The organism is Cohnella candidum, from assembly GCF_003713065.1.
Taxonomy (GTDB): domain Bacteria; phylum Bacillota; class Bacilli; order Paenibacillales; family Paenibacillaceae; genus Cohnella; species Cohnella candidum.
This window is the reverse complement of the sequence record NZ_CP033433.1, coordinates 3,008,700-3,066,370: the sequence shown is the minus strand read 5'-3', so window position 1 is coordinate 3,066,370 and position 57,671 is coordinate 3,008,700. Positions and strand designations below refer to the sequence as shown.

At 59.7% G+C, this 57,671-nt stretch carries 52 protein-coding genes, 1 riboswitch and 1 other annotated feature (2 of these 54 cut by a window edge); of the genes, 43 read left to right on the top strand and 9 right to left on the bottom strand.

Annotated elements, in window-relative coordinates:
• From EAV92_RS14130 to EAV92_RS14115, 4 genes are all read left to right on the top strand, one after another.
• On the top strand, positions 1-1,419 hold the 3' portion of the coding sequence (locus EAV92_RS14130; protein ID WP_123041702.1) for a TolB-like translocation protein. It extends 306 nt beyond the left edge of the window; the window shows 1,419 of its 1,725 coding nt (coding positions 307-1,725); its start codon lies off the left edge, out of view; the stop codon is at positions 1,417-1,419.
• 70 nt (positions 1,420-1,489) lie between these two features.
• Positions 1,490-1,771: a HesB/YadR/YfhF family protein gene (locus tag EAV92_RS14125; protein ID WP_123041701.1), complete on the top strand. Its 282-nt coding sequence runs from the start codon at positions 1,490-1,492 to the stop codon at positions 1,769-1,771.
• Positions 1,772-1,878: 107 nt separating this feature from the next.
• Complete coding sequence (locus EAV92_RS14120; RefSeq protein WP_123041700.1) at positions 1,879-2,844, top strand: aldolase catalytic domain-containing protein; 966 nt, start codon at positions 1,879-1,881, stop codon at positions 2,842-2,844.
• A 119-nt stretch (positions 2,845-2,963) separates the two neighbouring features.
• The gene (locus EAV92_RS14115; protein ID WP_123041699.1) at positions 2,964-3,569 is read left to right on the top strand and encodes a hypothetical protein; all 606 of its coding nucleotides are present in this window, start codon (positions 2,964-2,966) and stop codon (positions 3,567-3,569) included.
• A gap of 53 nt (positions 3,570-3,622) precedes the next feature.
• Here EAV92_RS14115 and EAV92_RS14110 read toward each other — a convergent pair whose 3' ends face one another.
• Positions 3,623-6,544 (bottom strand): MMPL family transporter, encoded by a 2,922-nt coding sequence (locus EAV92_RS14110; RefSeq protein ID WP_123041698.1) that lies wholly within the window; start codon positions 6,542-6,544, stop codon positions 3,623-3,625.
• 290 nt (positions 6,545-6,834) lie between these two features.
• On the opposite strand from EAV92_RS14110, the gene EAV92_RS14105 reads away from it, so the two are divergent.
• Positions 6,835-7,413, top strand: coding sequence for a TetR/AcrR family transcriptional regulator (locus EAV92_RS14105; RefSeq protein WP_123041697.1), 579 nt, complete (start codon positions 6,835-6,837; stop codon positions 7,411-7,413).
• 79 nt (positions 7,414-7,492) lie between these two features.
• On the opposite strand, the gene EAV92_RS14100 is transcribed toward EAV92_RS14105, so the two are convergent.
• On the bottom strand, positions 7,493-7,819 hold the full coding sequence (locus EAV92_RS14100; RefSeq protein ID WP_123041696.1) for a hypothetical protein: 327 nt from the start codon (positions 7,817-7,819) through the stop codon (positions 7,493-7,495).
• Positions 7,820-7,931: 112 nt separating this feature from the next.
• Here EAV92_RS14100 and pxpB point away from each other — a divergent pair, with 112 nt between their 5' ends.
• The 11 genes from pxpB (at position 7,932) to zapA (ending at position 23,176) form a co-directional block, all read left to right on the top strand.
• A complete protein-coding gene (pxpB, locus tag EAV92_RS14095) occupies positions 7,932-9,722 on the top strand; it encodes a 5-oxoprolinase subunit PxpB (protein ID WP_241158563.1) in 1,791 nt (596 codons plus the stop codon).
• Between the two features lies 1 nt (position 9,723).
• On the top strand, positions 9,724-10,521 hold the full coding sequence (locus EAV92_RS14090; protein ID WP_241158273.1) for a LamB/YcsF family protein: 798 nt from the start codon (positions 9,724-9,726) through the stop codon (positions 10,519-10,521).
• A gap of 112 nt (positions 10,522-10,633) precedes the next feature.
• Positions 10,634-12,724 (top strand): putative bifunctional diguanylate cyclase/phosphodiesterase, encoded by a 2,091-nt coding sequence (locus EAV92_RS14085; protein WP_123041693.1) that lies wholly within the window; start codon positions 10,634-10,636, stop codon positions 12,722-12,724.
• Between the two features lie 2 nt (positions 12,725-12,726).
• A complete protein-coding gene (locus tag EAV92_RS14080) occupies positions 12,727-13,146 on the top strand; it encodes a gamma-glutamylcyclotransferase family protein (protein ID WP_123041692.1) in 420 nt (139 codons plus the stop codon).
• Positions 13,147-13,634: 488 nt separating this feature from the next.
• Positions 13,635-15,296 (top strand): copper resistance CopC/CopD family protein, encoded by a 1,662-nt coding sequence (locus EAV92_RS14075; RefSeq protein WP_123041691.1) that lies wholly within the window; start codon positions 13,635-13,637, stop codon positions 15,294-15,296.
• Between the two features lie 13 nt (positions 15,297-15,309).
• Complete coding sequence (locus tag EAV92_RS14070) at positions 15,310-16,170, top strand: sensor histidine kinase (protein ID WP_123041690.1); 861 nt, start codon at positions 15,310-15,312, stop codon at positions 16,168-16,170.
• On the top strand, positions 16,167-16,850 hold the full coding sequence (locus EAV92_RS14065) for a response regulator (protein WP_123041689.1): 684 nt from the start codon (positions 16,167-16,169) through the stop codon (positions 16,848-16,850). The genes EAV92_RS14070 and EAV92_RS14065 overlap by 4 nt, the downstream gene beginning before the upstream one ends.
• A gap of 108 nt (positions 16,851-16,958) precedes the next feature.
• Entirely contained in the window at positions 16,959-17,546 is a 588-nt protein-coding gene (locus EAV92_RS14060; protein ID WP_123041688.1) for a YcnI family copper-binding membrane protein, read from the top strand.
• A 77-nt stretch (positions 17,547-17,623) separates the two neighbouring features.
• Positions 17,624-17,898: a binding site (T-box leader), on the top strand.
• 71 nt (positions 17,899-17,969) lie between these two features.
• Positions 17,970-19,004: a phenylalanine--tRNA ligase subunit alpha gene (pheS, locus tag EAV92_RS14055; RefSeq protein ID WP_123043729.1), complete on the top strand. Its 1,035-nt coding sequence runs from the start codon at positions 17,970-17,972 to the stop codon at positions 19,002-19,004.
• A 48-nt stretch (positions 19,005-19,052) separates the two neighbouring features.
• Complete coding sequence (gene pheT / locus EAV92_RS14050) at positions 19,053-21,500, top strand: phenylalanine--tRNA ligase subunit beta (RefSeq protein WP_123041687.1); 2,448 nt, start codon at positions 19,053-19,055, stop codon at positions 21,498-21,500.
• Between the two features lie 110 nt (positions 21,501-21,610).
• Positions 21,611-23,176 (top strand): cell division protein ZapA, encoded by a 1,566-nt coding sequence (gene zapA, locus EAV92_RS14045; protein WP_164472780.1) that lies wholly within the window; start codon positions 21,611-21,613, stop codon positions 23,174-23,176.
• Positions 23,177-23,423: 247 nt separating this feature from the next.
• Here the strand turns inward: zapA and EAV92_RS14040 are convergent, their stop codons facing one another.
• Together EAV92_RS14040 and EAV92_RS14035 are read right to left on the bottom strand one after the other, a co-directional pair.
• On the bottom strand, positions 23,424-23,804 hold the full coding sequence (locus EAV92_RS14040) for a cupredoxin domain-containing protein (protein WP_123041685.1): 381 nt from the start codon (positions 23,802-23,804) through the stop codon (positions 23,424-23,426).
• A gap of 160 nt (positions 23,805-23,964) precedes the next feature.
• Entirely contained in the window at positions 23,965-24,327 is a 363-nt protein-coding gene (locus EAV92_RS14035; RefSeq protein WP_123041684.1) for a phage holin family protein, read from the bottom strand.
• A 127-nt stretch (positions 24,328-24,454) separates the two neighbouring features.
• Between EAV92_RS14035 and EAV92_RS14030 the strand changes: the two genes are divergently transcribed.
• From EAV92_RS14030 to EAV92_RS13955, 16 genes are all read left to right on the top strand, one after another.
• Positions 24,455-26,821 (top strand): endonuclease MutS2, encoded by a 2,367-nt coding sequence (locus EAV92_RS14030; RefSeq protein WP_123041683.1) that lies wholly within the window; start codon positions 24,455-24,457, stop codon positions 26,819-26,821.
• A 13-nt stretch (positions 26,822-26,834) separates the two neighbouring features.
• Positions 26,835-27,254, top strand: a complete 420-nt coding sequence (locus EAV92_RS14025) for a DUF350 domain-containing protein (protein WP_123041682.1) — start codon at positions 26,835-26,837, stop codon at positions 27,252-27,254.
• 145 nt (positions 27,255-27,399) lie between these two features.
• A complete protein-coding gene (locus EAV92_RS14020; RefSeq protein WP_123041681.1) occupies positions 27,400-27,939 on the top strand; it encodes a hypothetical protein in 540 nt (179 codons plus the stop codon).
• Complete coding sequence (gene cysK, locus EAV92_RS14015) at positions 27,936-28,853, top strand: cysteine synthase A (protein ID WP_123041680.1); 918 nt, start codon at positions 27,936-27,938, stop codon at positions 28,851-28,853. Before EAV92_RS14020 ends, cysK begins: the two co-directional genes overlap by 4 nt.
• Positions 28,854-29,555: 702 nt before the next feature.
• Positions 29,556-29,918 carry a hypothetical protein gene (locus EAV92_RS14010; protein ID WP_164472779.1) on the top strand — a complete coding sequence of 121 codons (363 nt, stop codon included), beginning with the start codon at positions 29,556-29,558 and terminating at the stop codon, positions 29,916-29,918.
• 128 nt (positions 29,919-30,046) lie between these two features.
• A complete protein-coding gene (locus tag EAV92_RS14005) occupies positions 30,047-30,538 on the top strand; it encodes an Lrp/AsnC family transcriptional regulator (RefSeq protein ID WP_123041678.1) in 492 nt (163 codons plus the stop codon).
• A 39-nt stretch (positions 30,539-30,577) separates the two neighbouring features.
• Positions 30,578-31,804, top strand: a complete 1,227-nt coding sequence (locus EAV92_RS14000; protein ID WP_123041677.1) for an aminotransferase class I/II-fold pyridoxal phosphate-dependent enzyme — start codon at positions 30,578-30,580, stop codon at positions 31,802-31,804.
• Between the two features lie 103 nt (positions 31,805-31,907).
• Positions 31,908-32,183, top strand: coding sequence for an aspartyl-phosphate phosphatase Spo0E family protein (locus EAV92_RS13995; RefSeq protein ID WP_123041676.1), 276 nt, complete (start codon positions 31,908-31,910; stop codon positions 32,181-32,183).
• 119 nt (positions 32,184-32,302) lie between these two features.
• A complete protein-coding gene (locus EAV92_RS13990) occupies positions 32,303-32,914 on the top strand; it encodes a bifunctional adenosylcobinamide kinase/adenosylcobinamide-phosphate guanylyltransferase (protein WP_164472778.1) in 612 nt (203 codons plus the stop codon).
• Positions 32,886-33,473 carry a cob(I)yrinic acid a,c-diamide adenosyltransferase gene (locus EAV92_RS13985; protein WP_123041674.1) on the top strand — a complete coding sequence of 196 codons (588 nt, stop codon included), beginning with the start codon at positions 32,886-32,888 and terminating at the stop codon, positions 33,471-33,473. Before EAV92_RS13990 ends, EAV92_RS13985 begins: the two co-directional genes overlap by 29 nt.
• Positions 33,470-34,444: an RluA family pseudouridine synthase gene (locus EAV92_RS13980; protein WP_123041673.1), complete on the top strand. Its 975-nt coding sequence runs from the start codon at positions 33,470-33,472 to the stop codon at positions 34,442-34,444. Before EAV92_RS13985 ends, EAV92_RS13980 begins: the two co-directional genes overlap by 4 nt.
• Positions 34,426-34,788 carry an arsenate reductase family protein gene (locus EAV92_RS13975; RefSeq protein ID WP_123041672.1) on the top strand — a complete coding sequence of 121 codons (363 nt, stop codon included), beginning with the start codon at positions 34,426-34,428 and terminating at the stop codon, positions 34,786-34,788. Before EAV92_RS13980 ends, EAV92_RS13975 begins: the two co-directional genes overlap by 19 nt.
• Positions 34,789-34,840: 52 nt before the next feature.
• Positions 34,841-35,920, top strand: coding sequence for a site-2 protease family protein (locus EAV92_RS13970; protein WP_123041671.1), 1,080 nt, complete (start codon positions 34,841-34,843; stop codon positions 35,918-35,920).
• 15 nt (positions 35,921-35,935) lie between these two features.
• Positions 35,936-37,126: an aminotransferase class I/II-fold pyridoxal phosphate-dependent enzyme gene (locus EAV92_RS13965; RefSeq protein WP_123041670.1), complete on the top strand. Its 1,191-nt coding sequence runs from the start codon at positions 35,936-35,938 to the stop codon at positions 37,124-37,126.
• 88 nt (positions 37,127-37,214) lie between these two features.
• Positions 37,215-38,099, top strand: a complete 885-nt coding sequence (locus EAV92_RS13960; RefSeq protein WP_123041669.1) for a 5'-3' exonuclease — start codon at positions 37,215-37,217, stop codon at positions 38,097-38,099.
• 83 nt (positions 38,100-38,182) lie between these two features.
• Entirely contained in the window at positions 38,183-39,622 is a 1,440-nt protein-coding gene (locus EAV92_RS13955; protein ID WP_123041668.1) for a phosphodiester glycosidase family protein, read from the top strand.
• A gap of 15 nt (positions 39,623-39,637) precedes the next feature.
• Here EAV92_RS13955 and EAV92_RS13950 read toward each other — a convergent pair whose 3' ends face one another.
• Both EAV92_RS13950 and EAV92_RS13945 read right to left on the bottom strand, forming a co-directional pair.
• Entirely contained in the window at positions 39,638-39,913 is a 276-nt protein-coding gene (locus tag EAV92_RS13950; protein WP_123041667.1) for a hypothetical protein, read from the bottom strand.
• Positions 39,914-39,985: 72 nt separating this feature from the next.
• A complete protein-coding gene (locus EAV92_RS13945) occupies positions 39,986-40,282 on the bottom strand; it encodes a DUF3055 domain-containing protein (protein ID WP_206424221.1) in 297 nt (98 codons plus the stop codon).
• 200 nt (positions 40,283-40,482) lie between these two features.
• Between EAV92_RS13945 and EAV92_RS13940 the strand changes: the two genes are divergently transcribed.
• Positions 40,483-41,556 (top strand): HRDC domain-containing protein, encoded by a 1,074-nt coding sequence (locus EAV92_RS13940; RefSeq protein WP_123041666.1) that lies wholly within the window; start codon positions 40,483-40,485, stop codon positions 41,554-41,556.
• 59 nt (positions 41,557-41,615) lie between these two features.
• Here the strand turns inward: EAV92_RS13940 and corA are convergent, their stop codons facing one another.
• A complete protein-coding gene (gene corA / locus EAV92_RS13935) occupies positions 41,616-42,551 on the bottom strand; it encodes a magnesium/cobalt transporter CorA (RefSeq protein WP_123041665.1) in 936 nt (311 codons plus the stop codon).
• Positions 42,552-43,013: 462 nt separating this feature from the next.
• A riboswitch (SAM riboswitch) is annotated at positions 43,014-43,130 on the top strand.
• 86 nt (positions 43,131-43,216) lie between these two features.
• Between corA and metA the strand changes: the two genes are divergently transcribed.
• The 5 genes from metA to mqnC all read left to right on the top strand — a co-directional run bounded on the left by metA (position 43,217) and on the right by mqnC (position 49,252).
• Entirely contained in the window at positions 43,217-44,149 is a 933-nt protein-coding gene (gene metA / locus EAV92_RS13930; protein WP_123041664.1) for a homoserine O-acetyltransferase MetA, read from the top strand.
• Between the two features lie 21 nt (positions 44,150-44,170).
• Positions 44,171-45,328, top strand: a complete 1,158-nt coding sequence (locus tag EAV92_RS13925; RefSeq protein WP_123041663.1) for a PLP-dependent transferase — start codon at positions 44,171-44,173, stop codon at positions 45,326-45,328.
• Between the two features lie 6 nt (positions 45,329-45,334).
• Positions 45,335-46,516, top strand: coding sequence for a MalY/PatB family protein (locus EAV92_RS13920; protein WP_123041662.1), 1,182 nt, complete (start codon positions 45,335-45,337; stop codon positions 46,514-46,516).
• A gap of 93 nt (positions 46,517-46,609) precedes the next feature.
• The gene (locus EAV92_RS13915) at positions 46,610-47,986 is read left to right on the top strand and encodes an EAL domain-containing protein (RefSeq protein ID WP_123041661.1); all 1,377 of its coding nucleotides are present in this window, start codon (positions 46,610-46,612) and stop codon (positions 47,984-47,986) included.
• A 129-nt stretch (positions 47,987-48,115) separates the two neighbouring features.
• On the top strand, positions 48,116-49,252 hold the full coding sequence (gene mqnC / locus EAV92_RS13910) for a cyclic dehypoxanthinyl futalosine synthase (RefSeq protein ID WP_123041660.1): 1,137 nt from the start codon (positions 48,116-48,118) through the stop codon (positions 49,250-49,252).
• A 61-nt stretch (positions 49,253-49,313) separates the two neighbouring features.
• Here mqnC and EAV92_RS13905 read toward each other — a convergent pair whose 3' ends face one another.
• A complete protein-coding gene (locus EAV92_RS13905) occupies positions 49,314-50,450 on the bottom strand; it encodes a GGDEF domain-containing protein (protein ID WP_123041659.1) in 1,137 nt (378 codons plus the stop codon).
• Between the two features lie 126 nt (positions 50,451-50,576).
• On the opposite strand from EAV92_RS13905, the gene ytxC reads away from it, so the two are divergent.
• The 5 genes from ytxC (at position 50,577) to EAV92_RS13880 (ending at position 56,397) form a co-directional block, all read left to right on the top strand.
• The gene (gene ytxC / locus EAV92_RS13900; protein WP_123041658.1) at positions 50,577-51,437 is read left to right on the top strand and encodes a putative sporulation protein YtxC; all 861 of its coding nucleotides are present in this window, start codon (positions 50,577-50,579) and stop codon (positions 51,435-51,437) included.
• A gap of 411 nt (positions 51,438-51,848) precedes the next feature.
• The gene (thrS, locus tag EAV92_RS13895) at positions 51,849-53,786 is read left to right on the top strand and encodes a threonine--tRNA ligase (RefSeq protein WP_123041657.1); all 1,938 of its coding nucleotides are present in this window, start codon (positions 51,849-51,851) and stop codon (positions 53,784-53,786) included.
• Positions 53,787-53,876: 90 nt separating this feature from the next.
• Complete coding sequence (locus tag EAV92_RS13890) at positions 53,877-54,398, top strand: RNA polymerase sigma factor (RefSeq protein ID WP_123041656.1); 522 nt, start codon at positions 53,877-53,879, stop codon at positions 54,396-54,398.
• A gap of 143 nt (positions 54,399-54,541) precedes the next feature.
• The gene (locus EAV92_RS13885; RefSeq protein ID WP_123041655.1) at positions 54,542-55,942 is read left to right on the top strand and encodes a methyl-accepting chemotaxis protein; all 1,401 of its coding nucleotides are present in this window, start codon (positions 54,542-54,544) and stop codon (positions 55,940-55,942) included.
• 98 nt (positions 55,943-56,040) lie between these two features.
• Entirely contained in the window at positions 56,041-56,397 is a 357-nt protein-coding gene (locus EAV92_RS13880; RefSeq protein WP_241158272.1) for a hypothetical protein, read from the top strand.
• Positions 56,398-56,720: 323 nt separating this feature from the next.
• Here EAV92_RS13880 and EAV92_RS13875 read toward each other — a convergent pair whose 3' ends face one another.
• A protein-coding gene (locus EAV92_RS13875) for an ammonium transporter (protein WP_123041654.1) crosses the window boundary here: on the bottom strand, positions 56,721-57,671 show its 3' portion. It continues 330 nt past the right edge of the window; 951 of the gene's 1,281 nt are visible here — the last part of the coding sequence; its start codon lies off the right edge, out of view; the stop codon is at positions 56,721-56,723.

Here is a 57,671-nt window from a genome sequence, read left to right as displayed (position 1 = left end):
GGCGATCACGCGAATCGGTTTTTTCTGAACGATCTAAGAGGAACGGGTTCCTACCTCGGCGGCAAAATCTATCCGGAAAATCCGGATCGGGACGAGGTCTGGTCCTTGCCGGCGGACTTGGTGGGCCTGATAGCGGGAAGTGTGACACCCGAATCCCAAGAACCTCCCTTACTTTACTTGAGCACTTCGCTTACCGATTCTTACGTCGATGTCTCCGCCAATCGCGAAGTCGACCGCAGCACGGTTGAGGCGGCCCTGAAGCGGACGCTTCTCCAATCGGGACCTGCGACGGACACTCCTGCGTCCTATGAGGTTCGGTGGATCGACGACCGCCATTTCCGGATTTCATTTTCAGGTTTGGTTCCCGCACGATCGCTGCGATTTTCGCTGGATGAAGCGGCATCGGCAAGCGGAGAGTCGTTCCGTTCGGCGGACGATTCCCCGCGCAACGTCGGCGTGTTGTTCCATCCTGCGGCTACCCAGGCGATCCGGTGGATCGATGCGGAAGGGCGAGAGGCCCTCTCCGTCGCCTTGAATGCGAGGTACATCCAGGAGGTTCGCGTCGGGGGAGCTCGGGAACGGGGTTTGATTTTGCATCGGAAGGATCGACCGCCTCTACTGGTGTCGACTGCAACGGGGAAACAACAGGAGATTCCGATTCCGCCGGCATGGCCGGAAGCGGCCCCCTCTTTCGGGAACGATTACGGGACGGATCTGCTGTTTCCGGATCGACTGCAAGACGAAGAATGTTATGTAGCGGTCGGCAACAGGAACGTCTATCTGCTGGATCGGCGAACCGGCCAGGCTCGATTTCTGTACGCGTCACCGACTCCGATTTACGGGCTCACTCCTTCTCCCGACGGCAAAAGAGCGGCCGTGCTCGTAGGAACGGACAACGGTCTGGGGGATGACTCGGACGTCGTTCTGGTCAGCCGGGATGGCGGGAATCCGGTCATCATGAAAAATGCGGCTCCCCATTCCCATGGCCACGGATCGCTTTTTCCCGCGAGATTGTCTTGGATAACGGAAGAGGAAATTGCCGTGCCGGATCTTCGCGAATCCGCGTGGGGGATGGCTTTCGTGCGTATAACGGACGGCCGAGCACGGCCGGGAGATTTCCCGCTTTTGTCCGAAGCCGAACGGCTGAGTCTGGAGAAGCAGCTGGGTGCAGGCATGGAAATCGTCCGATATTACCGGGAACCGGCAGGCGGCTCGAACCGCATCGCCTTGGAAGTCAATCGGAATTCGGCTTTCGTACCGGAAGTGTGGATCGTCGATACCGACGGGGATTCTCAGGCTGTGTGGGCAGGGGCGGGTTACCTGCTGGGGTGGTCGGAGGCCGGGATCTTGATCGCCGATCTCCCCGCGGAGGGGTATCAGCCTGAACCGGTACTGTCATTGTCGCCTTCGACAGAATAGGCGGTTGCGGTGGATATCCGAATTCACGTAAAATGGAAGCGTATACATATCGAGGGACGGGGTGACGGGCATGGAGCTTGTGGTGACGCCGGCCGCGCTGGCATGTTTCCGCGAAGAATGGGCGTTTGAGGACGGGGAGCAAATCCGGATTTTCGTGAGGTACGTCAGCGGCGGAGAAACGCCCTTCGCGTTGGGAATTACGCGGGACACTCCGCAGGAAGCCGGCCTGATCGCGTCCGCAGGACCGCTTACGTTTTACATGGAGAGCAAGGACGTCTGGTTTCTCGAAGGCAACCCGCTTTTGGTCGATTGCGAGGGCGAGGATATCGTTTTTCGCATAGGCTCGCGTTGACTTTTCCGACTTCGGGCGAAACTTGGGTGGCAAACCCAGCCGGATTGTTGTACACTATGGAAATACAAAATCCGGTGATAATCTCGCGGACCGAAGGAGTAAGGAACATGACCCCGAACAAGCACGGCTTGCATTGCCAAATCGTCGATTGCACCGTCCGCGACGGCGGACTCGTCAACAATTGGGATTTCAGCGTCGAATTCGTTCAAGACCTGTACGAGTCGCTGAACGAGGCTGGCGTCGAATATATGGAAATCGGCTATAAAAACTCCCCTAAGCTGCTCAAAAGCGACGGAAGCGAAGGACCGTGGCGTTTTCTGGACGACGCGTTCCTGCGCAAGGTCATCCCGAACAAGAAGCGCACGAAGCTGTCGGCGCTGGTCGATATCGGCCGCGTGGATGAAGCCGACATCCTGCCGCGCGAAGAGTCGATGCTCGACCTGATCCGCGTCGCCTGCTACGCGCGCGATACGGAGAAAGCCGTAGAACTCGTCAAGCTGTTCCACGATCGGGGCTACGAGACGACGATCAACATCATGGCGCTGTCCAACGTCATGGACAACGAGCTGAACGAATCTCTCGCACTGATCCAAGACAGTCCGGTAGACTACGTCTATGTCGTGGACTCCTACGGCAGCCTGGATCCGGACGATTTCCGGTACCTGATCGAGAAGTTCCGCCGCACGGTGAAAAACAAAAAGCTGGGCGTACACACGCACAATAACCTGCAGTTGGCGTTCGCCAACTCGCTGGTCGCTTCGCAGATGGGCGTCGAGCTGCTCGACTCTTCCGTCTACGGCATGGGCCGCGCCGCCGGCAATACGCCGACCGAGCTGCTGCTTGCCCGGCTCAACAAGCCGGAGTACAACGTCCGTCCGGTGCTCGGCATGATCGAGAAGCACATGCTGAAGCTGCGCGAGAAGGAAGAGTGGGGCTATCTCATTCCCGACATGGTAACGGGCATGCTCGACGAGCATCCGCGTTCGGCCATGGGCTGGCGCGCTTCCGACAAACGCGACCGCTTCACGGAGTTCTACGACAAGATGACGACGCCGGAAACGTTCCACAAATAATCGTAACCGTTAGGGTCGGAGCCTCCAGGCTCCGGCCTTTTTTGTACGGCGGGCTATCGACAATTTTTTCCTTTTACGGTATGGTGGGAGCAAACGAGGTTCCCGAGGAGGAAACCGGATTGCCGTCCGCATCCCCGTATCAAGATATCGTCGCGAAGCTGCAGAATCGGAAGAGCTTGCCGTCCCTGACCCCGGAGCGGGTTTGGCATCCCGGCTTGGATGCGGAGATCGCGGCGCTTTCCGAAGAGAAGATGGCGGAAGGCCGCCCTGACGGTTGGCCGTCGGCGCTGGCGTGGAAGGCGGCTCTCCATCTGTGGAACGACAGCCTTGAGCCCGCGCATGCCCTCGTGCAGGACTTGGATACGCCCACGGGATCGGCGTTACACGGAATCCTGCACAGGCGGGAAGGCGATTACGACAACGCCAAGTACTGGTTTCGGCGTACGGGGGATCATCCGGCATGGCATGGCTTGCAGTCCCGCGCGTCGGAGTGGCTCGGCGGATTGGAGAGGGAAGGCCGGCTGCCACACGGGCCGTCCGGACACGCGATCCGTACGATCGCGGCGCAAGGCATCTGGAATCCGTATCTGTTCACGGACGCGGTCGCCATGGTAGAGGGCAGGATCGGGGACGATGACGCGCGGGAGGTGCTGGAAGGGCTGCAGCATCTGGAGTTGGCCGCGCTGCTCCGGTTTCTTGAGGCTCGCCTAAACGTTGGCATATGAAAGAAATGGCGATGCAGGGATATCCCTTGCACCGCCATTTTTTTATTTTTGACTTAAAGCGCGTCCGTCGCGGTACCGCCCGCCTGCAAGGACTCGCTGTGACCAGCGGCCTTGGCGGTGTCTTTGCGGCGGAATGGCCACCAGTTCGCCTCTCCAAATAGGATGGAGAACGAAGGGACGACGAGCGCCATGAAGATCACGGCGTATAGGAGCAGCCCGATCAACGTGCCTACGCCGATCTGCACGAGCGTGACGACGCCGGAGAAGCCGAGCGCGCCGAAGGTGCCGCCCATGATGACGGCCGCGGAGACGATGACGCCTCCCGTCGTGGTCATCGCTTTGGCCATCGCGGCCGCGACGGCGCCGGTCCGGTACTCTTCCTTGAACCGGGCCATCAGGAAGATGCTGTAGTCGACTCCGAGAGCGACGATGATCAGGAAGATGAAGAACGATACCGTCCAGGACAGTCCGGGGTAACCTAAAATTTTAACGAACAGGAATTCCACGATGCCCATCGTCACCAGGTAGTTGAATCCGAGCGACAGCAGCACGTATAACGGCGCCAGCACGGAGCGCAGCAAAAGCATAAGGACGATCGCGATACCCGCGAGCACGAGCATGCCGGTCCGGACGAAATCGTTGAACGAAATGTCGCGCAGCTCGTTATAGCGGGCGGACGTGCCGGAAGCGTACACTTTCGCGTCCGGGATGACGGATGCGCCCAGGCTTTGGCGGAGGGCGGAGGTGACTTTGTCTACGGTGTCCATCGCTTCGCCGGAATACGGGTTTTCCTTCAGGATAATATCGAACTTGGTGACTTTCCCGTCTTCGGAGACGTAGAAGTCGAGCGCCTGCTTGAAGCTGTCGGTGTTCAGCGCTTCTTCGGGCAGCACCCAGCCGCCGATTTGGTTTTTGCCTTCCGAGGCGATGTCTTCCTGAGCCGCCTGGACTTTTCCCAAGCCTTCGGTTACTTGACCCAGGCCGTCGGAGCCTTGCTTGAGTCCGTCGGTCAATTTGCCCAGACCCGTCTGAAGGGATTCGACACCCTGTGCTGCTTGCAGATGTCCGCCGGCCAATTGACCGAGGCCGTCTCCGAGCTGGCGGAGAGCCGGGACCATGCCGATCAAACCTTGGCTGAGAGGAGCGGCGCCCGCCGCGAGGGATTTCAACCCCTCCGCCAGCGCTTGCTGCTTGGCCGCAATCGCGAGCATGTTGGGATCTTTCGCGAGCTCGGGGTGCGCCTTCAGCAGCATATCGATATCGCTCTTCATGGACGACGCGGCACCGCTGGAATCTTTCAGGCCGGAAGCGATGCGGGAGGCGCCGCTCGCGCTTTGCTCCAAGCCTCCGCGAAGCTCGCCTGCGCCCTTCTGGGCTTCCTGCGTCTTCGCAGCCATGTCGCGCAAGCCGCCGGTCAGCTTATCCATGTCGGCTTGACCGCCGCTCAGTTGTTTGCCGGCGTCCTGCAAGCCGGCGCCCACCTTCGCGACGCCGTCCTTCAGCTGCCCGATGGCGTCGCTCGTTTTGCCAAGCTGGTCCGGCACGGTCAGCTCCGTCAATTGGCGGCCGAGCGGCCGGACGGCGCTGCGCACTTCCTGGACGCCGGGCACCTTCATGGCGTCCACGCTCGCTTGCTCGAGAGCGGCCAAGGCGGACGGCGTGCGCATCGACGCCGAAGACGTGATCGCGATCGATACGGGGAACACCTCGCCGGAGCCGAACGATTTCTCCACCTGGCGGAAACCGACGACGGAGCCGAGCTCGGGGTTGATTTCGGCGATGTCGTCAAACGAACGCTGGCCTTTGAACAGCAGCGTGACGGGCGCCAGCAGGATGGCGACGACGAGAATGACGAGCCCGGCTCTTTTGGAGCTGAGTTTCGCCGCCGCGCCCCACAGCCGAGATTCTCCGTGGCCGTGTCCGCTGCCGACTTTCATCGGCCAGTAGGCGGCGCGTCCGAGCAGCAGAAGCAGCGCAGGAGCCAGCGTCATGGCCGCGATCAGCGTCACGACGACGCCGATGGCGACGCCGGCCGCGGATTGGTACAGGCCGAACTGGGCGAAGCCGATCAGGAAGAACGCGGCGAACACGGTGCTCGCCGAGAAAAAGATCGTCTTGCCGACGCCGCTCATCGTCCTCACCATTGCCAGTCTCCGGTCCCCGTCCTTCGACAGCTCTTCCCGGAAACGCTGGATCATCAGGATGCAGTAATCCGTTCCGGCTCCGAACAGGACGGCGATCAGGAACGATTCCGTGAAGTTGGACACCGGGAGCCCGAGATCCGTCGCCGCGGCGATGAGTCCTCTCGAAATCACGAGGCTGATCCCGATCGTCACGAGCGGAATGAGCGGGGCGACCGGGGAGCGGAAAACGATCAGCAGGATCACGAGCACCAGCCCGACCGTCAGCAGCTCCGTCTTTTTCAAGCCGTCCTGCGAGGATTGTTGGAATTCCTGCGAGATCGGCGCGGCTCCGGTCAATTCGGCTTTCGTGCCGCTTGGAGCCTGTTTCACCAATTTCTTCAGCTTCTCCAGCGTGACCAGCGTGGTGTCCTCGAAATCCGCCTTCGGCAGGTTGACGATGGCGATCGCGGTCGTCCCGTCCTTGCTGAGGAAGCGCTCCTTCAGCTCAGGCTGGGTTTGCGAGGAAATGACGCCCGTGATACCGAGCTGCTCTTTCTCCCGGTCCAGCTTGGCGAGCAAATCGTCCATCCACGCTTGGTCGGAAGCCTGAAGGCCTCCGTCCCGGCTCAGCACGATGACCGCGTTGGAAGCGGCGCGCGAAGACGGATTCACTTGTTCCAGCAGCTTCGTGGCCCGGAGCGATTCGGAATCCGCCGGCAGGAACTTCTGCTCCGTTTTCTTCACGATTTCCTGAAGGTCCGGCAGAGCAGCCACCGATACGGCCGCCAGCGCGATCCATACGGCCAGCAGCGCCCAACGAAGCTTCGACGTCCATTTGACCCATTTGTCCATTCGGTAAAATCTCCTCTCTATCCGTTAGCGGTGAGTGTCGCGAAAGCTTCCCGCCGTTTCTCTGTAAGTCAGTTATAACGGATCGAAAATCGAAATGCAATAAAAAGTTGGACTGTTGGTCATAATTATTTTAAGGAGTGAAAATATTGTAACGACAAAGTAAAATTGAATTCCAATTAGAAGATTTAGGTTAAAAATAGCGGTTTCCGTTTCAAAACTTGTGCTTTCGGTCATTTTATATTGCAGGGGCGCGAAGGTGTGTTAAAATAAGGGGAACAAGGAGGGGGCCCATGAAACGGGAAGTGAAGAAAGCTCAGACGCGGCAGAGGATTTCCGATTCGGCCATCGAGTTGTTCGAGCTTCAAGGATACGAACAGACGACGGTGCAGCAAATCGCCGAACGGGCGGATGTGGCCAAAGGGACCTTCTTCAATTACTACAGTTCCAAAGAAGACCTGATGATGGAACTGCTGAGCATGATGATCATGAAGGAGATCGAAACGATGCTCGGCAAGCCGGGTCCCATCGTTCCCCGCCTGCAGGCCATCGTGTTCGAGTTCGCCCGGAATTTTCCGATGAACCGGTCGGTCACCCGCGCCGTCCTGCAAGGTATATTCGGCAGCGCCAAGCTTCGCGAGATTCAATGTGAGCGCTGCGACGAGATGCACGCCAATTTGACTCCGATTTTCGCTCATGCGCAGGGCAAAGGAGAAATCCGCTCCGACATTTCGGCGGGTCAGGTGGCGCAACTGGCCGTGCAAACCTATTTCGGGGTATTGATGAGTTGGGCGCTGGAACAAGGAGAGCCTGAACTCGTGGATCAAATGGCGTTGACGTTCGAGGTGTTCATTCGGGGCATGGCTCCGTGAAGTCGATATTGTTGGGAGGAGCGCGCAGCAGCCCTCGCGAACTTCGCGTTCGCGGCGCCGCTGCGCGCTTTCGCTTTGTTTAAGGCTGGGAGCCGGCCAGGCGGCTGTAACCTTCCAATTCCCCGTTCCCGCGGATTGCCGCGGAGCGGTGGGCGGGGTTCGGGTGGAAAAATCCTTCTCCCGAGAACGTTTTGCCGCCTGCCGTGACAGCGGAGATGCGGACCCCGATCTCGTCGGTTTCGGCAAAACGCCGCAACAAGGCCGAGTCCGATATTTCCTCGGCGTCGATATACCAAAGTCTCGTTCCGTATTCGGAAACGACCGTCAGTTTGGCCCGTCCGAACGCAAGCTGCCGTTCTTCAGGACCTTCCGTGACGGTCAATGCCGCCAGTTCGAATTGTTCCAAAGCCGTTGCACCCTCTTCTGTTTGCTGAAAATCGCCGATAGTATCATTGTATAAGGATGCCGGATGGCGATGCAACGCCGGGACGGGAAGGAGGAGATGGATCGTGGAACGAATGCGGATGTTTCCGCTGGGAGATGCGGCTTTCCTGTTTTCTTGGACCGAAGAAGACGGAACGACGCCGTCCGGGATCGCCGCCAGGGCAGCGCGCTTACGCAAGCAAGGCTGGACGGGGCTCCGGGATGTGGTGCCGGCTTACCGAACGCTAGCCGTCCACTTGAACCTGAGGGAATTGGCCGGGGCCGCCCGGAGGGCGGGAAGAAGCCTGGCAGCGGAGGTCGAGCGGCTGGCGGAGCGCCTGTATCGAGCGCTGGTCGATGAAGCGGACGGGGTTCCGGCCGAAGCGGACCGGCATATCCGGCTGCGCGTGGCCTATGGCGGCGAGAACGGGCCGGATCTCAACGCTTGCGCCGAACGCAGCGGGATGTCCTCCGAACGGTTCGTCGAGGCGCATTCTTCCGTCGTCTACGCCGTGGCCATGATCGGCTTTGCGCCGGGATTTCCTTATTTGTCCGGCTTACCGGAAGAACTGGCGCAGCCCCGCCTCCCGTCGCCGAGAAGGAAAGTGCCGGCCGGTTCCGTCGGCGTCGCCGGGGGCCAGACGGGGGTGTATCCGGTGGACTCCCCCGGGGGCTGGCAGTTAATCGGGCGGACGGCCGAGCGGTTGTTCCGGCCGGAAGCGCGCGAGCCTTTCTTGCTCGCGCCGGGTGACCGCGTGTCCTTCGTGCCGGTGCCGGCAGAGGAGATCGAGAAACCGGAGGAGCGGGAGTTCGAGCCGGTTACCGCGTCGGGAAACGGATCCTCGTTCCGTGCGGAAGAAATCGGTTTGGAAGTGATCAAACCGGGTCTCCTGACCACTATACAGGATGCGGGAAGATACGGGTGGCTCGCTTACGGGGTTACCGAAGGCGGGGCGATGGACACCGTTTCGATGCGGACCGCGAATGCGCTCGTCGGCAATCCGGAAGACGCGGCGGTTCTCGAAATGACGCTGCTCGGTGCCTCGCTGAAGCTGCGGCGAGACCTGCTTTGCGCCATTTGCGGCGCGGACATGGAGGCTCGGGCGGACGGCATGTCCTTGCCGACGGACCGCCCGGTTTGGCTGCGAGCCGGCACGTTCCTTGAATTCGGCAGGGCGGTCCGTGGCTGCCGAGCTTACTTGGCCGTCGCGGGAGGGATCGCCGTGCCGCCCGCGCTCGGGAGCCGGAGCACCGATGATCGCGCCGGGTTGGGCGGCATCGCCGGGCAAGCATTGGCGTCGGGCGATTGGGTCCCGGTCGGTCCGCTGCCCCGGGAAAGCGGACGTTTGGCCGCCGTGTTGAAGGAGCAGGCAGATCGCCGTGCCGCTTCATGGCAGGCCGTGTCCTGGCATGCCGGGAGGATCGCCGACAACGTGGCCCCCTCAGGAAGCCGCGCGATCCTCCGCCTCGTGGCCGGCGCGGAGTGGGAAGAGTTCGGTGAAGAGGGATACCGGCGTTTGCTGGAGGAAGAGTACCGGGTGGAGGCTTCATCCGACCGGATGGGCGTCCGCCTGTCGGGCCCTCCGATTGAACGGAACCTGCAAGTTGAGCTGGCTTCGCACGGCGTGGCACCGGGGACGATGCAGATTCCCGCGGACGGCCGGCCGATCATTCTGGCGGCCGGCTGCCAGCCGACCGGAGGTTATCCGAAAATCGCGCACGTCATCGGCGCCGATCTGCCGCTGCTCGCGCAGCTGCGGCCGGGGGATGCGGTACGTTTTCGGCTGGTCGGTCTGGAAGACGCTTGGGCGGCATGGGAAACGACGGAAAGAAACCTTCACCTATTGCAGGCGGGAGTTCGCCATAAAGAAGGAGGGAATTCGTAACGTGTCGGGTACTGCCATCAGCATCGATTTGAACGCGGATTTGGGGGAAGGGTTCGGGCCCTACGGCTTCGGAGAGGATGAAGCGCTGCTGCGCATTGTGTCCTCTGCGAACGTCGCTTGCGGATTCCATGCGGGAGATCCGAGCATCATGCGCCGTACCGTCGAGCAATGCCTGGAGCACGGTGTCGCGATCGGAGCGCATCCAGGGCTGCCTGATCGGTTGGGTTTCGGCAGAAGGGAAATGAAAATCACCGCCCAAGAGGCCGGAGACTGGGTCTCGTATCAGCTTGGCGCCCTGCAGGCCATCGCGGCGGCAGCCGGCGGCGAGGTGCGGCACGTCAAGCCGCATGGCGCTTTGTATCACATGGTTTCGAAGGACGAAGCTTTGGCGGATGCCGTCGTTCGCGCGATCCGCGCCGCGGATGGGAGGCTGCTCGTGTACGGACCCCCGAACAGCCGGCTGAGGGAAGCGGCGGAGCGGGCGGGTTTAGCGTTCGCAGCCGAAGGCTTCGCGGACCGGGCTTATGCGGCCGACGGATCGCTCGTCTCCCGGGAGATGCCGGGCGCGCTGCTGGAAACCGAAGAACAAGCGCTTGGCCAAGCGTTGTCGCTCGCGAAACACGGGTACGCCGTGACGCCGGACGGAGTGCGGGTCGCGCTTGAAGTACGCACGATTTGCATACATGGGGATGCTCCCGGCGCGGCCGAACGCGCGGCTTTGCTGGCCCGGGGACTGCTCTCGGCAGGGGTGAGAATTGCCGCTCCTTGTCAAAACGGAGGAAGTTTCGTCGAACGGTGACCGGATTTTTCCATCATGCAGGAAAATCGCGATTCGTGTGGAAATTCATAGAAACGTATATTCATACAAAAAAAGACCACCTTGTCGCGGACGTTTGGTTGGAGGCCCCTACATGTCGATTAATCGCGCCGAAATGAGAACCGTATGGACGCTCCTGGCCGCAGCCGCGGCTTTCGCCGTCCTTCAGGCCGTGTACGGGCAGCTTAGGCAATGGATCGCCCCGATCGGATACATGAACGCTTACCTGCTTTTGGATGCGTTGTCATTCGCATTCTGTTTCGCGATCCTGACGCTCGGATGGATGATCTTCCTTCCGACGCTGTGCCGTCTTCGCCTTTCCACCGCCGCTTTGTTCGCCGCCATCGGCGTCATCGACCTGCTGCACGGCATGAGCCTGCCGGGAATGCCTTTTTTTGACCGGGAGATCGGCAACGCCCCGAATATTTTGCTGGGCTGGTTTTCGCAAACCTTAGCTGCAATCGGCGTGCTTGTGCTCTTCGCGATGCGGAACGTCAACGTTCCTCCCCGGTCGCGCGTCGTCGCGATGGTATCGGTCGCCGCGTTGCTGGGGCTGCTCAGCTGGGGAGTTTTTCATGTCGGCCATTGGGACTACGATGCATTGAACGCCTTCCGTCCCTATCATTATTCGGCGGTCCTGCTTCTTTACGCGACGGCTGCATTGATGATCCTGTACCGCAACCGGCAAGAAAAACCGCAGGCAATGCTGACGATCGTACAAGGGCTTATCTGGCTGTTCTTTTCGCGGCTGGAAGGCGCAGTCGGCCTGGGTACGTACCATGAACTGTTCGCGGAAGGCCTGAAACTGGCCGGTTATTACTGCTTGCTGAAAGGCATCTATTACGTGTCCATCGAAGAGCCTCTGAAAAGGCAGAAGAAAATCGAATCCCGCATCAACTACCTGGCCTACCATGACGAATTGACGGGGCTGCCCAATCGCCGGATGTTCGCGGAGAAGGTGCAAACCGAGATGGGGCGAGCTTTCCGGGATAAAGGCCGTTTCGCGCTGCTTTGGCTCGATCTGGACCGTTTTAAAACGATTAACGACTCCATGGGGCACGCTTTCGGGGATCAGCTGCTGGTGGCGGTTTCCGAACGGCTTTCCCAGTTCAGGGAGAAGTACGACAACGTTTTTCGAATGGGCGGGGACGAATTTACGGTGCTGCTGCCCGGTACCGAGGGAGAGGAAGCGGAGGCGACGGCCCAAAAGCTTGTCGACGCGTTCCAGCAGCCGGTGCGGATCGGTCCTTCGGCTTTCCATATGAGCGTCAGCGTAGGTATCGCCCTGTATCCCGACGACGGGCATAACTTGGATTTGCTGCAGCAGAATGCGGACACCGCCATGTACAGCGCCAAAGAAACCCGCAACGGCTGGAAACGCTACGTGCCGAACATGAACCTCAAAGCGAAAGAAAGGCTGCTGCTGGAAAATGACCTGAGAATCGCCCTTGAGCTCGGCCAGTTCCGTCTCGTCTACCAGCCGCTCGTGGAACTCGAGAGCGGAAGGCTCGTCGGCACCGAGGCGCTCCTGCGCTGGAGCCATCCCCAAAAAGGGGAGATTCCCCCTTCTGAATTCATCCCGCTGTGCGAAGAGAACGGATTCATTCTGCCGTTGGGGGAATGGGTGCTCCGAAACGCCTGCATGCAGATGAAAGCGTGGCAGGATAAAGGGTATCCGCCGATCATCATGTCGGTGAACCTGTCGATCCGGCAGTTCCGGCAGCATGACCTGTGCGAGCGGATCCGCAGCGTGCTGGAGGATACCGGGCTGGATGCGCGGTGGCTCGAGCTAGAAATCACGGAGAGCATCATGGCCGACGTCAATTACGCGACGGAGATGCTGGAAATGCTCAAGAAGATCGGCGTCCGGATCAGCATCGACGATTTCGGCACCGGGTACAGCTCGCTTCACTATTTGAAGAAGTTCCCGATCGACAAGCTCAAGATCGACCGCTCCTTCGTCAGCGACGTGCTGACCGACCGCAACGATGCGGCGATCGTTTCCGGGATTTCCGCGATGGCCCGCAACCTGAACCTGAAGGTCACGGCCGAAGGGGTGGAAAGCGAGGGCCAGGTCGCCTTCCTGAAGGAGCAGAAATGCCAGGAAGCGCAAGGATACTTCTTCTCCAGGCCGGTTGCGCCGGAAACCTTCGAGCAACTGTTCGCTGCCGATAAGGCGGTATGACGATGTACGGAGAGAGCGGCCGGCATACGATTCGGGTATTCGTTTACGGAACCTTGCTGCCGGGTATGCCGAACCGCCATATCATCGAACCTTATGTCAGGGCGATGCAGCCGGGACGGGTCCGAGGAAGGCTGCTCGATGCCGGATCGTATCCCGCTCTTGTGCTTGAGCCTGCGATCGGATTACGGTTCGTGCGCGGCAACTGGACGGACATCGATGCGGACGGCTTGCCGGTACTGGATGAGCTCGAAGAATTTTACGGCATCGAAGAAAAGAACGATTACGAGCGGGTGTGGATTCGGGACGCGGACGAACCAAATCATGAAGGTTGGGTATACGTCTGGCCGACGGCGCGAGGGTATCCGGAAGCGGCAGGCGATTGGTGGCCGGATGCAGCGTCAAATTCAAGGAATCGCAGTTGAAATCGAACGGCCCTTGCCGCAAGGCGGCGAGGGCCGTTCTTTATTTTGTCAATACTCGCGCAGTTGAAGAGGTAGTCCCGTTCGGTTACGATGGAAATGGTCCTTTGCCGAGATTCGATGCTCGTGGTATTAGTGGGATTTTTTCCGCTAATTTATCGGTAAATGAGTAATTAGGCAAAATTAAGGGAAAAGCTCCCACTAATTTTGCCCATGTTGCCTTGATAAGCTTTCATGCACGGGATTAGTGGGAACTTTTCCAATTGTTTTTCTAAAAAACAGAAAAACGTGGAAATTAACAGGAGTATTTCCCGCTAATACGCAAACCCCCGTTTCACCAGCAAGTAAAGAAAAGGATGAACCCTGACTTCACACCCGAGAACGTTTCAAACTTACATTCCCTTACAAACCCTTTACCGGTCAAATACGTAGTCAAAGTATAGGAGTCTCCGAGCGCATTAGCGAGCCGCAGGGAGAAGGAGGAAGATGATTTGTCTATAAGCGGGATCGTTCAAGGATTTCTAACCTCCCGAAAGCGCCGTATCACCCGGTCGTTTTGGGCGGCCGCGGTCGCCCTGTGGCTGGGATTGGCGGCGTTTCTCCAAACGGCCGATGCGCATGCGCAGCTGGTCCGCACGACGCCGGACGTCGGGGAAAAATTGAGCAAAAGTCCGGCCGCCGTCGAACTTTTGTTCAATGAGCGCCTGGATCCGGGCGGCACGAATCTTACCGTTTTGGATGAAGCCTCCCGTTCGGTCGCCAAAGGAACGCCCGAACGGTTCGAGGAAGGCAAGGGGATTCGCCTTTCCCTGCCGTCGCTCGGAGAAGGGCATTATACAGTCTCTTACAGCGTGATTTCCGCGGACGGTCATCCCGTTTCGGGCGCGTTCGTGTTCACGGTCGGCAATCCGCCGCCGCTCCCGGACGCGCAGCAGCTGGATCCGCACGCTCAAGTGGGCCACAATCACGGTGGGTCGACCACGACGGACCGGGAGTTCCTGATTTACGCGACCCGGATCGCTTATTACGCGGGCTTGCTCGGCACGGCCGGTCTTGCGATGTGGAGCCTGCTGCGCGGCGTTTCCCCCCTCGTCGGCGGCTTGCGGGAAAAGGCTCTCTCGTTCGCGGGAAAATTCACGCTGCTATCCACGATCGCCTATATCGCCATCAGTCTCATGGACTTGGCTCAGGATGAGCCCATGTCCGAATGGCTTCGCATTTTGAAGGTAACGACAATCGGGCGGCTGTACGACGCCGAGCTGCTGCTGGCGTTGGCCGCACCTTTGTTGGTCAGCTTGGGCTCTGCGGCCCGGCTCATCTGGGCGGCGGCGTTCATCGGTATCGAAGCGTGGTCCGGCCACGCCTCTGCGGTCAGTCCAAAAGCCTATATGATCGCGCTTGACTTCGTGCATTTGGAAGCGGCGTCCTTGTGGGCGGGCGGGCTGGTGCTCCTGCTGGTCATCTGGTTGAAGGACCGGCCGGAAGCGGGACGCTTCGCGCTGGTGTTTTCCCGGGTAGCCCTTCTGCTCTTTCTTGCCTTATGGATCACGGGCGTCTTGTCCGTGCTCGATTTCTTGCCGAGTCTGACCTATTTGAAATATACGCTCTGGGGAAAATGGCTGCTCGCCAAAGGCGCGCTCTCCTTGCTTGTCGCCGTTACCGCCTTCCTGATCAGGCTGAGGCTGCGCAAAGGAGACCTTCCGCACGGTTTCATGCTCAAAGCGGATGTCGGGCTGCTGGCGGCGATCGTATTCGTGGTCGGCATTTTGACTTACCAAACGCCCCTGCCCCCGAACGAGCCGCTCAGTTACCATCAGATGGGCACGGACATGCACCTGACGCTCCGCATCACCCCGAATGCCCCGGGCGACAACCGTTTCATCGTGAAAATCTGGCTGCCGGAGCAGGACGGAGCGCCGAAGAACGTCTCGCTCAAGATGCTTCCGCTGGACCGACCGGACGTCGGCGCGATCGAGGTGCCGATCAAGGCTTACCAGGACGACGAAATCGATGCTTTCGACGGTTACGGGAAATACACGTACCAGGCGGAAGGCCCGTACTTGCCTTTTGCGGCCAAATGGAAAGCCCAGGTATTGGTGACCGATGCCAAGGGCAATGAAATCGAACGGGAAACGACGTTCCGGATCTATTGACGGGAGGATGAGGATGCCGAGGCGCTCTGCGGACCGGAGAATCAAATGGATGATCTTGCTGACGCCTACGCTCACGATCGGTCTGTGGGAGTATGTCCGGCATGTCTTCCTGTTGCCCTATATGTCCATGGAAATGGGCAATTTCCTGGCGCCTTTCATCGTGCTCGGGGTGACGCTGACGCTCGTGCGGGGTTTGTTCGCGCGGCTGGAGCAGTCGCAGGCAGAGCTGCAGCGGGAACGGGCGGTCAGCGGAGCGCTCGAGGAAAGGGAGAAGCTGGCCCGGGAGCTGCATGACGGGATCGCGCAATCGCTGTTCCTGCTGGCCGTGAAGCTGGATAAGCTCGACCGGACGGCTGCGGAAGGCGAGCGCAAGGTGCTCGAGATGTCAGGAGAGCTGAAGGAAACGGTGAGGGTCATGCACGATGACGTCCGGCAGGCGATCGAGAACCTGCGGCAGCCGCCGACGGCCGCGGAAGCGGCTTGGGTCGTTCCGCTGCGGGAGTTGCTCGAGGAGACCGCCGGCGTGACGGAAGCCGAGGCGGAGTTCCGTTGGACGATTAAGGACGAAGCTTTGTCCAACAAAGAGAAGGTCGAGCTGCACGCTTGCCTTCGGGAAGCTTTGATCAACGTGCGCAAACACGCCAACGCTTCGAAGGTTATCGTGACGGGAGAACCTGAGGAGAACGGCGGCTTCCGCTGTACGGTGGAGGACGACGGGGTCGGCTTTTCCGGAGATCCGCTGGCGGTTTACGGCCGGTTCGGCCTTCGCATGGTACGGGACCGGGCGACGCGTATGGGCTGGACGTTCGCGGCCGAGCGGCGGGCGGATCGGACGGTCGTGGAAATCGCCAAGCCGGGAGGGAGACGCTCATGAAGCAGCCGATCCGGGTGCTGATCGCGGACGATCATCATCACGCGAGGGAAGGCATGCGCGAAATCCTGTCCGCGGATTCCGCCTTCGAGATCGTCGGGGAAGCCGCGAGCGGAGAAGAAGCGGTTGAAATGGCGGGCCGGACGATGCCCGAGCTCATTCTCATGGACATCCAAATGCCGGGGATGGGCGGCTTCGAAGCGGTCAAGTCGATCAAAAGCGCCCATCCGCAGGTCAAAATCGTGATGGTGACCGTGTCGGACGACGCGTCCCACTTGTTCGAGGCGCTCAAGAAGGGAGCCCAAGGATACCTGCTCAAAAATTTGAACCCGTCGGCGTGGCGGGACTATCTGCGGGCGATCGTCCATGACGAAGCGCCCTTGAGCCCCGACATTGCGATGTCGATCCTGCGGGAGCTCGGCAACCGCAAGGCCGCGCCGGCCGTTTCGCGGGAAACGGCGGAAATCGGTCCGGCGTCCGAATTGACCCCCCGGGAACGCGAGATCCTGCTGGAGGTCGCCCGCGGCCGTAAAAACCGCGAGGTGGCCGACGCGCTCGGGCTGTCGGAGCATACGGTCAAAAATCACCTGAAAAACATTTTGCAGAAGCTTCATCTCGACAACCGGGTTCAATTGACCCGTTACGCTTACGAGCGGGGGATGATGGAGCCGGACGCCACATAAACGCCATACTTTCTTCGCGGGACTGGCTCTTTCGAGTCATGCGGGAAGACCGGACCGCCTCTATACTGAAAACTGTAAAGAGTTTACAGGAAAGAGGTCGGGAAAAAGATGAAGAAACGTTTAATCATCCCGTTGCTGACACTCGCGCTCACGATGGCGTTCGGAGGGCTTGCAAGCGCGCACGTGACCGTGCAGCCGAAGGAAGTGCCGGCGAATTCGTACCAGGTATTCACGCTGCGCGTCCCTTCGGAGAAGGAGGCCGCGACGACGCAGGTGAAAGTGGAAGTGCCCGCCGGCGTGGACGTGTCCCGGTTCGAGCCCAAGCCGGACTGGACTTACGAGATTGAGAAGAACGCGGACGGCAAAATCACGGCCGTCACCTGGAAAGCGACCGGCGCGGGCATCGGCTCGACGGAATTCGGACAATTCAACTTCCAGGGCAAAGTCGCCGCGGACGCGAAAGAGCTGGCTTGGAAAGCGCACCAGACTTACTCCGACGGCACCGTCGTCGACTGGACGGGCCCGGCGGACGCAGACACGCCGGCTTCCGTGACGACGGTCACCGCCGCTGCCGCGGCTACGGATTCCGCGAAGGACGGAGACCGCGATCCGCTGACGCTGGCGCTCGCGATCGCCGGCTTGGCGGCCGGCCTGCTGGCGCTCGTCGTCTCGCTTATCCGCAGGAAGAAAGCCTGACTTGAGGCCGATGGAGGAAGCGGGCTCGCGTCCGCTTGCCTCCGCCGCGTACTTCGCCTATAATGGCAATAAATCTTGCAAATGCGCAGATGGAGACAAGTAAGCAGCGCCTTCTTACAGGGAGGGAACGCCGGAGACTGGAAGCGTTCCTAGGAAACCAGGCTGCTGAAATTCACTCCGGAGCAGTCCCCTGAAACGGAAGAACGCCTGGCGCGTTCGGAAGCGGGTAGGGGGAACCGGCAGCGGCCCGTTACGCCGCGGAAGCGGGAATGCTTTTGCCGGGTTCGGCGGGCGGCTGATGACAGCCGCGGCATTCCAACAAGGGTGGTACCACGGTCCTTTCGTCCCTTACGGGGAGGAAGGGCCTTTATTTTTTTGCCGACCGGCCGGGGGCCGGGCAAGAAGACGATGGAGGAGAGAGCGATGAAAGAACGTTTGGAGGCGCTTCGCAGCGAAGCGCTCGACCGATTGCAGAACGTTGAGGATGCTGCCGCGCTGAATGATTTAAGGGTGCATTACTTGGGGAAAAAAGGCCAGTTGACCGAGATTTTGCGGGGCATGGGCGGCCTGTCCGCGGAAGAGCGGCCGATCATCGGCCAAGTGGGCAACGAAGTCCGCGCCGCGATCGAAGCGGTCCTCGCGGAGAAGCAGGAAGCGTTCGATCGGGCCGAGACGGCCCGCCGCCTTCAGGCGGAAACGATTGACGTCACGCTGCCCGGCAAGACGCCGTCCGTCGGCAGCGTCCATCCGCTCAACAAAGTGGCGCAGGAGATCGAGGACATTTTCCTCGGCATGGGCTATACGATCGCGGAAGGACCGGAAGTGGAAACCGATTATTTCAACTTCGAAGCGCTGAACCTGCCCAAAGACCATCCGGCCCGCGATATGCAGGATTCGTTCTACATCACGGACGAAATCCTGCTCCGGACGCACACGTCTCCCGTGCAGATCCGTACGATGCAGGCGATGAAGGGCAAGACGCCGGTCAAGGTCATTTGCCCGGGCAAGGTGTACCGGAGGGACGACGACGACGCGACCCACTCGTTCATGTTCCACCAGATCGAAGGGCTTGTCATCGGGCCGAACATCCGGATGAGCGATTTGAAGGGCACCCTGCTGCAATTCGTGCGCGAAATGTACGGCCCCCAGATGCAAATCCGCCTGCGCCCGAGCTTCTTCCCGTTTACGGAACCGAGCGCGGAGGTGGACGTGACCTGCGTCAAATGCGGAGGCCATGGCTGCCGCATGTGCAAGCAGACCGGCTGGATCGAAATTCTCGGCTGCGGCATGGTTCATCCGAAGGTGCTGGAGCACGGCGGATACGACCCGGCGGAAGTGTCCGGCTTCGCGTTCGGCATGGGCATCGAGCGCATCGCTCTGCTCAAGTACGAAATCGACGACATCCGCCACTTCTATTCCAACGATCTCCGGTTCCTGAACCAGTTCGCCAAAATGTAAGGGCGGAGCGCCCGAAACCATTTTCCGCATAAAAGAGGGGAGTATCCCATGAACGTTTCGTACAGGTGGTTATCCGATTATATCGATTTAAGCGGCATCGAGCCGCAGCAATTGGCCGAGATGCTGACCCGCGGGGGCATCGAAATCGACAACGTGCCGTCGCGCAACCAGGGCGTGAGCAAAGTCGTGGTCGGTTACGTCAAAACGCGCGAAAAACATCCGGACGCCGACAAGCTGAACGTGTGCACCGTGGACGCGGGCCAAGACGGGGATTTGCAAATCGTCTGCGGCGCGCCGAACGTGGCAGCAGGCCAGAAGGTGCCGGTGGCGCTGATCGGCGCCAAGCTGCCCGGCGGACTTGACATCAAACGAGCGAAACTGAGGGGCGTCGAGTCCCAGGGCATGATCTGCTCGGCCAAAGAACTGGGCATCAACGACAAGCTGCTCCCTAAGGAATTGCAGGAAGGCATTCTGGTGCTCCCGGAAAATACGGCGGTCGGCTCGGACATCTTGGAAGTGCTGGGTTTGAACGATTCCGTGCTGGAGCTCGATCTCACGCCGAACCGTTCGGATTGCCTCAGCATGCTCGGCGTGGCCTACGAGACGTCGGCGTTGACCGGCCGTCCGGTCAAGCTGCCGCACCCGGAGCAGGAGCTCTTCAACACGCCGGACCGTACGACGGATTACGTGTCGGTATCGATTCAAGCGTCCGACCTGTGCTCCCACTATTCCGTTCGTTATATCAAGGGCGTGAAGATCGGCCCTTCTCCGCTCTGGATGCAGAACCGGCTGATCGCGGCCGGCATCCGTCCGATCAGCAACATCGTGGACGTCACGAACTACGTCATGCTGGAATACGGGCAGCCGCTGCACGCCTTCGACGCGTCGAAGGTGGCCGGAGGCCGCATTGAAGTCCGGTTGGCGCGCGAAGGCGAAACGCTCGAGACGCTCGACGGGCAAACGCGCAAGCTGGAACCCCACATGCTGGTCATCGCGGACGCCGAGAAAGCGATCGCGCTCGCAGGTGTGATGGGCGGCGCCAATTCTGAGGTGTCGGCCGAGACGACCGATATCCTTCTCGAATCGGCGAAATTCTCCGGCGGATCGGTCCGCAAAACTTCCCGGCAGCTCGGCCTGCGTTCGGAAGCTTCGGCGAGGTTCGAGAAGGAAGTCGATCCCGGCCGCGTGATTGCGGCATTGGACCGGGCCGCGTCGCTGATGGCGAAGCTCGCCGGCGGACACGTGGCCGAAGGCGTCGCCGAAGCGGTCGTCCGGTCGCCGGAGCCTGTCGCGATCGACATTGCCTTGTCCCGGATCAACGGCATGCTGGGCACGTCGTTGTCCCCGCTTGAAGTGGACACCTTGTGGACCCGGCTCGGTTTCCGTGCGGACTCCGCCCGGGAAGGGGAGTGGCGCGTGACCGTGCCTTCCCGCCGCGGCGAAATTACCCGCGACGTGGACCTGATTGAAGAAGTGGCGCGGTTGTATGGCTACGACGAAATTCCGACGACTCCGATCGAAGGTCCTTCGACGACCGGCGCTTTGACCAAGAGGCAGTCCATCCGCCGGGATCTCCGGACGACGCTCACGAACGCAGGGCTTCGCGAAGCGATCTCGTATTCGGTCACTTCAGCCGCGAACGCGGGCAGATTCGCGGAACTTGCGCTTGCAGCGCGGCCGATCGCGTTGGCCATGCCGATGAGCGAGGAGCGCAGCGTGCTTCGCACCGTACTGCTCCCGAGCCTGTTGGAAGCCGCGGTATACAACCGTTCCCGCAAAAACGACGACGTGGCGCTGTTCGAGATCGGCAGCGTCTACCATACGGACGAAGAGACGCTGACCCGCTTGCCGCGGGAGAAGCCGCGCCTGGCTATGCTGTTGACGGGCAACTTCAAGGCGGCCGGCTGGAACCGCAAAGCCGAAGCGGCGGATTTCTATGACGCCAAAGGCCTGCTGGAAGCGATCTTCCGCCGCTTGGGACTGGAGGGAGCGATCTCCTATGAGGCAGCTCGCCCGGACGGCTTCCATCCCGGCCGCACGGCGGCGATCAAACTCCGCACCGAACACGGTCCCGAGACGATCGGGTACGTCGGCCAGCTTCATCCGGACATGCAGCGGGAGTTCGACCTTCCGGATACGTTCGTGGCCGAAATCGAGCTGGAGCCGGTTTACGGGAAGGCGGATCGCCGCATCGAATACCGGACGCTGCCGCGCTTCCCTTCGGTGGAACGCGACTTGGCCGTCGTGGTCGATATGGCCGTCACGGGCGGCGCATTGACGGAAGCGATTCGGAAAGCGGCGGGGGATCTGCTGGAGTCGGTATCCGTATTCGACGTATACGTGGGCGAGCGGCTGGGCCAAGGCAAAAAAAGCGTGGCACTGGCGATGGTCTACAGGCATCCGGAACGCACGTTGACGGATGAAGAAGTGACCGAGAGCCATTCCCGGGTTTTGGCGGAATTGGAACAATCTTTCGGTGCCGAACTTCGCAAATAGGCAGGAAACCGAACAGGGCGCAGCGAAATAATCAGGACGCCGGAAGGCGCTTGAGACGGTCGCTGCGCCGTTGTTTTCGGACGCACGATTGGCAAGGGGAGGGACAAGCCTTGAATGAAGAAAATCGGACCCGCGTGACAGTTGACATATACGGTACGCAATATTCGCTGAAAGGCCACTCCAACCCGGAATACATGAAAAGGGTCGCCGCTCTCGTCAATGACCAGATCAACCGGATTTCTTCTACCGATCCCCGGCTCGACCTGCCTCGGCTCGCCGTGCTTGCGGCGGTGAACATGGCCGACGAGTGCATGCGCCTTCGAACGGATTACAATGCGCTGCTGCAGGAACGGGCGGAGCTTGAGCGCCAAGCGGCCGATGGGGAACGTTACGCCTCTGAGGCTGCCGATTTGCGCGATGCGCTCGAAGCGGAACGCCGCGAAGCGGAAGCCCGGGTTGCCGAGGTGCGTGCGGAGCAGGCGGATTTCGTTGCGAAAATGGAGCAGGAACGGGAAACGGAACGCGCGCTCGCTCGGGAAGAGCTGCTGGAGAAGACGGAGGAACTGGAGAGCCGTTACGCCCGCATGCAGGAAGAGACGCGCCGGGAAGCGCAGAAGCTGCTGGAGGAACGCGACGCGGGTCATGCGGCCGACCGCGAGGCATGGTTGACCGAGCGCGCGTCGTGGGCGGAAGACCGCGCCGCGATGGAAGCGGAGCGTTCCGCCTGGGCCGGCGAGAAAGCGGAATGGCTGGCGCGCGAGCTCGAATGGCTGAAGCAGCGCTCCAAGCTGGAAGGCGAATCGCAGCGGTCGGCTCGCGAAGCGGAAGAGCTTCGCCGCGAAGCCGCCGAAGAGCTGCGCAAGCGGCAAGCGGCGGACACCCAGGCCGCGGAGCGCCTGCGGTCGCAGACCGCCGCCCGGGAGCGCGCCGAGCGGGAGTTGGGCGACGCGAACCGGAAGCTGCGCGAAGCGGGCGAGCGGGAGCAGGCGGCAAGCGCTGCCGCGCAGCGCCTGCAGGAGCAGCTCGCGTCCGCGCAGCGGGAGCATCAGGCTGCGGTGGAACGCGCGGCGCGGGAGCTGGACGAGGCGAACCGAAAGCTGCGCGAAGCGGGCGAACGGGAGCAGGCGGCGACGGAACGCGCGGCCGCCTTGGAAGAGCGCCTCGCCGAGCTGGCCGAGGCGGAAGCCCGCATGAGCGCCGCGAGGGACGCGGCGGCGCAAGAGCTGGAGGCGGCGCGCGCGCAGGCCGCCGCCCTGGACGTTCGCGAGGCGGAGCTGGCCGCCTCGCATGCGGAACGTGAGCGCGCCGAGCGGGAGCTGAGCGACGCGAACCGGAAGCTGCGCGAAGCGGGCGAGCGGGAGCAGGCGGCAAGCGCTGCCGCGCAGCGCCTGCAGGAGCAGCTCGCCTCCGCGCAGCGGGAGCACCGGGCGGCGACGGAACGCGCAGCCGCCTTGGAATGGCGCCTCGCCGAGCTGGCCGAGGCGGAAACCCGCATGAGCGCCGCCAGCGACGCGGCGGCGCAAGAGCTGGAGGCGGCGCGCGCGCAGGCCGCCGCCCTGGACGCTCGCGAGGCGGAGCTGGCGGCGCTCCGCCGGGAGCACGAGGAGCTGCGCGGCGAATACTCGAAGCTGCAGAACGAGTTCAACGAGTGGATCGACCTGCTCGAACAGCCGTAAAACGAAGCCGCACCCCTTCTTCGGGGTGCGGCTTTTGCGCGACTAAGGCGGTCATTTCGTCGAAACCTCGGTATCCCTTTCGCTCAGGAGAGAGGTGCTGCCTCCTGCCGATCAACGAGATCAGCGGAAATTTGGGTTAATGAATCGCTAGAGGGCAGCCAAATGCGGGAGATTGCCCGATTTTCCGGTTAACCGTACGCATGCACGCAACAAAAAATCCCGGCGCCTTAAGCTCCGGGATTCCGCCTCATTGCACGATGAGCTTCGAGACCATGTCCTTGTGGCCTCTGCCGCACATGATGCTGCATTTGAATTCATACGTGCCGGCCTTCATGGTGACGACCGTCGACTCGTGGCCGGGTCCGAGGTTGATGCCGGCTTCGTCGATTTTGATGCCGTGGCCGCCGTCCAATTCCAGCGTGATTTTGACGGGCGTATCTTTAGGTACGATGTATTCCGGTTTGTCGAATTCCCAGTTGCTTGCTTTGATGACCACCTCTTGAGAGGCCGTTTGAGAGGCGGACGGGCTTTCGCTCGCCTGGGGTCCGCTGTCTTTGCCGCCGCCGCATGCGGACAGCGCGAAAGCCAGGGCACCGAGGATCAGCAAGGATGCCAGTTTGTGGCGCATGATTGGGTTCTCCCTCCAAAAATAGAAAATGATCGAACCTATTGTATCACAAGCCGTTCGATCGTTTTCGCCCCAACCATGGCGGGTTCGTGAACAACTGCCCGAACGCGAAGTACCCCGGCGCCCGGCGCCGGGGTGCAAGCGGGCATGCCCGTTCGGATCAACTGCGGGCTCTGTCGTCCTTCGCCGCCCGAAATGGGCCCACCGGAATGAACAGGTCGATGATGCCGACCACGAGGGCCGCCAAAATCGCTCCCAAGATCGTAGCGCGTACGCCGCCGACGACGAATTGGGCCAGCCAAATAACGAGAGCGCTGGACAGGAAACCGACGATTCCCCGTCCGAACGGGGTGATCCTTCTGCCGAAGATGCCTTCGAGGATCCACCCGAAAAGCGCAATGACGAGCGCAAGGAACAGCGCGCTCCAGAATCCGCCTACGCTGAAGTTCGGGACGAGCCATCCTACGATCATCAACACGATCGCCGAAACGATGAACCGTACCACATGACCGATGAAACTCATGTGCAGTTGCCTCCTTCTTTCGGGATACGCTTAGTGTATCCCTTCTTCCGTTCCCTATGAGCGGTAGCTTTCGCAAGAATGAACGGTTCGGCTATAATAAGGGGCGAGAGGAGTTGGGGATAACGCCGTGAACGACAAGGCGCTCCATACATTGGAATACGACAAAATCATCCAACGGCTGACGGCGGCATGCGAGACCTCGCTCGGCAAGGAACTTGCCGGCCGTCTGAAGCCGACGCGAGATATCCGCGAAGCGCAGCGGCTGCTCCAAGAGACGGACGAAGCCGTGCGCGCCGCCGCGATCAAAGGATCGGCGCCGTTCGGCGGCATCAGCGACGTCCGTCCGGAGCTGACGAGAGCAAAACTCGGCGGCATGCTGCAGCCGTCCGAGCTGATGGATATCGCCCAACTGATCGCCGGCATCCGGAAGCTGAAACGGTACGTCGTTTCGGTAACGGAAGAGGCGCAAATCCCCCTGCTGGAGGATTTGGTCGAGCCGCTGACGGACTTCAAATCGCTCGAGGACGAAATCCGACGCTGCATCGACGAACAGGGCGACGTGCTCGACTCCGCGAGTCCGGAGCTGGGAACGATCCGCAGAGAGATCCGCGTAGGCGAAGGGCGCGCGCGGGAGAAGCTGGAGAGCATGATCCGGTCCTCTTCCGTGCAGAAAATGCTTCAAGACGCGCTGATCACCATCCGCGGCGACCGCTACGTCATTCCCGTGAAGCAGGAATACCGCGGGCATTTCGGCGGCATCGTGCACGACCAGTCCGGAAGCGGCGCCACGCTGTTCATCGAGCCGGAGGCGGTCGTCCAGCTGAACAACAAGCTGCGGGAGCTGAAGCTTCGCGAGCAGCGGGAGATCGAACGGATCCTTCGCCGGCTCAGCGAATTGACCGGGGAAAAAGCCGATCTGCTGGCCGGCGACACCGAAACGCTGGGTTTGCTCGATTTCATTTTCGCCAAAGCCTCCCTGGCTCAGTCCGATTTCGCGACCCTTCCGGCGATGAACGACGAAGGAAGGCTGGACCTCCGCAGAGCCCGTCACCCGCTCATCGATCCCAAGAAAGTCGTGCCGATCGACGTGGAGCTGGGCGGCGCCTACTCGGCGATTATCGTGACGGGCCCGAATACCGGCGGCAAAACCGTTTCGCTCAAAACGATCGGCCTGCTCAGCCTGATGGCGATGTCCGGTCTGTTCGTGACTGCGGACGAAGGAAGCACCTTGTGCGTTTTCGACGGCATCTATGCGGATATCGGAGACGAACAGAGCATCGAGCAGAACCTCAGTACGTTCTCCAGCCACATGACGAACCTGATCTCCATGCTGGACCAAGTGACGGCCAAAAGCCTCGTGCTGCTCGACGAGCTCGGCGCGGGCACCGATCCCGCCGAGGGCTCGGCGCTCGCGATCGCGATTTTGGAGCATCTTCACCGGATCGGCTGCCGGATCGTCGCCACGACGCACTACAGCGAGCTTAAGGCGTACGCATACAATCGCGATGGCATTACGAATGCCAGCATGGAATTCGACGTCGCGACGCTGCGGCCGACGTACCGTCTGCTCGTCGGAGTGCCTGGACGAAGCAATGCGTTCGCGATCGCCGAGCGGCTGGGCCTGAAGCGGAGCATCATCGAGCACGCCAAGGGGGAAGTGAGCGAAGACGAGCTGAAGGTGGACACGATGATCGCCTCTCTCGAGCAGGACCGCCGCAGGGCGGAATCGGAGCGGGTGACGGCGGAACGTCTCCGTGCGGAAGTGGAGAAGCTCCGGCAGCAGATCGAAGAGGAGCGCAGCCGTTTTCAAGAGCAGAAGGTCAAGCTGCTCGACGAGGCTCGCGAGGAAGCGCGGCAATCCGTCGCCAAAGCCAGGCGGGAAGCGGAGGAGATCATCTCCGATCTTCGCAAAATGGCCCTGGAGGAAGGCGCTTCGATCAAGGAGCATAAGCTGATCGAGTCCCGGCGGCGGCTGGAGGACGCGGTGCCGGCTCCGGCTGCACGTCCGCGCGCCGCGGCGGGCGCCAAAACGGCGAAAATCGAGCCCGGCGACGAAGTGAGGGTGCACTCCCTAGGCGGCCAGAAAGGCCATGTCGTGGAGCTGACCGGGAACGCCGAAGCCGTCGTGCAGCTCGGCATCATGAAAATGAAAGTCGCGCTGGCCGATCTCGAACCGATGGGTAAAAAACCGCAAGCCAAAACGCCGGCCAAATCCGCGGGAGCTTCGGTGAAACGCACGAGGGACGAGAACATGCGGAGCGAGCTCGATTTGCGGGGCGCCACGCTGGACGAAGCGATCCTCGAGGTCGATCGGTTCCTCGACGAAGCGTTTTTGGCCAACTTGGGCCAAGTCTACGTCATCCATGGTAAAGGCACCGGCGCTTTGCGCACGGGAGTGCAGGATTTCCTGCGCAGGCACAAGCACGTGAAAAGCTTCCGGCTCGGCCATTACGGGGAAGGCGGCGCGGGCGTGACGGTCGCCGAACTCCATTGACGGAGGGGATTCCATGCAGGACGCGATCGATTCTTTAATGAAGTATCCTTTGGCGTCGGTGCTGGCTTATTTTTCGGTGGGCATTTTGGCGTTGATCGTGTTCCTCTCGGTTTTCGAACGGGTCACCCGTTACGATGGCTGGGAGGAAATCCGCAAAGGGAACGTGGCGGCCGCGATGGCGACGGGAGGCAAGATTTTCGGGATTTGCAACATTTTCCGATTCTCCATCTCGGCCAACGACTCGATCTATGAGAGCCTGCTGTGGGCGGCGGTCGGTTTCTTGCTGCTGCTGGCCGCCTATTTTTTGTTCGAATTCCTGACCCCGGTGTTCCGGATCGACGAGGAAATCGGGAAGGACAACCGGGCCGTCGGCCTGCTTGCGATGATCATATCCGTCTCGCTATCGTACATTATCGGCGCTGCGGTGACGTAAACTCGGAGGATTTTGCCGGATGAAATATTTGTGGGGAACTTTGTTCGCGCTAGCCGTCGTTTTCATTATTTTCGGCGTCATCTATATGTGGCGGGCGGGTTAAAAAACCAGACGTACTTTCGTGGAAAAGCGAGGAGCGAGGAACATGTCCGTAGTCGTATGTCCGTGGTGCCAAAGCGAGATTCCGCAGGAAGAAGGCGCCGAACCGGAAAAATTTTGCCCGGTCTGCGAGAACGAATTGGACGGATACCGGACGCTGAGGATCGGTCTCGGCGACGAAGAGGATGAGGAAGAAGAAGAGGAGTACACCGGCGGGGATTCGTCGGAAAGTGGGGAAGACTTGTCGTGGGTGGACGACGGGGAGCTGACGGAGAAGAACGAGGCGCTGCTTCGGTTCGAGGAATCCGTGGAGAAGCTGCTCGACGAGCAGGACGTCGTGCCGGAATGCCCGCATTGCCGGGAGTATATGCTCGAGGCGGGCGAAGCGCAAGTGGCGCCGTCGGCGTTCCGGCCGCGCGTTCCGGATGAACTGGGGCAGCCCGTGTTGGAGGCGCCGTTCTCTTATACCGTGTACGTTTGCCCGGCTTGCTTCACGGTACAACAGACCCTTTCGGAAGAAGGGCGCAGCCAAATCGCGCGCCGGCTCAGCCAAGCAGGCACGGCCCGTTCGGGCAAGCGGCCATGAGCAAGGCCGTCCGTTCCGTTACCGAACTCATCGGGGATACGCCGGCGGTCCGCCTCCGGCGTATCGCGGGAGAGGACGTCGCGGAAGTTTTGGTGAAGCTGGAGAAAATGAACCCGAGCGGCAGCGTCAAAGACAGGGCCGCTTGGGGATTGGTGGCGGATGCCGAGGCGCGTGGAATGATCGCTCCCGGCTCGGTCATCGTTGAGCCGACGAGCGGCAATACGGGCATCGGTCTGGCCATGAACGCCGCCGCCCGCGGCTACCGGCTCATTCTCGTCATGCCGGATAACATGACGAAGGAACGGATCGCGCTGCTCAAGGCATACGGAGCGGAAGTCGTACTGACGCCGGCCGCGCTTCGGATGCCGGGCGCCATTGCGGAAGCCCGGCGCCTGTTGGCGGAGATTCCGGGCAGCTACATGCCGAACCAGTTCGAAAATCCCGCGAACCCTGACATCCACCGCACGACGACGGCGCTCGAAATTCTCGAGCAGACCGACGGGCTACTCGATGCCTTCGTCGCGACCGCAGGAACGGGCGGGACGATCACCGGCGTCGGCGAGACGCTGCGCGAGAGGCTCCCCGGCCTGCACATCGCCGTCGTGGAGCCCGACGGCTCGCCGGTGCTGAGCGGCGGGGAGCCGGGGCCGCACAAGTTGGTCGGCACCAGCCCGGGGTTCGTGCCGGCGATCTTGAACACGTCCGTCTACGACGAAATCATCCGCGTGACGGATGAGGACGCGCTGGGTACGATGCGGCAGCTTGCCGCAAAGGAGGGCATCCTTGTCGGACCGTCCTCCGGCGCGTCCGTCTGGGCGGCGCTGCAGGTCGCCCGCCGGCTCGGGCCGGGCAAGCGCGTCCTCTGCATCGCGCCCGACACGGGCGAGCGGTATCTCAGCATGGGGATTTTCTGAGCGAGCAGCAGGCTGGAGACACCACTCTCCATCGTTTTGAGCCGATTTATTGCTTTGTGACACCAACTCCGAGAATGTTGAGGCACTTTAGTCGGAGTTATTGCTTTTGAACACTAACTTTGCTCTAAACTGCCGATCGGAGCCCCATTTATTCCGAATTAGCGTCGAAAAGCAATAACTCCCGCTGCTCATCGCCCGTTGCACGCAAATTAGTGTCAGAAAGCATTAATTTTCGTAGAATCCCTAGACAAATTCACCCAAGCAGGCCAAAATGTAAAAGAATGGATATGAGTAGCTGGGCGTAAAGCATACGCCGCTCTGCCGGAGAACCCTCTTCCGGTCGGGCGGCGTTTTTGTTTTCGCGGACATGAGGAGGAAGCCAATATGGATCGATTTGAGTCGGAACATCGAAAATGGTTGGACGGACACCTGCAGAGGAGAACCGGAGAACGCAGGCGGCGCTTGGAGGTCGGGCACGGGCACGGCGAGATCACCATGCTAAAGAATGTTTGGCACCCCGCTTTTGGCCATTTCGAATAGCTGCATCCGGAATATGAGGTGAGGGACTTTTTGGAAGGCAGACGGTTCATCGACTTCGCCTACATACGTCCTCCAATACGAATAGCAATCGAAGTGGATGGCATCGGCGCTCATTTGAGAGATATTTCGAGAAAGCAATTTTGCGACGAACGGATTCGTCAGATGCACCTGACGCTGGACGGTTGGATCGTGATCCGCATCGGGTACGATGATTTGCTTGAGCGTCCGAAAGTGTGGCAGCAATTGCTTTTGCAGTTAATCGGGCGATTATTCGGAACGGGAGGAAATGCTACGGAGGAGGCATACGACCGCGACATGGAGACCGTAAAACTGGCCTTGCGGTTAGGACGGCCGATTCGGCTGACTGACATTCAGGGATATTTCGGATGCGGTTACCGAACTTCCAGGCAAATCGCGGACCGGTTGCAGGAGTGCGGACTCTTTCAAGCCGTCGGTGGAGGAACTTTACGTTCCCATGCTTGGAAACCGGATGGGAACCATCCACGTTTTCCCAAGCTGTTGTAAACCGGGCCGCCCTTTATTTTTCTTCACACGGAGCCTGTTTTTGATGTAATATGAAGAGTAATTTAAACGTCCAGAGGCTCCTTGCCGCACGCTGGGACCGGACCGGACGTAGATAAAGAGGGATTGCGATGAACCAATTGAAATTAAGCATCCTGGATCTGCTCAAGGAAGACGCGCGACTGCAGCCTTCTACGATCGCCACGATGCTCGGCGCAGAAGAACAAGAAGTTTCCGCCGCGATCTCGGAGATGGAACAAGATCACGTCATCGTGAAATACGCGACCGTCGTCAACTGGAGCAAGGTGGACGACGAGAAGGTAACCGCGCTGATCGAGGTGGAATGCACCCCGGAACGCGGCCGCGGCTTCGAAAGCATCGCGGAGCGCATCTACCTGTATCCCGAAGTGAAATCGGTGTACCTGATGTCCGGCGCGTACGATTTGTGCGTGGAAATCGAAGGCAAAAACCTGAAGGAAGTCGCCTCCTTCGTCTCCAATAAGCTGTCGACGATCGATTCGGTCATTTCCACCAAAACGTTCTTCATTTTGAAAAAATACAAGCAAGACGGCATCATTTTCGAGGAATTCGAGGACGACGGGCGTCTGTTGGTTTCCCCGTAACGCTCCTGCCGTCAGCTCAGCGCAAAGGACCGGTGTCCCATGATCAAAGACAAGGAATTTTCGCAGACGATGACGCAGCCGCCCGTCGAATCGGGCATGAAGCATTATTTGAATGCCAGCGCACGCGCCATTCCTCCATCGGGGATCCGGCGCTTTTTTGACTTGGTCAGCAACAGCAAAGACAAAGACATCATTTCGCTGGGCGTGGGCGAGCCCGATTTCGTCACCCCCTGGCGGGTGCGCGACGCGGCGGTCTACTCCCTGGAAAAAGGAAAGACGCAGTACACGCCCAACGCTGGCACGCCGGAGCTTCGGGAAGCGATCTGCCGCTACTTAAACGACCAGTTCTCCCTGAACTACGATCCGGGCAAGGAAGTTCTCGTCACCGTCGGCGGCAGCGAAGGGATCGACCTCGCGCTTCGGGCGCTGATCGAGCCGGGCGACGAAATCCTGGTCCCCGAGCCGACTTACATCCCCTATGCCCCGATCAGCTCGCTGGTCGGCGGGGTCCCGGTCGGCATCGAAACGTTCGCCAAGGACAACTTCAAGTTGACCGCCGAAAACTTGCGCGCGGCCATCACGCCGCGGTCCAAGGTGCTCGTGCTTTGCTTCCCGAGCAACCCGACGGGCGGCATCATGACCTACGAAGACCTGCTCCCGATCGCCAAACTGGTGGTGGAGCACGACTTGATCGTCATTTCGGACGAAATTTACGCCGAGCTGACTTACGGTTCCAAACACGTGAGCATCGCTTCGCTTCCGGGCATGAAGGACCGCACCGTCCTCGTCAGCGGCTTTTCCAAAGCGTTTGCGATGACCGGTTGGCGCATGGGATACGCCTGCGGCCATCCCGACATCATCAGCGCCATGCTGAAAATCCACCAATATACGATCATGTGCGCCCCGATCATGGGCCAAGTCGCCGCGCTGGAATCGCTGAGCCCCACCGGCATGGAAGAGAAGGACCGGATGATCGAATCGTACAACCAACGCAGACGGCTGGTCGTGCAAGGCTTCCGCCAAATGGGTCTGCCGTGCCACGAGCCACAGGGCGCCTTCTATGCGTTCCCGTCGATCCAATCGACCGGCATGACCTCGGAGGAATTCGCCCAGCGGCTGGTGCTGGAGGCGAAGGTCGCCGCGGTGCCAGGCCACGTGTTCGGCAAAGGCGGCGAGGGCTTCCTCCGCTGCTGCTACGCCACTTCGGTCGCTCAACTGAACGAAGCGCTCGAACGGATTGGAAATTTTTTGAACAAAATCAAATAAAGCTGATTTCTAGCGATTTTAGTTGTTTAATGTAGTAGAGACTGCTATAATTACCAATGGTTTTCAAAGCGTTTCGGATGACAGGATAGAAGGGAGTGTTAACATGGACTCGGCAGAAATCTACGATTATTCCCAAGTCCCCCAGACCGATAGCCATGCGGACTCCAGAACTGACCGGACATCGGAATGGCAGAGAAAGCCCCAGGGCGGCACCCAATTGGTCAGGGATATCGACGATCTTCGCCGGAAGATGGCGGAAACGTTTTTGAAGGAAGCGTCCTTCACGGCGGACCCCGTCATCATGATCAGCCGGCAGCTGGATTTGAAGATCAACGAATACATGATGCAGTGGACCACGGGGCGCAAGAAAGCCCGCTGAAAGCTCGGAAATACTACCAATCTATAAAACGACAGTCCCTGCCCGCAAGGGCGGCGATGTCGTTTTTTTATTGGCGATTATGCTATAGTGGGGATAGTGCGGGACAAGGGGGGACGAGGGTGCTGCTGCTCATCACCGGCGGTGTCGGAAGCGGAAAATCGGCTTATGCGATGAAGTGGGCGCGTTCGCTCGGACGGGAATCCATCCGGTTTTCCTGCCCCCCCTTCCCCAATGAAGGAAACCGGCATGATTATGAAGAGGATTCCCTTTCCGCCGGCTTGGCGTGGAAGGAGCTCACGGCGGACTCGGCGATGGCCTCAAGCATCGATCGGATTAACCGCGAATCGAACGTGTACTTGGCCGATCGGCGCGTGCTCGTGGTGGACAGCCTTTCGGGATGGTTTCGTGCCGCCATCGGTCATGCGAAGGCAGCAGGGCAGGAACCTCACGCACTGGAGCGGCCGGGAGAAGGAACGATCCGCGAGCTGCTGGAGGCGCTGCTGGCTTATCAAGGCAAAAGGATCGTCGTCGCCGAAGAGCCTTACGCCGGCCTGTGCCCCGATCCGTGGGAGCGGTTATACGCAGTCGAGCTGGCGCGGGCCCTGCGGATCCTGGCCGAAGAAAGCCATGCCGTGTACCGCCTGACCGCCGGCATGGCGGCTGAAGTGAAAGGGCACCGAGTGAAACGGGGGAACCAGACGGATGAACATTTATACCCGAACCGGCGATGAAGGAAAAACGTCGGTGATCGGGGGAGGACGTGTCGCCAAAGACGACGTCCGCATAGAAGCGTACGGAACGATTGACGAGCTGAACTCGTTCGTCGGGCAAGCCGCCGCCTGGATGGCTTGCGAGGATGCCGGCGTCTGGGGAGATATGGCGGAACGGCTGATTTTGATCCAACACGAGCTGTTCGATTGCGGATCCGACCTGTCCTATGCTTCCCCGGAGCCCGATAAAATGAAAGTGAACGACGAGATGACGAACCGCCTCGAACGGTGGATCGACGAATACGAGCAGCAAACGCCGCCGATTCAGCGGTTCATTCTGCCGGGAGGAAGCCCGCCGGCCGCGCTGCTGCACGTCTGCCGGACGGTATGCAGAAGGGCCGAGCGGCGGGTCGTCGCGCTTGCGGCGGAACGGCCGTGTCCGGCCGAAGTGCGCCGTTATTTGAACCGGCTGTCGGACTTCCTGTTCACCGCCGCCCGTGCGGCGAACGCCCGTCTGGGCGTGCCGGACGCGGAATACGAGCGCGGCGCGAACGTGTTCAAGCGGAGGCCGGCGGAGTGACTTCGGAAACAGGCAATCGTTATTATGAACCGATCGCGTTGCAAGCGGAGGCTTCCGACGACGGAAGGCTTCTGCGGGAGGTGCTGCAGCGCCGGCTCGGCATCTCGCGAAGGCTGCTGGTCAAGCTGAAGTCGACGGAAGTCGGCATCACCGTGAACGGCCGCCGGACGAGGACGAACGAGGCGGTGGCCGCGGGGGATCTCATCGAGCTCAGAATCGAGCGCGAGGAATCGCCGGACATTTTGCCTCAGCCAATGGAATTGGACATCGTATTCGAGGACGACCATCTGCTCGTCGTGAACAAACCCGCGGGACAGATCGTTCATCCGACGACCGGCCATTACATGGGCACGCTGGCGAACGGCATCGTCCATTACTGGAAGGAACGGGGCGAGAAGTCCCGGTTTCACCCGGTGCACCGGCTGGATGAATGGACGTCCGGCTTGGTCGTCGTGGCCAAGCATGCGTTCGCCCACCAGCAGCTGGCGGAGCAAATGACGGCAGGAACGGTGGAAAAGCTTTATCGCGCCTACGTGTACGGCGAGCCGCCGGAACGGAGCGGGGAAGTGAATGCCCCGATCGGCAGATCCTCGGAGGATCCCCATCGCCGGATCGTGCGAGAGGACGGAGCGCCGTCGCAGACTTTCTATGAAGTGGCCGAGAGCTACGCCTGCGGCGGCGCATCCGCGCTCGACATCCGGCTGGGCACGGGACGCACGCACCAGATCCGGGTCCATATGCTTCACGCGGGCTGTCCCTTGATCGGGGACGACTATTATTCGGATGCCGTTTGGCAGGCTTCGGCGCTGTCGACGTCGCTGAAGGGCGTGATCGGAAGGCAAGCCCTGCATGCGATCCGGCTTTCGTTCCGGCATCCGGTCACGGGAGAACCGCTTAAGCTGAACGCCGCTCTCCCGGCAGATTTACGCAATTTGGAAGGAGCTTTACGGGCATGGCACAAGGAAAATTGACGATCTTTCAATATCCGCCTTGCGGAACTTGCCGCAGCGCGGTCAAATGGCTGCAAAACAAGGGTTACGAACTGGACTCCCATAATTTATGGGAGGAAGCGCCGACGGTGGAACAGCTCCGAAAATGGGTTCCTCTCAGCGGTCTACCGATTCAGAAATGGTTTAACGTCTCCGGCGAAGTCTACCGCGAGATGGGGTTGAAGGACCGCCTTCCCGGCATGACGGACGAGGAGAAAATGGCGCTGCTCGCGAGCAACGGCCGCCTCATCAAAAGGCCGGTCGTGACGGATGGCCGCAAGGTGACGGTAGGCTTCAAAGAAGACTTGTACGAGCAAAACTGGTAGCCGTACGAATCACGAGCTTGATCGATAGACGGCGGAAAGCGGGGGAACGGCAATGGCGGTGCCGGAGCATGACGTCCCGGTCCAAAAGAAAAAGCGAAGCGGCGGGCCATGGGCGGCGGGAACGGGCCTGCTCGTCCTGTTGAGCAAGCTGAAACCGGCGCTGCTGTTCCTGCTGAAAGCCGGCAAGCCGCTCGCCACGATGGCTCTCAGCATTGGGGCCTATGCCTTGATTTATCCTTGGACGTTCGCGGTCGGCTTCGTCCTGCTGCTGCTCGTCCACGAACTCGGTCACGTATGGGCGGCCCGCCGGGCGAAGGTGCCGGTCAACGCCCCGATGTTCATTCCTTTCGTGGGAGCTTTGATTCTGCTCAAGCGCAATCCGAAAGATGCGGCCACCGAGGCTTATATCGGGATCGGCGGGCCATTGCTCGGAACGGTCGGCGCCTTCGTCTGCTATGCGATCGGTTCAATGAGCGGGGAATCGATCTGGTATGCGTTAGCCTACACCGGGTTTTTCCTCAACCTGATCAACCTGATGCCGATCCATCCTCTCGACGGAGGCCGGATCGTGACGGCGGTCAGCCGCTGGCTCTGGCTCGTCGGGGCGGTGCTCGGCCCGTTCATTATCTGGAAGTACGGCGGCTTTATCTTTTTCTATATCTGGCTCTTGTTTTTATGGGAAATGTATAAGAGATTCATCCGCGACCGCAGGAATACCCGGCAATACGCGGTGGAAGGCGAGTACCGGGCGGACGTCGACCCGCTCCTCCCTCCTTGGTATTTCGCCGGGGAATCCCATCGCCGGGAGCTTCCGTTCACGGCCTACTGCCGGCTGGACGGGGAGCACGTGGTGGAATTCTCTTGGGATGTCCTGTCGTTCAGGGGCGAGCTGAGCTTGCCTCAGCCTTGTCTGATCGACCGGGTCGTGCTGACGCAGGTCAAGGGGCCGGACGAGGTCCGCAAACTGACGTTTACGGTGCGTATGGAAGGCCGGCTGTACGAAGATGAGCATTATTACGAAGTTCCGCTTGGCGTGCGATTGCGCATGGGCCTGCTTTACGGCGGCCTCGTCGGCGTCCTGTTCTATATGATTTGGAAAATAGGGGAGGTCGGCCTGATCGTGCCGGCCTAACGAAGGAGCGTCATCATGGAAAACTCGAAATGGAGATCCCGGAGGCTGGATCGGCTGGGCTCGGCCATTTTCGCGGAAGTCGCGTCTTGGAAAGAGGAAGCCCGCCGCGCGGGGATGGACGTCATCTCGCTCGATATCGGCAGCCCGGACCGGCCGCCGGCAGAGTCCGTCCGGGAGGCGCTGGCGGCAGCCGTCCAACGGCCGGACATGTACCGTTACCCGGGGACCGAAGGGACGCCCCGGTTTCGTGAGGCCGTCGCCCGCTGGTACCGCCATCGTTTCGGCGTGGAGCTCAACTCCGAGCATGAAGTGCTGGCCCTGATGGGCACGCAGGACGGCCTCGGCCACTTGGCGCTGGCGATCACGAACCCGGGGGACGCAGCCTTGCTCCCCGATCCCGGCTATCCCGTTTACGGAGCGGGGCTCGCGGTAGCCGACGTCGAGGCGATTCCGCTGCCGCTGTCGGCGGAGAACGGCTACCTGCCGGACTTCGACGCCGTGCCGGAAACGGATTGGGACAAGGTGAAGTTCATGATTCTGAACTATCCGAGCAATCCGCTGTCGGCGGTCGCCGATCTCGCTTTCTTTGAACGGGCCGTCGATGCCGCCCGGAAGCGCGGCGTGCTGCTCGTACACGACAATGCATACAGCGAGATGGCCTACGACGGTTTCCGCCCGCCCAGCGTGCTTCAGGTGCCGGGCGCGTCGGATGTGGCGGTGGAGTTCCATTCGCTGTCCAAATCGTTTCACCTCGCCGGCACGCGCCTGGGGTTCGCCGTAGGCAACCGGGAGGCGCTGTCCGCTTTGCGGGCGCTCAAAAACAACATCGATTTCGGCGTTTTCCTGGCCGTGCAAGAGGCTGGGGTTGCCGCGCTGGAAATGGACATGGCCGGGACCGAATCGGTGGCCGGCATGTACCAGCGGAGGCGGGACGCCTTTATCTCGGGGCTGCATAAGGCGGGCTGGAACGTGGAGCCGCCGAAGGCGACGATGTTCGTCTGGGCGCCCGTTCCCGAGGGATGGTCGTCGCGGCGATTCTCCCGTGAAATGCTCGCGAAGGCCGGCGTGGCGAGCATTCCCGGCAACGCCTTCGGCGCCCGGGGAGAGGGCTTCGTTCGGCTTGCGCTCGTCGAATCCGAGCAGCGCCTGGAAGAGGCGGCCGAGCGGATCGGCGCTTTCTTGCGCGAAGCCGAGCCGACCGAATGAAGGATGAGCGTCTTTTTATCCTGCCGATAGGCGGATCTATGTTAAAATAGAGAATGGATTTATCCTCCGGGAAGGAGAACGTTATCCCATGTTAAAAGAATCAGCCGGAGGCACCCCCTCGGTGCTGCTCGTCGACGGCATGGCGCTGTTGTTCCGCGCATACTTCGCAAGTGCTTACAGCGGCTTCGTCAAACGGAATCGCGACGGCCTGCCCGTGAACGCGATCCACGGCTTCCTGCGGTATTTGGGCGACGCCGTCCGCAAAATCAAACCGACGCATTTGGTTTGCTGCTGGGATTTGGGCGGAGGCTCGTTCCGGATGCAGCATTTTCCGCAATACAAGGGGAACCGCCCGGAAGCGCCGGACGACCTCATTCCCCAGTTCGAATTGATCAAAACCGTCACCGAGCACTTCGGCATCGTGAACGTCAGCTGCGAAGGTTACGAAGCGGACGACTGCATCGGCACGCTGGCGCGCCGATTCGCCGCCGAGACGGACGTATACGTATTGACCGGCGACCACGACCTGCTTCAGTTGGTGGATGACCGGATCACCGTCGTCATCATGAAGAAAGGCCACGGCAATTATGCCGTGTACACGCCGGCCTATCTCATGGAAGAGCGGCAGATGAAGCCGGCACAGATCGTCGACCTCAAAGGCTTGATGGGCGACGCGAGCGACAACTATCCCGGCGTGAAAGGGATCGGCGAGAAAACCGCGCTCAAGCTCATTCTCGAGCACGATTCGATCGACGGGATCCTGGAAAACCTGGCGAACCTGCCCGCGTCCGTCCGGAAGAAAATCGAAGCCGACCTGGACATGCTGCATCTGTCGCGCCAACTGGCCACCATCCACTGCGAAGCGCCCTTATCGATCGAATTGTCCGAATGCCTGTGGATGGCAGACCGCGATAAAATCACTTCCATCTGCGAACGCGTCGAGTTCCGGGACGCCTTGCGCTGGATCGGCTGAGCCGCCGGTTCCGACGACCTAAAAAACGCCCCTTGAAATGCCGATAGCAAAGAAATCGGCAAATAAAGGGGCGTTTTCTTCTTATGTTCAACTCCTACTCAAGCAAATTCGTCCGTGCAGCGGCGGGGCTGACGCTTGCCGCCTCTTTGGTCTGGGCCACTTCCAGTCCTACGGTGATCGGAGCGGAGCCCGTCCCCCCGCAGGAGGCCGAAGCCGCGACGCCATCCCCGTCGCCAGCGCCGGAGTCTCCCGTACCGGCGGTCTGCGCGGAAAGTGCCTTGACGGTCGAGCTGGGAAGCCGATTGGACATCCCCGGGAAATACGGCATGGACCGCTCGGCTTTCACCTATGCGATGAAGCCGGCAAAGATGGCCCGCGTCACCGATCGCGGTCTCGTCATCCCCCTTGCGGCGGGCGGCTCGGTTTTGTCCGTCGGAACGGCGGAACCGTCGACGGGCAGCCTGACGCCGCTTTGCGACATCTCCGTGACGGTACGAGCCGCCGATATTCCAAAAACCCCATTGACGCCGAAAGTGGAGACTCGCAAGATAAAATCGGGGTCCAAAACGTTTTCGGTTCAGGTGGTCACCCTTCCGAAAGGCATGCCGGCTGATGTTGCATTAGCGGGAGGCAAGGTCGGCGGCGTCGAAGATTTGAAAGACATGGCTCTCAGGAGCCACGCGGACGCCGCCGTGAACGGAACGTTCTTCGAGGCGTACGGAGGCATTCCGGAGCCCTGGGATACGATCATCCATGACGGTCAAATCGCGCATTTGAGCAACAAAGGAACGACGATCGGATTTACGGCGGACGGGATCGCCAAGATGGACTCGCTCCGAATCAAGATCGAAGGGTCCATCGGCGGTTCCGACAAATGGCCGAACAATTGGTACGCTTACTTCTTTAACCGCACCCCCTCCAAGGAAAGCAATGCGGCGACGTTGTTCACGCCCAAACGGGGATCGAAAATCGGTTTCGCCTACGGCACTTCGATCGTCGTCAAAGCCGGGATCATCGAGAAAATCGCCGCGAACGAGAACGTCGCCATTCCGCAAGACGGCTTCGTGCTCGTGCTGACGGGCACCGAAACCAAACAGGCGGAGCGTTTCCAAGTGGGCAAAACGGCCGCTTACCGGGTCCGCTATATGAATGCGGAAGGGCAGCCGATGGATTGGGGGGACGTCGTCACGGCCGTCGGGGCCGGGCCTCGGGTGCTGAAGGACGGGAAAGTCGCCGTCGACGCCAAGAAGGAAGGATTCACGCAGGAGAAAATCATTTCCTTGGCGGCGGCCCGAAGCGGGATTGGCATCCGCAAAGACGGCAGCGTCGTGGTCGTGACCGTCGGAAAGGCGACCGTGCGCGAGCTTGGGGACATTTTGAAGGCGGTCGGGGCGGTTCAAGGCATGAATCTGGATGGAGGCGCGTCATCCGGATTGTTCGCCAAAGGAAAAATGCTGACGAAGCCGGGCCGGCTCATCAGCAATTCCTTGGTGTTCGGCGCGAACTTAAGGTTCGCTCCGTAACGGGTATTCGATTCGTCAGACGTCGTTCTCGTCGGTTGCATGGTCGTGCAGATCGTGATCGCCGGGATACCCGCGCTCGAGTCCTGCGTGCAGCTCCCGGTTTTCGTACATGAAGCGGTTCGGAGGACGTTGGTCTTCCCGCCAGGGCGTGCTTTTGCCCAGGGTTTTGACCAGCAGGGAAGAACCGTAGGGGCCTTCCGGGAATTCCTCGGCCGTGAGGTCGTTACGCTGGGATTCCACGGTGGACAAGTCGGGATCCGGTTGTTTTTTTTCTGGCCAAAACCAGGGCATTGGAGAACCTCCCTTAAACGGGCGAATTTCCAATAGCATCTCCGGCGGGGTCTTAACTTACTCTGGAGAACCTCAGTCCGTAAAATTCACGGCGCCGAGCACGAGGACCAGGAATTGCGCAAGCTCGGCTGCCTGCTCTTCGGTGATGCGGAATGTATTCTCTAATACGCCTTCTTCCTCCAGATCGTCAGCGCCCAAAATACCGCTGCGCCCGCTTTGCATGTCCGTGACGAGTTTTTTGCCGTAAAAACGGTTGGTCGTCAGGATCGCAAGATCGAAACGGTGCAGGTTCGGCGTGACGAAGGTGACGAAGCGGGTGGACGTCTGTTCGGTACTGTCGGAAAGAAAGTCGTAGTCCTTCATTTGCATGGGCGATAAGTCCTCCTGGCATCCATTCATATGGTTTCATTATACGCGAAGGAGGAGGCATTCCCAAGGGATCTTCGGGAACCGCGGGTATTCCGCGCTGTTCGCCTTGCCAAGCTGCCGTTTTTTTGCTAATCTGGAAGCGTTCAAGACTGTTGGGATTGAGGAAGCACCTCTCCGCCGTTCGCGCGGGAGGTGCTTTTTTGCCGTCTGCGGATCCGACCGGCGGAAACGGCTGGACGAATACGGGCCCGCGGAGCGGGACGAAGGAGGAAACGCAGGTGCAGATCGTTTTTCTGAATCGGTTGGAGCGTTTGGACGGCAAAGAGGAGGTCCGGGGCCAGGTGTTCATCGGGGAGCACCAGGGGACTTGGACCGCGGGGTGGCGCAACGGGGACTCGAGGGCGGAGGCCGAAGACGAGATTTGGTACGAGGGCATCAGCTGGGAGGAGTTGCTGGCTGCCTTCCGCCACGGCGCCGCCGTGAAAATGAGAATGGGGTTTCGCCCGTTGATCGACGGCTTGCTGGACGCTCCGATGTGGGAACGGGAGCCGTCCCTGCAGATGCAAGTGCAATGTTATGCCGAGCTGCATGAGGAGAATCCGGATCTCGCGAACGCCTTGAAGCAATGGAGAAGGGCGAAAGCCTCCGAAGAGAAACGTTCCGCGTATCTCGTCGCGACCAACCGGGAGCTGCATATGCTGGCCGTCTATGCTCCCCGGACGCCCGCCGAGCTCGCCCAAATTCCCGGCTTCGGCAAGACGAAGACGGAGAAGTACGGCAGCGAGCTGATCGAGTTGCTCAATGACGTGCCGCGGGAGCATTCGTTCCCGCTGGATTGGGTCGCCCGCGCGGTTGACGCCGACCGTTTCGCCGAGTGGATGTTCAAGATCAAGGAGGAGAAATACGGGCGCGCCTTGTCGTCGGTTCGCGACAAGCGGTCGCTCCTGGCGGCGATCCGGGACGGCAAAACGCTTGCCGAGATCGAAGCCGCCCTTCAGTGCGACCGGAGGACGCTCGTTGAGCGGATCGAACGCTTGGACGAGGAAGGCTACGACGTGCTGCCGGTCGTCGACTTGGAGCTTTCCTCCGTGCCCTCGGAGGAGTGGACGCAAGCTTCCGAAGCGATGGTTCAGCTGGGCGACCGTTATTTGAAGCCGCTGCTCCGCAAAATTTACGGGGAACCGGAAAACGGGCAGCCGGAGACGGAGCGCCAGTACGAGAAGCTCAGAATGATGAGGATCCGCTTCCGCCGCGAGCGCCAATCCGCCATCTGACCGCAAAAAAGCTGCCTTCCAACCCGGAAGGCAGCTTTGCGTCGCTTTTGGGGGATTTCTCACAGCCAATCCTTTTTTCTGAAGAAATAAAACATGCCGAAGCCGAGTACGGCCATCATGATCAGGAGCACGATTGATCCGTGTTTGTCGTGCATCCCCGGTATATAATCGAAATTCATCCCGTATACTCCGGTGATGAAGGTGAGAGGCATGAAAATGGTAGTCAGCGCGGTGAATACGCGCATGATGTCGTTCGCGCGGTTCGCGACGCTGGACTGGTAAGCCTCCCGCAAGTTCCCCATGAGATCGCGGTACGTCTCGAACGTCTCGTAGATTTTGACGGCGTTCTCATGAATGTCGCCGAAATATTTTTGCAGCTGGTCGTCGATCAGCCGAAGGTCTTTCTTATTGAGCGTGGCGATCACGTCGCGCTGCGGTCCCAGCATCTTCTTGAGCCACAGGATTTCGCTTCGAAGGCCGATGATTTCGGTCAGGTGGGCCTTCTTCGTGTGCATGAGGATATCCTCTTCGAGCGACTCGATGCGGCTCTCGATCCGGTCGCCGACGACGAAGTAGTTGTCGATGACCGTGTCGACGAGGTGGTACAGGAACCGGTCGGCCCGATTGACTTCCTGCTCCAGCAGAATCGGTTTGATCGAGCGCAATTCGTGGATCTTCGTGCGGGTAACAGTAATGATATAATGGCGGCCGAGGAAAATGTTCAAGGCGCGCAAAAAGATTTCTTCATCGTCGAATCGGATGCTGTTGATCACGAGGAAGTACTGGTTCTCGTAGATCTCCAGCTTGGGCCGCTGTTCTTCTTCGGTCAAGCAGTCCTCGACGGCCAGATCGTGCAGGTTGAACAAGGCTTGCAGCAAGCCGAGATCTTCAACGTCTGCGTCGATCCAGTAAAAACCGTCTGACGGGGCTTTTACCGCGACTTCGATTTCTTCGATCGGCGTGAATACGCCGTTCGTCACCAAACGGATTTTCATGGAAACCTCCTCCTGACGCGTACCCTGCCGGCTGATTTCACGCCGCAAGGGTCATGTCACGCGTAATGATGCAGGACGGGCTCCATCGTTGGATAGGGATCGGCCTATCCGGCGAGGCCGGACCAAGCGTGGATCCCCCGATCGGCATTCCATCCTGCGGTATCGATCACCTGGCGGCATGCTGGCCTCGGATGATCTCCTTCCATGTCCGGCTCTCCCCTTCCGTATCGCGGATTCCGGCGCTTTGCGCGCTCGGTGGACGTGATAAGTATAAGCCTGAGCAGCCGGGTTTTTCAAGATGATTTTCAGGCGTTTTCCGTGCATGAAATAACATATAACGCAGCGGTTGCGATGGTTCCCGTTTTCCCGAAATAAAGGCTGTCTGCCGGCGTCGTCCGCCTACTTGACGGGTATGGGGTTTTCGGGTACATTATTGTCAAACGACAACTGAATGAGTTTGCCATCTTATCAAGAGCAGGCGGAGGGACTAGCCCGATGAAGCCCGGCAACCGGCGTCGCCATATGACGCACGGTGCTAATTCTTGCGGAGACGCGTTTAGCGTTTCTGACAGATGAGAGGGGCGCGCTGAATGGAATTTTTTCAACGACCCTGTCTCATCGGGGTCGTTTTTCGTTTTCATATCCGATTGAAGGAGGAATGCGGGATGCCGATCAAAGTGCCCGACAACTTGCCCGCCAAAGAAGTGCTCGCGGGGGAAAACATTTTCGTGATGGACGAAAGCAAAGCTTACCATCAGGACATCCGTCCGCTGCGCATTGCGATCCTCAACCTCATGCCGACCAAGGAGACGACGGAGACGCAGCTGCTCCGGCTGATCGGCAATACGCCTTTGCAGGTCGAGGTCGTGTTTCTCCACCCGAAGACGCACACGTCCAAAAACACGTCGGCGGAGCACTTGGAAAGCTTCTACAAAACGTTCGACGAAATCGAAGACGAGCAATACGACGGCATGATCATCACGGGCGCTCCCGTGGAGACGCTGGAGTTCGAGGAAGTGAATTATTGGGACGAGCTTCGGGACATCATGGATTGGTCGGCCAGGAACGTCACTTCGACCCTGCACATCTGTTGGGGAGCGCAAGCGGGACTGTACCACCATTTCGGGATTCCGAAAGTTCCGCTGGCCGAGAAAATGTTCGGCGTGTTCCCTCATACGGTCGCGAAGCCGAATACGCCTTTGCTGCGCGGTTTCGACGAAATGTTCTACGTCCCGCAGTCCCGGCATACGGAGGTGCGCCGGGAGGACGTCGCGAACGCGGAAGGGCTCGACATCCTGTCGGAATCGGAAGAAGCGGGCGTATACATCGCGGCGTCGCATGACGGCAAGCAAATTTTCGTCACGGGCCACTCCGAGTACGATCCGCTGACGCTGAAGTGGGAATACGACCGCGACCAAGCCAAAGGCCTTCGCATCGACGTGCCGAAAAACTATTTTCCGGACAATGATCCGTCCCGCCTTCCCGTTTCCACCTGGCGGGCTCACGCGAACCTATTGTTCTCCAACTGGCTCAACTATTATGTTTATCAAGCGACGCCGTTCGAGCTCGGCAAAGCCCAGAAGCACGCGCTGCGCTAACAGAGGAGGCCCATTCCATCCATGAATATTGAGAGTCGTTTGGCTCAGATCGGTTCGCTGGAAGATCCGGCGACGGGAGGCGTCAGCTTCCCGGTTTATCACTCGACGGCATTCCGGCATCCTCGTCTGGGGCAAAGCACGGGCTTCGATTACGCGCGGACCAAAAGCCCCACGCGTTCGGTGCTCGAAGCGGCCGCGGCCGACCTCGAAGGCGGCGACGCCGGTTTCGCCTGCAGCACGGGCATGGCGGCGCTTCAGACCATTTTCGCGATGTTCAGCCAAGGTGACCACTTGCTCGTATCCCTCGATCTTTACGGCGGCACGTACCGTCTGCTCGAGAGAATCATGAGCCGTTACGGCGTCACCGCCACTTACGTGGACACGAACGATCTCGACGCGCTGGAAGCGAACAGCCGGCCGGGTACGAAAGCGGTGCTCATCGAGACGCCGACGAATCCGCTCATGATGATTACCGACGTAGCCAAAGTGTCCGCCTGGGCCAAACGCAAGGGCTATCTCGTCATCGTCGACAACACGCTGCTGACGCCTTTCTTCTTCCGTCCCATCGAGCATGGGGCCGACATCGTCATCCACAGCGCCACCAAATATTTGGGCGGGCATAACGACGTCCTGGCGGGTCTCATCGTCACCAAAGGCGAAGAGCTGTCCAAAGAAATGGCGTTTCTGCACAACTCGATCGGCGCCGTTCTCGGCGCGCAGGATTCGTGGCTGCTGATGCGCGGCATGAAGACGTTGGCTCTCCGGATGGAGCGGCACCAGGAAAATTCGGTGAAAATCGCGACCTGGCTGAAGGCCCACGAGGCTGTGGAAGAGGTGTACCATCCGGCGCTTCCGCATCATCCGGGGTACGAAGTCCAGCAACGCCAGACTTCCGGCAACACCGGCATTTTCTCGTTCAAAATGAAGGATGCCCGGACGATCGAGCCGATCCTCCGCCAAATCCGGCTGATTGCGTTCGCGGAAAGCCTGGGCGGCGTGGAATCGCTGATGACCTATCCCGCCGTGCAGACGCACGCGGACATCCCGGAAGAAATCCGGCGCGCGGTCGGGGTGGACGATAAACTGCTCCGTTTCTCGGTCGGGATCGAGCATGTCGACGACCTCATCGCCGACCTGGGCCAAGCCATAGACGCCGCTTTGAACGAGATCGGAGGCTGAACCGCAATGACATACGATTTCGACCGGGTATCCGACCGTACGGGAACCCATTCTTACAAATGGGACCAGTCCGAGAAGCTGTTCGGGCATGCAGACGTGCTTCCGTTGTGGGTAGCCGACATGGATTTCGAGCCTCCGAAGGAAGTGGTGGAGGCGATCGTCGAGCGCGCGAAGCAAGGGGTTTACGGCTACACGATCCGTTCACAGGAATATTACGAAGCGGTATGCGGTTGGCTCAAACGCCGTCACGGGTGGGAAACCAAGCCGGAGTGGATCACGTCGAGCCCCGGCGTCGTAGCCGCGTTGAGCCTTATCGTCCATGCGTTCTCGCAGCCTGGGGATAAGATCATTTTGCAGTCTCCCGTTTATTATCCTTTCTACGACGTCATCCGGATGAACGGCAGGACGGTGGTCGAAAACGCGCTCATCCTGAACGACGGCCGCTACGAAATCGACTTCGATCTGCTTGAACGGCAAGCGGCCGACGGGGCCAAGCTTCTGCTGCTTTGCACGCCGCACAATCCGGGCGGCCGCGTCTGGACGCGGGAAGAGCTCACGAGGATCGGGGAAATTTGCGTCCGGCACGGCGTTCTCGTGGTGGCGGACGAAATCCACCAGGATCTCGTCTATCCGGGCCATAAGCACGTTCCGTTCGCCAGCCTCGATGAACGTTTCGCGAACATTTCGTTCACTTGCATCGCCACGAGCAAGACGTTTAATCTGGCGGGACTGCAGGCATCCTCCGTCATCATTCCGAACGACGAGCTTCGTCGGAGATACAACTATGCATTAAAGACGTTTTCCCTTCACATGGAATCGTATTTCGGCATCACGTCCGTCGTGAGCGGTTATACCCATGGCGACGAATGGCTGGATCAGCTCATTCCTTATCTGCAAGGAAACGTCGACTTTTTGATTGAATTCGTGGGCAAACGCCTGCCGGAGATCCGGGTTATCCGGCCGGAAGCTACTTATTTGGTCTGGATGGACTGTACGGCGATTTCCCCGGATCCGGCCGACCTGAAGAAGCTGATGTTCGACGAAGCCCGCGTGGCTTTCACCGAAGGCTCCGTCTTCGGCAAGCAGGGCGAGGGTTACTTGCGCGTCAATGTGGCTTGTCCGAGGTCGACGCTTGCCGAAGCTTTGGAGCGGTTCGCGGCGGCGGTCGAAGCGAGAAAAACGAGATAATACGCTAATTCGCTCGATTTTAGGCAATTTTTGCTATCCGCCGTTCGAATTGTGCTACAATAGGTGAAACTCCCTTGACAGGATGATGGCCTCGTGACCTCTCCCACGCTTCTCGAACGGATTTCCATGGGACTGAAGCTGCTGCTTCCGGACCGCGCGATCAAATTTTTCCCGCCGGATTTCACGCTCCGACGGCCTGTTCTTTCCCTTCTCGCGAAAGGGTTGGAAGGGCAGTCGGCGTGTTATTTGGCTTTGTTCCGGCTGGAGTTCGCGCGGCTGCAGCACGAAGTTTCGGAAGAAGCATGGGCGAGCCTTCACGACGCGGCAAGGCGTCATCTTCGGATTGCCGCCGCAGAGCAATGGAAAGACGAAGAATTGATCGTGCTGGATCAGTTCGACCGCGCGGATTACGTGTTGCTGTTCCGTGCCGAATCCCATGGCGTAGGGGTTTCCGCGGGATTGCCTCCCGCCATGAACGAGAAGCTCGAACGCATGCGCAGAAGCCTGGAGGTCGGGCTGCACGGCGCCGCTCCGGAATGGCGGCTTAATCTGCGGGTCGTGCTGGCGAGCGTACCGCTCCATGCGGCCAAAGGCCAGTCATCGCCCGAAAATTTGCTGAGGGAATCGTACGAGTTCGCCCGGGCGCTTGCGACGCGCCAGGCGACTCCGCAGACGGCGGCGGCGCGGCGGCAGCTTGAGCAAATGCTGGAGCGCGGCGCGGTATCCGTGCTGGCCCAGCCGATCATGAACTTGACGAGCGGGGACGTGTCGGGTTGGGAAATCCTGACGCGCGGTCCGGAAGGCAGCGCGTTCCATATGCCGGACGAGCTGTTCCGGCTGGCCTCCCAGACCCGGCTGCTGAGCCGGCTCGAGTTTCTGATCATCAGCAAGGCCTTGGAGGAAGTGGCCTCTCGGGACATTTCGGAGCCGGTGTTCCTGAACGTGACCGCCGTCACGCTGACGCATCCTCTGTTCCTTTCCCACGTCTTGAAGTGCTTAGAACGGCACCCTGGATTGTCCGCCGGTCAAATCTACTTCGAAATCACCGAACGCCACGAGGTGTCGGATTTCGAAGCGATGGCCGTCATTCTCGCATCGTTTCGCCAGCGAGGCTTCCGTTTCGCCGTGGACGATGCCGGAGCCGGCTATTCCAGCCTGCAGTGGATTGGGGAACTTGGGCCCGAGCTGATCAAGATCGACCAGTCCGTCATCCGCCACGTCGACCGTGTCGCGGTGAAAGAAAGCATGCTCAAAGCGCTCGTGACGTTGGCCAAAGAGCTGAACTGCGAGGTTGTCGCCGAGGGCGTGGAGCGGGAGGAAGAAGCGGACGTGCTGTTCCGCCTCGACGTGGACATGGGCCAAGGCTACTACTTCGCCCGTCCGAGCGCCTTGCTTCCCGCCGATGAGCGGGTCATGTTCCAGGAAACGAAAGCACGGATCCAGCACCGCAGGGGGCAAGCCGCCTCCTGATTCCCAGCGCACAACACGTGCGCTTTTTTATTACAATTCGATGGCGGTGATGACGGTCCCGTCCAGATTGTGTTACGATGGGAGAGCAAGAGGGGAGCTTTTCGTTTCCCGGGAGAGGGAGGATGCACAATGAGTCGGATCGACACGATCCTGCAAGGCGCTCTCCAAGGCAAGAGATTGGAGAAGGAAGACATCATCGCCTTATTCGAATCGGACGAAATCGAGAAGATGGGCGACACCGCCAATAAAATCATGCTCAAAAAACATCCGGAACCGATCACGACCTTCGTGGTGGGACGGAACATCAACTATACGAATATTTGCGACGTTTATTGCCGTTTCTGTGCGTTTTACCGCGCGCCGGGATCGAAGGAAGGTTACGTGCTGTCCGACGAAACGATTTTCCGGAAAATCCAGGAGACGATCGACGTCGGCGGTACCGAAATCCTCATGCAGGGAGGTACCAATCCCGACCTGCCCTTCGAGTATTATTTGAATCTGCTGCGGGAGATTAAAGTCCGGTTCCCGGACATTACGATGCACTCGTTCTCGCCGGCGGAAATCCGCAAAATGCAGGTCGTGGCCGGCAACATCCCGATCGAGGACGTCGTACGCCAGCTGCATGAAGCGGGATTGGATTCCTTGCCGGGCGGCGGAGCGGAAATCCTCGACGACCGTACCCGGTCCAAAATCAGCAAGCTGAAGGGTTCCTGGAAAGATTGGATGGAGGTCATGACGACCGCCCACAAAATCGGCATGAACACAACGGCGACGATGGTCATCGGCTTCGGGGAGTCGATGGAGGAGCGCGCGCTTCACTTGCTCCGCGTCCGCGACGCCCAAGACGAGTGCCTGAACAACGGCTATCCGTCCCCGGGTTTCCTCGCTTTCATTCCGTGGACGTTCCAGCCGGACAACACGAACATGAAACGCGAGAAAGCGACGCCGGAGGAATACCTGAAGACGCTCGCGATCAGCCGCATCGCCCTCGACAACATCGACAACTTCCAGTCGTCCTGGGTGACGATGGGACCGGAAATCGGCAAGTTGACACTGTCTTACGGCTGCAACGACTTCGGAAGCACGATGATAGAAGAGAATGTCGTCTCCGCCGCCGGCACGACGCATAAAGTCAATATCGGTTCGACGCTGGACATTATCCGCGAAGCGGGTAAAATCCCCGCGCAGCGCAATACGAAGTACAAGATCCTTAAAGTCTACAATGAGAACGACACGGTCGCCCGCGACTTCGTCATGCAGAACTGATCTCGATACGACAAAGCCCGCAGCCATAATTGGCTGCGGGCTTTTTGATGGGCATTTAGACTCAGCGGTTGTCTTCCGAAGCCGCGGCGGCTTCTTGCGACACGTTCATCGCTTCGGCGGCAACCGTCCGGTTTTTACCGCTGCGCTTGGCCGCATATAAGGCGGCGTCGGCCCCTTGGAAGAACTTCTCTTTCCCCATGCCCGGCTCGTAGCGGTTGATGCCGATGCTGATCGTCACGGGCAGCCCGCCAAGCGAATCATGCGGCGTCTCGGCAACCGTTCGCCGGATTTCTTCGACCGAGTCGTAAGCGGCCGGGTATTCCAGTTCCGTGAACAGGATAACGAATTCTTCTCCCCCGTATCGGGCGACGAAATCGTTGGCGCCGACCTTCGAGCGCGCGATCGCGGCCACTTCCCGGAGAACGGCGTCTCCCGCCCGGTGTCCGTACGTATCGTTGACCTTTTTGAAGTTATCGATGTCCATTACGGCGATCTGCAAATGAAGCGAGCCCTGATCCGCCTGTTCCACCAGTTTCTCCACATATTCGTGGTAAGCCATGTGGTTGTACGTATCCGTGAGTGCGTCGGTTTTGGCCAGCTTGTCCATGAGAATATTGCGAACGAGCAGCTCCTGGTTGGACTCGTAGGAGGAGCGCAAATGCTGCAGCGCCTCGCGGCCCCGGGTGAGCACGCCGAAAGCGATGCCGCTGTATACGGAGATGAGCACCGTCATGGACACGAGACCGATGGGGCTGATCAGCGTATGGATATCGACGTTCAGCATATAAAGGATGTAAAGCGAAGCAAAAGTATTCGCGATGGCGAAGGCGAGCTTCTTGTATTGGAAATAAAAAATGCTGATCATGATCGGGAAAAACAGGAAGAATAGCAGGTAATCCAAGCTGGAGTGGATCGCGGTAACGATGACGGCGAGCAGCGTGGAGGCTTCGATGAGAAAGTAATCGTGATATTTGGGGGCCAGATAGCGGACGCAGCCTTCCGCCGACAGAACGACGCCCAGCATCATCAGGGTGGGCAGAGCGACGTACCGGGGGAAGAACTCGGCGGCCGAAAGCTCCGTCACGAAATACATATAAAGGATTTCGACGGCAGTGGCCAAAGCGAGCACGACCCAAAATCCGTTCAGAAGGAGCCGGTTCCATCGTTTTTGATTGAATTCCATGGACGGTAAAGACATAAGACCTTCCCTTCGGCAGTCCGGGGCTATTTTATAAAATATACCATAGCGGCTCGCCCATCGTATATCCCTTTTTGGGTCACCATATAGTTAATAACAAGCTCCGAAGACGGGGGGGTGTCCGTGATGAAGCGGGTTGAGTTCCTGGTTGAGCGCCGGCATGACCGCGGCTCGCTCGAACGGCTGGCGGCCATGCTGAACCGGGCGATGATGGGGCCCGAACGAGCGGTGGACGCAATGCAATGGGAGTTGTCGGGGGAAGACGGATTCATGCGCATACAGCTTCCGCTCGGACCCGGTCCTGCAGCGCGAAGAAGCTTATGCGAACAAGTCGGGAGCGTGCTGGCGGATTTTACGCTGAGCGAGCATGAGCCGCAATTGTTGAGGAAAATGTTCCAGCACCGTTATGGAATCGAGGACGCCGTGGAAACGGACGCCCTCATCGCGGAGGCCGTCAGCCTGTTGGACGGGGAATGCGAACCGGAGCAGACGGGACCGGGACCGGGCAGGGAAAGAAGAATCCGTAAGCTGACGTCCCGATTCGCGGCTTACTTGGCCGAAAACGACAGGCTTCACGTCGACGGGTTCATCCGTTTCCGGCTGGGCGAGTACCGGGCCGAAGTGCTGGAAGCTGCGGAGACGGCCATGGAAGAAAGGCTGATGGAACGCCAGTATGAAGAATTCATGGCCGCGCTGAAATCGATGGTGGACTGGCAGCGGACCGGATTGCCCGCCGTACACGTCCTGCATGCCGGCGGACATGCCTTCCGCCTGCTGGATGAAGACATGCGGCCGTTGGAACGGGACGACTTGCTCCCGGAGGACGCGTCGGAAGAGGACGAAGAAGAAAGCTTGCTCGTGAGCCGCTTGCTGGCCGTATCGCCGGGACAGCTGCACATTCACACGCCGGAACCCGAGTCGCAGGTCATCCGGACGCTGATCGGCATTTTCGGAGACCGCGCCGCGTTGTATCCCCACAAACCGTAGGCTCTGCGCGGCTTGACGCGGATTGGCGGCATTGTTATAATTCTGAGTATCTTTTCGCTTCCCATCCGAAAATGATCAAACAGCGACGATAAAGACATGATCCCATCTGCGCGGACGATCCAGAGAGAGGAAACCCGGCTGAAATTTCCTCGCGCACCGGCGATGCGATTACCCCTTTGGAGCTGAGCGGTTGAATCGGGACGGCCCAGCCGGACCTCAGTAAGCCGCAACGGTTCATTCCCGTTACCGAATGCACCGAGGGTCTTATCGCAGCATCGTCCCCATGGACGAGCGGATAGGCCGAACGAGGGTGGAACCACGAGCCGACAACAGGCATCGTCCCTATGGAGACGGTGTCTTTTTTTATTTTCGGATGCAAGCGTAAAACCCATACGGGAGGAGAAAGTTCACATGGTGCAAGTGAAACTGCCGGACGGAGCGGTCCGGGAATACGAGGCCGGAGTAACGGTCGAAGACGTGGCGGGCTCGATCAGCCCGGGACTGCGCAAGAACGCCGTAGCGGGGAAGGTGGACGGAATTACCGTCGACCTCAATACGCCGATTTCCCGGGACGCATCGTTGGAAATTCTGACGCTCGACCAAGATGCCGGACTGCAAGTCATGCGCCACAGCACGGCACACTTGATGGCGCAAGCCATCAAACGGCTGTACGGCGGAAACAACGTGAAGCTCGGCATCGGCCCGGTCATCGAGGACGGCTTCTATTACGATATCGACATGGAGCAATCCATCACGCCGGAAGACCTTGCTAAGATCGAACAGGAAATGGAGAAGATCGTCAAAGAAGACCTGCCGATCGTCCGCCGGGTCGTCAGCCGCGAGGAAGCGCTGGCCATCTACGAGGAAATCGGCGATCCGTTGAAGCTCGAGCTGATCCGCGATTTGCCCGCCGACTCCGTGATCACGATTTACGACCAGGGCGAGTTTTTTGATCTGTGCCGCGGCCCGCATCTTCCTTCCACCGGGAAAATCAAGGCGTTCAAGCTGCTGAGCGTAGCTGGCGCTTACTGGCGCGGAGACAGCAAGAACAAAATGCTGCAGCGCATTTACGGAACGGCATTCGCCAAAAAAGCTCAGCTCGACGAGCATCTCCACTTCCTCGAGGAAGCCAAGAAGCGGGATCACCGGAAGCTGGGACGGGAACTGAACATGTTCACGTTCTCCCGCGAAGTCGGCCAAGGCCTGCCGCTCTGGCTTCCGTACGGCGCCAAGCTACGCCGCACGCTGGAGCGCTACATCGTGGATCTGGAGGAACGGCTTGGCTACCAGCACGTGTATACGCCGGTGCTCGCCAACGTCGATCTGTACAAAACCTCCGGCCACTGGGAGCATTATAAGGACGACATGTTCCCGCCCATGGAGCTGGACAATGAAGAGCTCGTGCTCCGTCCGATGAACTGCCCGCACCACATGATGGTATACAAAAGCGACATGCGCAGCTACCGCGATCTGCCGCTTCGGGTCGCCGAGCTCGGCACGATGCACCGCTACGAGATGTCGGGTGCGCTCACCGGTCTCCACCGCGTGCGGGCGATGACGCTGAACGACGCGCACATCTTCTGCCGCATGGACCAAATCAAGGAGGAGTTCACGCGGGTCGTGAACCTCATCCGCCAAGTGTACGAGGATTTCGGCATTCGGGAATACCGCTTCCGCCTGTCCTACCGCGATCCGCAGGACAAGGAAAAGTACTGGCCGGACGACGAAATGTGGGAGTCCACGCAGCGCATGCTCCGCGAGGTCGTCGAGGAGCTTGGCCTGCCGTTCTTCGAAGCCGAAGGAGAAGCCGCGTTCTACGGACCGAAGCTCGACGTGCAGATCAAAACCGCCCTCGGCAAGGAAGAAACGCTGTCGACGGCTCAGCTTGACGTGCTGCTGCCCGAACGGTTCGAGCTCGAATACGTGGGCGACGACGGCAAGAAGCACCGTCCGGTCGTCATCCACCGCGGCATCATCAGCACGATGGAGCGCATGACCGCGTTCCTGCTGGAGAACTTCGCCGGCGCGCTTCCGCTGTGGCTCTCTCCCGTGCAGGCGAAAGTCATCCCGGTCAGCACCGCTTATGAATCCTACGTTCGCGAGGTCGCCGAGAAGCTCCAAGCTGCCGGCATCCGCGCGGAAGTCGACTTGCGCAACGAGAAACTCGGATACAAGATCCGCGAAGCCCAGTTGGAGAAAATCCCGTACATGCTCATCGTCGGAGAGCAGGAAGCGGCGAACGGCACCGTGTCGGTACGCCGCCGCGGGGAAGGCGATCTCGGGGCTCAACCGCTCGGCGATTTCGTAGCCCGTGCAGCCGGCGAAATCGCGTCGAAACGCATCGATTAACGGCTCGATATGGGAGATATTCTCTTTTCCTCGGGTACGTGATAGAATAGGATTACCTATTTTCGCGCACGTTGAGGAGTGAAACATCCGATGGGGATCCTCCGCAACACCGGTCTTCCCGAGGCCTATCCGTCCGAGGAAGCCATGCTGGCCGAGATGTACAGGCAAATGCTGATGGTCGCGAAGCACAAGCTGTTCGACAAGAGCGATGCGGGAGACGTCGTGCAGGAAGCCTGGGTACGCATTTTAGAGAAGCAATCGTCTCTTCGAGAAGCCGAAAAGCTGATTCCGTGGGCCAAAACGATCACCTCCAATGTCGCATCCAACGCGAACCGTGCGAGAAAGCTGAAGTCGGTTTACGACGGTTATGTCAGGTATTTGTCTTCGCTGGAAACGTCGCCGACGCCCGAAATGTTGGCGGAGCTTTCCGATTTGCTGGGCCGGTTGGATCCCGCGACGCGGACGCTTCTGCTGTATAAATTCTATTACGGGTTCAAGGACGATGAGATCGCCGCGGCGCTGGACGTGCCGGTGGGCACGGTGAAAGCCCGCATCCACCGCAGCAAAGCCCGGCTTCTGAAAACGGCCAAGACCGGGAAACCGGGAGATTAGTCTGATCCGTCGAGTTGTGTCACTATATTTCACGCATTTTATGGAGGAACCTTCGGGTTCCTCTTTATTTTTGTCCTCCGACTGGCTATAATGTTAGAATAATTTACATAAAAACGGATCTAATTCTGTCGGAGGTTAACAAGATGACACGAAAATGGACGCAATGGTTACGTCTTAAAGAGAACGTCGTCACCGCGACGCCGGCACAAACCGATAATCCCGAGAAGCTCCGCCGCATGACCGACGAGGCGCTCGTCATCGCCGACAGGCTTCAAGCGGCCGTTTCCGAAGTCGACCAAAGCATGGGCCAGCTCGGCACCTTGGCGGATAAAGCGGCGGTGAAGGAAGAAAATCTCAGGCAGCACAGCCGAAGCGCCATGGATTCCTTGAAAGAAGCCTTCTCCGCTTTGCAGGAAGTATCGGCGGCTTCGCAGGAAATCCGCGGCGTTTCCGAAGAAATGAGCGCGCAGAGCCAGCAGACGAGGGATGTTGTGCTCGAGGTCTGCAGATCGCTGCAGCATACGGACGAGGTCATGAACGATCTCTCCCGGAACCACGGCGCGATGGAGGAAAGGGTCAACGGCTTGATCGCTCAAGCCTCCAAGATCGGGGAAATCAACGCGCTGATCCAGGAGATCGTCACGCAAACTTCCTTGCTGGCATTGAACGCGGCGATCGAAGCCGCGCATGCGGGGGAGCACGGACTTGGATTTTCCGTCGTGGCGACGGAAATCCGCAAGCTGGCCGAACAAAGCGGACAAGCCGTCAAGCGTTCCACCGCCATCGTGCAGGAGATCGAGACGGGAATCCGCAACGTGGTCAGTTCGGTCGAGAGTGAGAAAGAATCCGTCTCTCGCGGGCTTCAGGAGATGGGGACGATGCGCGACAGCATGGACGCGATTTTCAATGCGATCCATAAAGTCGATCAACGGGCGGGCGTCACTTTGCGGTTCGCCGTCGAGCAAGCGGATCGGACGACGGCCGCGGGAGGAAGGCTGGAGGAAGTCGTCGAGGCCGTCAATCTGACGCTGACGAGTGTAGACGAGACCTTGGAGCAGAATAAGAAGCAGCGGGTGGAAATCGACAACCTCGGCCGCGTATCCACCGAATTGAAGGAGGCCGCCGGAGAGCTTTCCGAATCCGTGCGGCTTGTCGGCGATAAAAGGTCGGATGCAGGCGTCTCCGCGGATCCTTCGACGTGGATCTCCTGGCTTGGCGGCGTACTGTCGGATCCGGATTTGGCGGGTATGGAGCCGGCTAAGCACCGTGAACTGTTAAAGGGATGGTTGGGGCGCACCCAGGGGGTAGAAGCGATTTGGTCCAACCGGAGCGACGGTTCCTTCGTGTTCAGCGAACCGGAAGCCGGATTGCTCAACGCGCGCGGCCGGGAATGGTGGAAACGGGCGATGGCCGGGGAGACCTTCGTGTCCGAGTTGTACGTCTCCGCCATAACGAAGAAGCCTTGCTTGACGGTTTCGATGCCGATTCGGGGCAAAGACGGCGCGGCGATCGGCGTGGTGGGCATCGATATTGTGGTTTCTTGACAATAAACCTGACATAAGTGTTAACAAATTATATTGAACCCTTTATAATAGAATTAAATGTGATGAAAGTTAACAAAAATGATGGCAGGTGAGAAAGCTTGACGGAACCCTCATTGTCCCCCCAACCGGCGACGAACGTGAAGAAAAAGGCGGCTGAGGTGCATTCCTTGCTGGCGGCTCTCATTGCCAAGCGCGAGCAGGAAATCGTGGAAATCGAGCAGATGGTCGAACGTTACGAGCGCCGCCTTCGCAAGGAAGAACAAGCTTATCGCTCGTTGTCCCCGCTGCGCAGGATGCTGAGCGGGAAGAAACCGGACCATCATTTGGCGGTCGAGTATATCCATTACGTGAAGAAGCCGATGGAGAAGGTTCGTCTCCTTCGGGAAGAAGTCGGACGTTACTACGCCATGCTGAGCGGTTCGATTCCGGCGGATTTGCCGGATACCCTCGTTTAAGTCGAGTCCCTGAACGCGCGAACCATCTATAGGCCCGTCAATTTCGCGAATCTTTCGCGGCATTGACGGGCCATTTGCTTTTGAACGGGGTCATGAACGGTTAATTGGTGAATAGAACAGAAGAGGCGTGATGATGACGCGGGAGTGAGAGAGATGGAAACGAAAATGAGCAAATGGCTGCTGGCCATGCTGGTGCTGTTCGATATCGGGCTGATCCTGATGGTCGTCGGTCTGGTGATCACGATTTTGCAATAGATAAACGATTGAACGGAGATAGGAAAGGGCGTCGCCGGCCAAGACCGGTGACGTCCTATTTGTGCTTGTTAACGGGGATTTCGCAGATCGTCGACGTCAAGGAAGTCGTGCTCCTGGCTGTATGCCGGAACGCCGTGAATGCCGACGTCGAGGCCGATGAGCTCTTCGTCTCGGGACACCCTGGCGGGCTTAAACCGCTGGATGAGCGCGAACGTGCCCCATGTCAGCGCGAAGCCCCATACGGCGACGACCGCCAATCCAAGCGCCTGCGCGCCAAGTAGTTGCCAACCGCCGCCGTAGAAGAGACCTGCATGCGCGGTCGAGCCCGGCACCGCGAAGAGGCCGACGGCGAGCGTGCCTATGCTGCCGCTGATGCCGTGCACGGCGAAAGCGCCGACCGGATCGTCAACCTTCCGCGCCTCCAGCCATTCGCTGGCGAACACCATCGCGATTCCGGAAACGGCTCCGATCAGGATCGCGGCGGCGTCGGAGACGAAGGCGCAGCCAGCCGTAATGCCGACCAGGCCTGCAAGCGCGCCGTTGATGACCATCGGCGGATCGGATTTCCGGTAGCGGAGCATCGTGAACAGGATACAGGTTGCGCATCCGGCCGCGGACGCGAGCATCGTCGTCACGGCGATGTGGCCGATGGCCTCGTTGGTGGCGCTGAGCGTGCTCCCCGAATTGAAGCCGAACCAGCCGAACCACAGGATGAACGCACCGACCGATGCGAGCGGCAGGTTGGAAGGAGGCACGATGTTCGTTTTGCCGCCTTCTCCGAAACGGCCGATGCGAGGTCCGAGGAAAATGGCCGCGGCCAGCGCGGCGAAGCCGCCGAGGGCATGAATCGCGGCCGAGCCGGCGAAATCGACCATGCCAAGTTTCGCCAACCATCCTCCGGGGGACCAAATCCAGTGACCCGCGATCGGGTAGATGAGGCCGGTCATGAAAATCGTGTATACGATGTAAGCGCGGAAATGGATGCGCTCCGCGACCGCGCCCGAGACGATGGAAATGAC

Bases quoted from the DNA above. Each gene is read 5' to 3' on its own strand.
- EAV92_RS14125 (WP_123041701.1), top strand. From the start codon at position 1,490: ATGGAGCTTGTGGTGACGCCGGCCGCGCTGGCATGTTTCCGCGAAGAA.
- EAV92_RS14120 (WP_123041700.1), top strand. From the start codon at position 1,879: ATGACCCCGAACAAGCACGGCTTGCATTGCCAAATCGTCGATTGCACC.
- EAV92_RS14110 (WP_123041698.1), bottom strand. From the start codon at position 6,544: ATGGACAAATGGGTCAAATGGACGTCGAAGCTTCGTTGGGCGCTGCTG.
- EAV92_RS14105 (WP_123041697.1), top strand. From the start codon at position 6,835: ATGAAACGGGAAGTGAAGAAAGCTCAGACGCGGCAGAGGATTTCCGAT.
- pxpB (WP_241158563.1), top strand. From the start codon at position 7,932: ATGCGGATGTTTCCGCTGGGAGATGCGGCTTTCCTGTTTTCTTGGACC.
- EAV92_RS14085 (WP_123041693.1), top strand. From the start codon at position 10,634: ATGTCGATTAATCGCGCCGAAATGAGAACCGTATGGACGCTCCTGGCC.
- EAV92_RS14080 (WP_123041692.1), top strand. From the start codon at position 12,727: ATGTACGGAGAGAGCGGCCGGCATACGATTCGGGTATTCGTTTACGGA.
- EAV92_RS14070 (WP_123041690.1), top strand. From the start codon at position 15,310: ATGCCGAGGCGCTCTGCGGACCGGAGAATCAAATGGATGATCTTGCTG.
- EAV92_RS14065 (WP_123041689.1), top strand. From the start codon at position 16,167: ATGAAGCAGCCGATCCGGGTGCTGATCGCGGACGATCATCATCACGCG.
- EAV92_RS14060 (WP_123041688.1), top strand. From the start codon at position 16,959: ATGAAGAAACGTTTAATCATCCCGTTGCTGACACTCGCGCTCACGATG.
- pheS (WP_123043729.1), top strand. From the start codon at position 17,970: ATGAAAGAACGTTTGGAGGCGCTTCGCAGCGAAGCGCTCGACCGATTG.
- pheT (WP_123041687.1), top strand. From the start codon at position 19,053: ATGAACGTTTCGTACAGGTGGTTATCCGATTATATCGATTTAAGCGGC.
- EAV92_RS14040 (WP_123041685.1), bottom strand. From the start codon at position 23,804: ATGCGCCACAAACTGGCATCCTTGCTGATCCTCGGTGCCCTGGCTTTC.
- EAV92_RS14035 (WP_123041684.1), bottom strand. From the start codon at position 24,327: ATGAGTTTCATCGGTCATGTGGTACGGTTCATCGTTTCGGCGATCGTG.
- EAV92_RS14025 (WP_123041682.1), top strand. From the start codon at position 26,835: ATGCAGGACGCGATCGATTCTTTAATGAAGTATCCTTTGGCGTCGGTG.
- EAV92_RS14020 (WP_123041681.1), top strand. From the start codon at position 27,400: ATGTCCGTAGTCGTATGTCCGTGGTGCCAAAGCGAGATTCCGCAGGAA.
- cysK (WP_123041680.1), top strand. From the start codon at position 27,936: ATGAGCAAGGCCGTCCGTTCCGTTACCGAACTCATCGGGGATACGCCG.
- EAV92_RS14010 (WP_164472779.1), top strand. From the start codon at position 29,556: ATGCACCTGACGCTGGACGGTTGGATCGTGATCCGCATCGGGTACGAT.
- EAV92_RS14005 (WP_123041678.1), top strand. From the start codon at position 30,047: ATGAACCAATTGAAATTAAGCATCCTGGATCTGCTCAAGGAAGACGCG.
- EAV92_RS14000 (WP_123041677.1), top strand. From the start codon at position 30,578: ATGATCAAAGACAAGGAATTTTCGCAGACGATGACGCAGCCGCCCGTC.
- EAV92_RS13995 (WP_123041676.1), top strand. From the start codon at position 31,908: ATGGACTCGGCAGAAATCTACGATTATTCCCAAGTCCCCCAGACCGAT.
- EAV92_RS13985 (WP_123041674.1), top strand. From the start codon at position 32,886: ATGAACATTTATACCCGAACCGGCGATGAAGGAAAAACGTCGGTGATC.
- EAV92_RS13975 (WP_123041672.1), top strand. From the start codon at position 34,426: ATGGCACAAGGAAAATTGACGATCTTTCAATATCCGCCTTGCGGAACT.
- EAV92_RS13970 (WP_123041671.1), top strand. From the start codon at position 34,841: ATGGCGGTGCCGGAGCATGACGTCCCGGTCCAAAAGAAAAAGCGAAGC.
- EAV92_RS13965 (WP_123041670.1), top strand. From the start codon at position 35,936: ATGGAAAACTCGAAATGGAGATCCCGGAGGCTGGATCGGCTGGGCTCG.
- EAV92_RS13960 (WP_123041669.1), top strand. From the start codon at position 37,215: ATGTTAAAAGAATCAGCCGGAGGCACCCCCTCGGTGCTGCTCGTCGAC.
- EAV92_RS13955 (WP_123041668.1), top strand. From the start codon at position 38,183: ATGTTCAACTCCTACTCAAGCAAATTCGTCCGTGCAGCGGCGGGGCTG.
- EAV92_RS13950 (WP_123041667.1), bottom strand. From the start codon at position 39,913: ATGCCCTGGTTTTGGCCAGAAAAAAAACAACCGGATCCCGACTTGTCC.
- EAV92_RS13945 (WP_206424221.1), bottom strand. From the start codon at position 40,282: ATGCAAATGAAGGACTACGACTTTCTTTCCGACAGTACCGAACAGACG.
- corA (WP_123041665.1), bottom strand. From the start codon at position 42,551: ATGAAAATCCGTTTGGTGACGAACGGCGTATTCACGCCGATCGAAGAA.
- metA (WP_123041664.1), top strand. From the start codon at position 43,217: ATGCCGATCAAAGTGCCCGACAACTTGCCCGCCAAAGAAGTGCTCGCG.
- EAV92_RS13925 (WP_123041663.1), top strand. From the start codon at position 44,171: ATGAATATTGAGAGTCGTTTGGCTCAGATCGGTTCGCTGGAAGATCCG.
- EAV92_RS13920 (WP_123041662.1), top strand. From the start codon at position 45,335: ATGACATACGATTTCGACCGGGTATCCGACCGTACGGGAACCCATTCT.
- mqnC (WP_123041660.1), top strand. From the start codon at position 48,116: ATGAGTCGGATCGACACGATCCTGCAAGGCGCTCTCCAAGGCAAGAGA.
- EAV92_RS13905 (WP_123041659.1), bottom strand. From the start codon at position 50,450: ATGTCTTTACCGTCCATGGAATTCAATCAAAAACGATGGAACCGGCTC.
- ytxC (WP_123041658.1), top strand. From the start codon at position 50,577: ATGAAGCGGGTTGAGTTCCTGGTTGAGCGCCGGCATGACCGCGGCTCG.
- thrS (WP_123041657.1), top strand. From the start codon at position 51,849: ATGGTGCAAGTGAAACTGCCGGACGGAGCGGTCCGGGAATACGAGGCC.
- EAV92_RS13890 (WP_123041656.1), top strand. From the start codon at position 53,877: ATGGGGATCCTCCGCAACACCGGTCTTCCCGAGGCCTATCCGTCCGAG.
- EAV92_RS13885 (WP_123041655.1), top strand. From the start codon at position 54,542: ATGACACGAAAATGGACGCAATGGTTACGTCTTAAAGAGAACGTCGTC.